Source organism: Streptomyces sp. NPDC107559 (assembly GCF_055657365.1).
In genome coordinates this window covers 1-46,019 of sequence record NZ_JBVKBD010000004.1, presented here as the reverse complement: position 1 = coordinate 46,019, position 46,019 = coordinate 1, and the positions used below count along the sequence as shown (strand labels likewise).

At 71.4% G+C, this 46,019-nt stretch carries 43 protein-coding genes and 1 rRNA gene; 23 read left to right on the top strand and 21 right to left on the bottom strand.

Annotation, left to right across the window (positions count from 1 at the left end; genetic code table 11):
* Positions 1 to 167: 167 nt before the first annotated feature.
* Genes ACZ7OY_RS14715 through ACZ7OY_RS14705 form a run of 3 tightly spaced genes read right to left on the bottom strand, consistent with a single transcriptional unit; the run spans position 168 to position 2,650 of the window.
* Positions 168 to 1,436: a hypothetical protein gene (locus ACZ7OY_RS14715; protein WP_471911726.1), complete on the bottom strand. Its 1,269-nt coding sequence runs from the start codon at positions 1,434 to 1,436 to the stop codon at positions 168 to 170.
* Between the two features lie 8 nt (positions 1,437 to 1,444).
* Complete coding sequence (locus tag ACZ7OY_RS14710) at positions 1,445 to 1,699, bottom strand: MoaD/ThiS family protein (RefSeq protein ID WP_471911725.1); 255 nt, start codon at positions 1,697 to 1,699, stop codon at positions 1,445 to 1,447.
* 39 nt (positions 1,700 to 1,738) lie between these two features.
* Positions 1,739 to 2,650: an alpha/beta hydrolase gene (locus tag ACZ7OY_RS14705; protein ID WP_471911724.1), complete on the bottom strand. Its 912-nt coding sequence runs from the start codon at positions 2,648 to 2,650 to the stop codon at positions 1,739 to 1,741.
* 275 nt (positions 2,651 to 2,925) lie between these two features.
* On the opposite strand from ACZ7OY_RS14705, the gene ACZ7OY_RS14700 reads away from it, so the two are divergent.
* The 7 genes from ACZ7OY_RS14700 (at position 2,926) to ACZ7OY_RS14670 (ending at position 9,783) form a co-directional block, all read left to right on the top strand.
* The gene (locus ACZ7OY_RS14700; protein WP_351619338.1) at positions 2,926 to 3,705 is read left to right on the top strand and encodes a winged helix-turn-helix transcriptional regulator; all 780 of its coding nucleotides are present in this window, start codon (positions 2,926 to 2,928) and stop codon (positions 3,703 to 3,705) included.
* 95 nt (positions 3,706 to 3,800) lie between these two features.
* Positions 3,801 to 4,823, top strand: coding sequence for a LacI family DNA-binding transcriptional regulator (locus ACZ7OY_RS14695; protein ID WP_471911723.1), 1,023 nt, complete (start codon positions 3,801 to 3,803; stop codon positions 4,821 to 4,823).
* 308 nt (positions 4,824 to 5,131) lie between these two features.
* Complete coding sequence (locus ACZ7OY_RS14690; protein ID WP_471911722.1) at positions 5,132 to 6,355, top strand: S1C family serine protease; 1,224 nt, start codon at positions 5,132 to 5,134, stop codon at positions 6,353 to 6,355.
* Between the two features lie 36 nt (positions 6,356 to 6,391).
* On the top strand, positions 6,392 to 6,601 hold the full coding sequence (locus ACZ7OY_RS14685) for a hypothetical protein (RefSeq protein ID WP_471911721.1): 210 nt from the start codon (positions 6,392 to 6,394) through the stop codon (positions 6,599 to 6,601).
* Between the two features lie 160 nt (positions 6,602 to 6,761).
* Complete coding sequence (locus tag ACZ7OY_RS14680) at positions 6,762 to 7,496, top strand: response regulator transcription factor (protein ID WP_471911720.1); 735 nt, start codon at positions 6,762 to 6,764, stop codon at positions 7,494 to 7,496.
* Positions 7,497 to 7,546: 50 nt separating this feature from the next.
* The gene (locus tag ACZ7OY_RS14675) at positions 7,547 to 8,950 is read left to right on the top strand and encodes a HAMP domain-containing sensor histidine kinase (protein WP_471912088.1); all 1,404 of its coding nucleotides are present in this window, start codon (positions 7,547 to 7,549) and stop codon (positions 8,948 to 8,950) included.
* A 92-nt stretch (positions 8,951 to 9,042) separates the two neighbouring features.
* Positions 9,043 to 9,783 (top strand): PH domain-containing protein, encoded by a 741-nt coding sequence (locus tag ACZ7OY_RS14670; protein ID WP_471911719.1) that lies wholly within the window; start codon positions 9,043 to 9,045, stop codon positions 9,781 to 9,783.
* Between the two features lie 107 nt (positions 9,784 to 9,890).
* On the opposite strand, the gene ACZ7OY_RS14665 is transcribed toward ACZ7OY_RS14670, so the two are convergent.
* A complete protein-coding gene (locus tag ACZ7OY_RS14665; protein ID WP_471911718.1) occupies positions 9,891 to 11,696 on the bottom strand; it encodes a bifunctional metallophosphatase/5'-nucleotidase in 1,806 nt (601 codons plus the stop codon).
* 199 nt (positions 11,697 to 11,895) lie between these two features.
* On the opposite strand from ACZ7OY_RS14665, the gene mshD reads away from it, so the two are divergent.
* Positions 11,896 to 12,822 (top strand): mycothiol synthase, encoded by a 927-nt coding sequence (mshD, locus tag ACZ7OY_RS14660; protein ID WP_471911717.1) that lies wholly within the window; start codon positions 11,896 to 11,898, stop codon positions 12,820 to 12,822.
* A 75-nt stretch (positions 12,823 to 12,897) separates the two neighbouring features.
* On the opposite strand, the gene ACZ7OY_RS14655 is transcribed toward mshD, so the two are convergent.
* Genes ACZ7OY_RS14655 through ACZ7OY_RS14630 form a run of 6 tightly spaced genes read right to left on the bottom strand, consistent with a single transcriptional unit; the run spans position 12,898 to position 17,598 of the window.
* A complete protein-coding gene (locus ACZ7OY_RS14655) occupies positions 12,898 to 13,605 on the bottom strand; it encodes an ABC transporter (protein ID WP_471911716.1) in 708 nt (235 codons plus the stop codon).
* Positions 13,586 to 15,154, bottom strand: coding sequence for an ABC transporter permease (locus tag ACZ7OY_RS14650; RefSeq protein ID WP_471911715.1), 1,569 nt, complete (start codon positions 15,152 to 15,154; stop codon positions 13,586 to 13,588). Before ACZ7OY_RS14650 ends, ACZ7OY_RS14655 begins: the two co-directional genes overlap by 20 nt.
* Positions 15,151 to 16,011, bottom strand: a complete 861-nt coding sequence (locus tag ACZ7OY_RS14645; RefSeq protein ID WP_471911714.1) for an ABC transporter ATP-binding protein — start codon at positions 16,009 to 16,011, stop codon at positions 15,151 to 15,153. The genes ACZ7OY_RS14650 and ACZ7OY_RS14645 overlap by 4 nt, the downstream gene beginning before the upstream one ends.
* The gene (locus ACZ7OY_RS14640) at positions 16,008 to 16,205 is read right to left on the bottom strand and encodes a hypothetical protein (RefSeq protein ID WP_471911713.1); all 198 of its coding nucleotides are present in this window, start codon (positions 16,203 to 16,205) and stop codon (positions 16,008 to 16,010) included. Before ACZ7OY_RS14640 ends, ACZ7OY_RS14645 begins: the two co-directional genes overlap by 4 nt.
* Positions 16,202 to 17,059, bottom strand: coding sequence for an anti-sigma factor family protein (locus tag ACZ7OY_RS14635; RefSeq protein ID WP_471911712.1), 858 nt, complete (start codon positions 17,057 to 17,059; stop codon positions 16,202 to 16,204). Before ACZ7OY_RS14635 ends, ACZ7OY_RS14640 begins: the two co-directional genes overlap by 4 nt.
* Positions 17,056 to 17,598 (bottom strand): RNA polymerase sigma factor, encoded by a 543-nt coding sequence (locus ACZ7OY_RS14630; protein WP_471911711.1) that lies wholly within the window; start codon positions 17,596 to 17,598, stop codon positions 17,056 to 17,058. The genes ACZ7OY_RS14635 and ACZ7OY_RS14630 overlap by 4 nt, the downstream gene beginning before the upstream one ends.
* A 437-nt stretch (positions 17,599 to 18,035) precedes the next feature.
* On the opposite strand from ACZ7OY_RS14630, the gene ACZ7OY_RS14625 reads away from it, so the two are divergent.
* Genes ACZ7OY_RS14625 through ACZ7OY_RS14615 form a run of 3 tightly spaced genes read left to right on the top strand, consistent with a single transcriptional unit; the run spans position 18,036 to position 21,760 of the window.
* Positions 18,036 to 20,267 carry an RNA degradosome polyphosphate kinase gene (locus ACZ7OY_RS14625; protein ID WP_471911710.1) on the top strand — a complete coding sequence of 744 codons (2,232 nt, stop codon included), beginning with the start codon at positions 18,036 to 18,038 and terminating at the stop codon, positions 20,265 to 20,267.
* Positions 20,248 to 21,315, top strand: a complete 1,068-nt coding sequence (locus tag ACZ7OY_RS14620) for a CHAD domain-containing protein (RefSeq protein WP_471911709.1) — start codon at positions 20,248 to 20,250, stop codon at positions 21,313 to 21,315. The genes ACZ7OY_RS14625 and ACZ7OY_RS14620 overlap by 20 nt, the downstream gene beginning before the upstream one ends.
* A 22-nt stretch (positions 21,316 to 21,337) precedes the next feature.
* Positions 21,338 to 21,760: an NUDIX hydrolase gene (locus ACZ7OY_RS14615; protein ID WP_471911708.1), complete on the top strand. Its 423-nt coding sequence runs from the start codon at positions 21,338 to 21,340 to the stop codon at positions 21,758 to 21,760.
* A gap of 339 nt (positions 21,761 to 22,099) precedes the next feature.
* On the opposite strand, the gene ACZ7OY_RS14610 is transcribed toward ACZ7OY_RS14615, so the two are convergent.
* Positions 22,100 to 22,285 (bottom strand): hypothetical protein, encoded by a 186-nt coding sequence (locus ACZ7OY_RS14610; RefSeq protein ID WP_471912087.1) that lies wholly within the window; start codon positions 22,283 to 22,285, stop codon positions 22,100 to 22,102.
* A gap of 136 nt (positions 22,286 to 22,421) precedes the next feature.
* On the opposite strand from ACZ7OY_RS14610, the gene ACZ7OY_RS14605 reads away from it, so the two are divergent.
* Positions 22,422 to 23,270 carry an SCO4651 family lipoprotein gene (locus ACZ7OY_RS14605; protein WP_471911707.1) on the top strand — a complete coding sequence of 283 codons (849 nt, stop codon included), beginning with the start codon at positions 22,422 to 22,424 and terminating at the stop codon, positions 23,268 to 23,270.
* A 91-nt stretch (positions 23,271 to 23,361) separates the two neighbouring features.
* The gene (locus ACZ7OY_RS14600; protein WP_351605799.1) at positions 23,362 to 23,529 is read left to right on the top strand and encodes a hypothetical protein; all 168 of its coding nucleotides are present in this window, start codon (positions 23,362 to 23,364) and stop codon (positions 23,527 to 23,529) included.
* Between the two features lie 82 nt (positions 23,530 to 23,611).
* Here ACZ7OY_RS14600 and ACZ7OY_RS14595 read toward each other — a convergent pair whose 3' ends face one another.
* Entirely contained in the window at positions 23,612 to 23,953 is a 342-nt protein-coding gene (locus ACZ7OY_RS14595) for a metal-sensitive transcriptional regulator (protein WP_351605737.1), read from the bottom strand.
* Between the two features lie 202 nt (positions 23,954 to 24,155).
* On the opposite strand from ACZ7OY_RS14595, the gene ACZ7OY_RS14590 reads away from it, so the two are divergent.
* The gene (locus ACZ7OY_RS14590; protein ID WP_162468166.1) at positions 24,156 to 24,776 is read left to right on the top strand and encodes a DUF47 family protein; all 621 of its coding nucleotides are present in this window, start codon (positions 24,156 to 24,158) and stop codon (positions 24,774 to 24,776) included.
* A 7-nt stretch (positions 24,777 to 24,783) separates the two neighbouring features.
* Positions 24,784 to 25,782, top strand: a complete 999-nt coding sequence (locus tag ACZ7OY_RS14585) for an inorganic phosphate transporter (RefSeq protein ID WP_351605741.1) — start codon at positions 24,784 to 24,786, stop codon at positions 25,780 to 25,782.
* Positions 25,783 to 26,358: 576 nt separating this feature from the next.
* Here ACZ7OY_RS14585 and pstB read toward each other — a convergent pair.
* The 4 genes from pstB to pstS all read right to left on the bottom strand — a co-directional run bounded on the left by pstB (position 26,359) and on the right by pstS (position 30,527).
* Positions 26,359 to 27,135: a phosphate ABC transporter ATP-binding protein PstB gene (pstB, locus tag ACZ7OY_RS14580; RefSeq protein WP_152894423.1), complete on the bottom strand. Its 777-nt coding sequence runs from the start codon at positions 27,133 to 27,135 to the stop codon at positions 26,359 to 26,361.
* 66 nt (positions 27,136 to 27,201) lie between these two features.
* Positions 27,202 to 28,263, bottom strand: a complete 1,062-nt coding sequence (gene pstA / locus ACZ7OY_RS14575; protein ID WP_385537637.1) for a phosphate ABC transporter permease PstA — start codon at positions 28,261 to 28,263, stop codon at positions 27,202 to 27,204.
* Positions 28,260 to 29,261, bottom strand: coding sequence for a phosphate ABC transporter permease subunit PstC (gene pstC / locus ACZ7OY_RS14570; protein WP_471911706.1), 1,002 nt, complete (start codon positions 29,259 to 29,261; stop codon positions 28,260 to 28,262). The genes pstA and pstC overlap by 4 nt, the downstream gene beginning before the upstream one ends.
* 138 nt (positions 29,262 to 29,399) lie before the next feature.
* The gene (pstS, locus tag ACZ7OY_RS14565; protein WP_471911705.1) at positions 29,400 to 30,527 is read right to left on the bottom strand and encodes a phosphate ABC transporter substrate-binding protein PstS; all 1,128 of its coding nucleotides are present in this window, start codon (positions 30,525 to 30,527) and stop codon (positions 29,400 to 29,402) included.
* A gap of 365 nt (positions 30,528 to 30,892) precedes the next feature.
* Here pstS and ACZ7OY_RS14560 point away from each other — a divergent pair, with 365 nt between their 5' ends.
* On the top strand, positions 30,893 to 32,464 hold the full coding sequence (locus ACZ7OY_RS14560; RefSeq protein ID WP_471911704.1) for an FAD-binding oxidoreductase: 1,572 nt from the start codon (positions 30,893 to 30,895) through the stop codon (positions 32,462 to 32,464).
* Positions 32,465 to 32,546: 82 nt separating this feature from the next.
* On the opposite strand, the gene ACZ7OY_RS14555 is transcribed toward ACZ7OY_RS14560, so the two are convergent.
* The 3 genes from ACZ7OY_RS14555 to ACZ7OY_RS14545 all read right to left on the bottom strand — a co-directional run bounded on the left by ACZ7OY_RS14555 (position 32,547) and on the right by ACZ7OY_RS14545 (position 35,625).
* Entirely contained in the window at positions 32,547 to 33,251 is a 705-nt protein-coding gene (locus tag ACZ7OY_RS14555) for a phosphatase PAP2 family protein (protein WP_471911703.1), read from the bottom strand.
* A gap of 279 nt (positions 33,252 to 33,530) precedes the next feature.
* A complete protein-coding gene (locus ACZ7OY_RS14550) occupies positions 33,531 to 34,538 on the bottom strand; it encodes a C40 family peptidase (protein ID WP_471911702.1) in 1,008 nt (335 codons plus the stop codon).
* 292 nt (positions 34,539 to 34,830) lie between these two features.
* A complete protein-coding gene (locus ACZ7OY_RS14545) occupies positions 34,831 to 35,625 on the bottom strand; it encodes a trypsin-like serine peptidase (protein WP_471911701.1) in 795 nt (264 codons plus the stop codon).
* A 729-nt stretch (positions 35,626 to 36,354) separates the two neighbouring features.
* Here ACZ7OY_RS14545 and ACZ7OY_RS14540 point away from each other — a divergent pair.
* The 7 genes from ACZ7OY_RS14540 (at position 36,355) to ACZ7OY_RS14510 (ending at position 45,295) form a co-directional block, all read left to right on the top strand.
* Positions 36,355 to 37,677, top strand: a complete 1,323-nt coding sequence (locus ACZ7OY_RS14540; RefSeq protein ID WP_471911700.1) for a S53 family peptidase — start codon at positions 36,355 to 36,357, stop codon at positions 37,675 to 37,677.
* Between the two features lie 360 nt (positions 37,678 to 38,037).
* Positions 38,038 to 38,346, top strand: a complete 309-nt coding sequence (locus ACZ7OY_RS14535) for a hypothetical protein (protein WP_014673544.1) — start codon at positions 38,038 to 38,040, stop codon at positions 38,344 to 38,346.
* A 177-nt stretch (positions 38,347 to 38,523) separates the two neighbouring features.
* On the top strand, positions 38,524 to 39,393 hold the full coding sequence (locus tag ACZ7OY_RS14530) for a hypothetical protein (protein ID WP_471911699.1): 870 nt from the start codon (positions 38,524 to 38,526) through the stop codon (positions 39,391 to 39,393).
* On the top strand, positions 39,383 to 40,708 hold the full coding sequence (locus ACZ7OY_RS14525; RefSeq protein ID WP_471911698.1) for a hypothetical protein: 1,326 nt from the start codon (positions 39,383 to 39,385) through the stop codon (positions 40,706 to 40,708). The genes ACZ7OY_RS14530 and ACZ7OY_RS14525 overlap by 11 nt, the downstream gene beginning before the upstream one ends.
* Complete coding sequence (locus tag ACZ7OY_RS14520) at positions 40,705 to 42,264, top strand: SCO6880 family protein (RefSeq protein ID WP_471911697.1); 1,560 nt, start codon at positions 40,705 to 40,707, stop codon at positions 42,262 to 42,264. The genes ACZ7OY_RS14525 and ACZ7OY_RS14520 overlap by 4 nt, the downstream gene beginning before the upstream one ends.
* 6 nt (positions 42,265 to 42,270) lie before the next feature.
* Complete coding sequence (locus tag ACZ7OY_RS14515; RefSeq protein ID WP_471911696.1) at positions 42,271 to 43,698, top strand: ATP-binding protein; 1,428 nt, start codon at positions 42,271 to 42,273, stop codon at positions 43,696 to 43,698.
* Positions 43,699 to 43,714: 16 nt separating this feature from the next.
* Entirely contained in the window at positions 43,715 to 45,295 is a 1,581-nt protein-coding gene (locus tag ACZ7OY_RS14510; RefSeq protein WP_471911695.1) for a TraM recognition domain-containing protein, read from the top strand.
* A gap of 3 nt (positions 45,296 to 45,298) precedes the next feature.
* Here the strand turns inward: ACZ7OY_RS14510 and ACZ7OY_RS14505 are convergent, their stop codons facing one another.
* Together ACZ7OY_RS14505 and rrf are read right to left on the bottom strand one after the other, a co-directional pair.
* Complete coding sequence (locus ACZ7OY_RS14505) at positions 45,299 to 45,862, bottom strand: GNAT family N-acetyltransferase (protein ID WP_471911694.1); 564 nt, start codon at positions 45,860 to 45,862, stop codon at positions 45,299 to 45,301.
* A gap of 70 nt (positions 45,863 to 45,932) precedes the next feature.
* Positions 45,933 to 46,019 (bottom strand): 5S ribosomal RNA (gene rrf / locus ACZ7OY_RS14500); the annotation flags it as partial.

The window sequence follows — 46,019 nt, the reverse complement described above, 5'->3', positions numbered from 1 at the left end:
AACCGTGCCCCCCGTGTGTCCCGCCTCCCCGGGGCTTCTCCACCCCCTTCACCCCCCCGTGCACCCAACATCTCCCCAAAAAAACGAACAGGCGCCCCCCGAAAACCCCCCCCCCTCCCCCCTCGCCCGCCCCCGGGCGGTCTTCTGGGTCTTTCCCAGGACAGGCCCTAGCCGAGCGCCCGGCCCAGTACGTAGACCGCCGGGGCCGCGGCCGCCAGCGGCAGGGCCACGCCCGCCGTGAAGTGCACGAACCGGGACGGGTAGTCGTAACTGGCGACCCGGTGGCCGATCAGCGCGCAGACCGCGGCACCGGCGCCGAGCAGCGCGCCCTTCGCGCCGAGGTCCGTCATCCCGCCGACCGCGACACCGGCGCCCGCCGCGGCCAACAGCGACACGACCACCGAGGCCGGGGTCGGCAGCGGCAGCGCACGGGCCAGGACCGCCACGGCCACCGCGGCGGCGCCGACCGACACCACGTCCGCCTCGGCGGCGAGGTACCCGGTCGCCGCGATGGCCAGCGCGGCCGAGGCGACGCCCGCCATCAGGCCGTACATCCGCTCGTCCGGGTCGGCGTGCGAGCGCAGCTGGAGGACGAGGCAGAGCAGCACCCACACGCCGAGGGTGCCGAGGATCGCGGCGGGCCCGTGCTCACGGCCGGCCGCGAACACCGCCGCGTCCGAGACCAGCGCGCCCAGGAAGGCGAGCGCGATGCCCTGCCGGGCCGGCCACATCCCGTTCAGCCGGAACCAGCCCGCCGCGGTGACGGCCTGGAGGGCGACGAGCGGGACGAGCAGGGCGTACGAGCCGACGGCCGCCGCTCCCGAGAGCAGCAGGCCGAGCAGCGCGGTGAGCGCGGCGGGCTGCATCCCGGGCTCGATGATCGGGGAGCGGCCTTCGAGGCGGGCGCGCTGGGCATCGGTGACGCGGGCGTTGCCCGCGAGGGTGGCGGGGCCGTAGGAGGATCCCCCCGCCGCGCCGGCGTCGCCGTCACCGGCGGGCCGGTCGGCGGGCTCGGCCGCGGTCCGGGCAGCGGTCCGCTGGGCCTGCCCCGCTGCGGACCAGCCGCCCGCCGACGGCTCCCGGTAGCCCTGCTGCGGCTGCGGCTGCGCCTGTCCCTGATGTCCCTGATGTCCCTGGGGCGCCTGGCCGACGGGCGGCAGGTACGCCGTCTCCGCCACGGGTGCCGCGGGGACCGGGGGCTGCATCTGGGTCTCCCAGGTCTGCCCCTGCCACTGCTGGGTGTGCTGCTGGTCGCCGTACGGGTACGGCTGGTGCTGCTGCCCCGACCAGGCCTGCTGCGGCTGGTGGCCCTGCTGGTGCGCCTGCTGCTGGTGCGCCTGCTGCGGGTGCTGCTGCTGGTGCGCCTGCTGCTGCCCGTACGGGGCGTAGCCCTCGTACGGGGTCCCCTCGCGGGGTTCGTACGGCTGGTTGGTCATCGGTGGGGTCATCCTCCTGCGAACGGCGGGAGCACCTCGACCGTGCCGCCCTCGGCCAGCCGTACCGTCTCATGCCCGCGGGTCCCGACGGGGTCCCCGTCGACGAGGAACGAGCATCGTCGCAGGACACGCGCCAGTTCGCCGGGATGCCGCTCCCGGACGGCGTCGAGCGCCCCGGCGAGCGTGGCCGCGTCGTACGGCTCCTCGGCGACCCCGGCCGCGGCCTTGGCGGCGGCCCAGTAGCGCACCGTGCCCTTTGCCATCTCGTCCCTCGAGTCGGTTCGGCTGTGAACACGATCAGGCTAGGCCCTGCCGTCAAATTCCCGCCCGCCGTGCGACGCCGGTGCCGCGGCCGGGGCGGGTGCCGGGGCCGGTGCCGCGGCCCAGCGGCCGATCCGGCGCAGCAGTTCCTCGTCCGCCGCGTGCTCGGCATGGCCCATGCCGGGCTCCAGCCAGAGTTCCCCGTGCTCGCCGGCGGCCGCGGCCAGCATCCGGGGGTGGTCGACGGGGAAGTAGCCGTCCCGGTCGCCGTGCACGATCAGCAACGGCCTGGGCGCGATCCGCGGCACCGCCTCCACCGGGGACAGCGGCACCGGGTCCCAGTCGCGGTGGTGGATACGGGTGCGCAGGCCGAGGCGGCAGACCAGGCGGCCCTCGGGCCGGGTCACCAGCCAGTGCACCCGGCGCATCAGGGCGGTGCCCCGGTAGTACCAGCGGGCCGGGCCGCTGACCGAGACCACGGCGTCCGTGCCCCCCTGGTCCTCAGGGCCGTACAGCGCCGCGTGCCGCAGCACCACCGAGCCGCCCATGGAGAAGCCGACGGTGACCACGCGCCGGTGCCCGAGCCCGCGGGCCCACTCCACCGCGGCCGCCAGGTCGAGCACCTCCCGGTCCCCCACCGTGGACCGTCCGCCCGAGGCCCCGTGGCCGCGGAAGGAGAACGTGACGACGGCTCCGTACCGCGTGAGCGCCTTCGCCACCCGGCGAACATGTGGCCGGTCCGCGGCGCCGGTGAACCCGTGCGCCACGACGAACACGAGGTCACGGGCGGGTGGCGCGTCCTCTTCGTATACGACCGCCGGCGGGTCGTATACGGAATCGATCGTCACACCGTCGACGGTGTGTAGAAACGTCCGCAATGGTGCAGGTCTGCTCGTCTCGGGATTCGGACGAACGGTGGAACGCGCCTCATGACCTGCCGGACTGATGCTCATGTGGGCTATTCTGCTGGACAGAGGACTCGGGCAGTGAAGCCCCCGAGTCCTTTTGTGCTTTCGGGCGCTTTGTATGCAAAGCGGGAAACCGCAGGTGTACAGGGCCTTCGGCACACCTCGACTCCCTGGAGTCGTGGCGGGTCCCAGAGGAGCGGGAGCCGCACAGTAGGAGGCAGTGCCGCAAACGTCCTCGCAGGGACCGAGGAGGAACGAGACGTTATGGGCGAGCGAACCTTGCACGAACATGTGACGACGACCCAGGCAGGTGGCGTGCGATGAGTTCTCTGCTGCTCCTGACCAATGCCCTGCAGCCCTCGACGGAGGTGCTGCCCGCCCTCGGCCTGCTGCTGCACAACGTGCGGGTGGCCCCGGCGGAAGGCCCGGCCCTGGTCGACACCCCGGGCGCCGACGTCATCCTCATCGACGGCCGGCGGGACCTCCCCCAGGTCCGCAGCCTGTGTCAGCTGCTGCGGTCCACGGGACCCGGCTGCCCTCTCGTCCTCGTGGTCACCGAGGGCGGCCTCGCGGCCGTGACCGCCGACTGGGGCATCGACGACGTGCTCCTCGACACCGCCGGCCCGGCGGAGGTCGAGGCCCGGCTGCGGCTGGCCATGGGCCGGCAGCAGATCGTCAACGACGACTCCCCGATGGAGATCCGCAACGGCGACCTGTCGGTCGACGAGGCGACGTACTCCGCCAAGCTCAAGGGCCGGGTCCTCGACCTCACCTTCAAGGAGTTCGAGCTCCTGAAGTACCTGGCGCAGCACCCGGGCCGGGTGTTCACCCGCGCACAGCTGCTCCAGGAGGTCTGGGGCTACGACTACTTCGGCGGCACCCGGACCGTCGACGTGCACGTACGGCGGCTGCGCGCCAAGCTCGGCCCCGAGCACGAGTCGCTGATCGGAACCGTCCGGAACGTCGGTTATCGATTCGTTACCCCCGAGAAGGGCGAGCGCTCCTCGGACGAGGCGAAGGCCAAGGCGGCCAAGCCAAAGCCGGAGGATGCGGACGAGACGGCCGCCCTGGACAGCACCGGGGTCGGGGCGGAGGCGTAGCGGGCGCTCGGGCAGGGTGTCCGGGGCGGCGCACGCGCACATCCAAGCTCTGATACGCCCTGCCCAGCGCGGATCCATCCGCGTAGACTCCGCGCGTGGCCAAGGTGACTCGGGATGATGTGGCGCGACTGGCGGGGACTTCCACCGCGGTGGTCAGTTACGTCATCAACAACGGACCCCGGCCGGTCGCCCCGGCCACGCGCGAGCGTGTCCTCGCCGCCATCAAGGAACTGGGCTACCGGCCCGACCGGGTGGCGCAGGCGATGGCGTCCCGGCGCACCGACCTCATAGGCCTGATCGTGCCGGACGCACGCCAGCCGTTCTTCGCGGAGATGGCGCACGCAGTCGAGCAGGCCGCCTCCGAGCGCGGGAAAATGGTGCTCGTCGGCAACTCCGACTACATCGGTGAGCGCGAGGTCCACTATCTGCGGGCCTTCCTCGGGATGCGCGTCTCCGGCCTGATCCTCGTCAGCCACGCGCTCAACGACCTGGCCGCCGCCGAGATCGAGGCCTGGGACGCCCGGGTGGTCCTGCTGCACGAGCGGCCCGAGGCCATCGACGACGTCGCCGTCGTCCTGGACGACCTGGGCGGCGCCCAGCACGTCGTACGCCACCTGCTGGAGCACGGCTACGAGTACGTGGCCTGTATGGGCGGCACCGCGGAGACCCCCGCGGTCGGCGACCCCGTCTCCGACCACGTCGAGGGCTGGCGGCGCGCCATGGACGAGGCCGGGATATCGACGGAGGGGCGGCTCTTCGAGGCGCCGTACAACCGCTACGACGCCTACAAGGTCGCCCTCGAACTTCTGTCCGGCCCCCAGCGGCCTCCCGCGGTCTTCTGCTCCACCGACGACCAGGCGATCGGCCTGCTGCGGGCGGCGCGGGAGCTGCGCCTGGACGTGCCGGGAGAGCTGGCGGTGGCCGGCTTCGACGACATCAAGGAAGCGGCGCTGGCGGATCCGCCGCTGACCACGATCGCCTCGGACCGCTCGGCGATGGCCCGGGCCGCGGTGGACCTGGTGCTGGACGACGGGCTGCGCGTCGCCGGGTCGCGACGGGAGCGGCTGAAGGTGTTCCCCTCGAAGCTGGTCGCCCGCAGGTCCTGCGGCTGCGAGTGAGCTTCCGGCTGCGGGTGAGCGCTTCCGGCTGCGAGTGAGCTCCGGACTGTGGGTGAGCTCCGGGCTGTGGGTGAACTCCGGGCTGTGGGTGAACTCCGGGCTGCGGGTGAGCTTCGGCACGCCCGCCGCACCTGGGCCGCGCATGAGCCGCCACACGTCCGCCGCCCCTGGTCCGAGGCGTTTCTGAGATCGTTCTGAGAAGTCTCGCCCGGCCGTGGGGACCCGTTTTATATCGGGCATACGAGGTTCTACCCGCCTTCTCAGGGAGCACTCAGGAACCTCTCATCGTGGGGCGGGAAGCTCTCCTCATGACCGAGAGCTTCCGCCGCAGCGGCGAGTACGAGAACCCCTACCAGGGCGACCAGCAGCAGCCCGCGTACCCCCAGCAGCAGCACGCCTCCTCTCCCGTGGACCCGGAGTGGCCGCCCCCGCCGGCCTACCGGCCCGCCCAGCCCTACACCGAGCCGGTGACGGTGGAGCCCGGCACCACGGTGTGGCCGGCCCAGGCCGCCCCCGCGACCGCCCCCGCCGCCCCCACCGCTCCGATCGACTTCGCCGGCTTCGCGGCGGACGGCTCCGGTTCCGGCGCCGGCCACGGCGGCGGCACCGCTCCCCTCGCCGCCGTGCCCGCCGGGCCCGCGCCGAAGAAGCAGCGCAACCGCGGCACGGTCGCCCTGCTCGCCGCCGTGGCGATCATCGCCGCGGCCGTGGGCGGCGGCACGGCCTACGGCATCCAGGAGCTCACCGGCAAGGACTCGGTCGCCTCCAGCTCCACCAGCACCAACGTGGTGCCCGCCGCGAAGAGGGGCACGGTCTCCGGGGTCGCCGCGGCGGTCAGCCCGAGCATCGTCGAGGTCGGCGCCACGCTCGGCAACGGCACCTCGACCGGCGCCGGGGTGATCATCACCAGCGACGGCGAGATCGTCACCAACAACCACGTCATCTCCGGCGCCTCGTCGATCAAGGTGAAGACGAGCGACGGCAAGCAGTACTCCGCCGAGGTCGTCGGCACCGACAGCAAGAAGGACCTCGCCCTGATCAAGCTGAAGAACGCCTCCGGCCTGCCGGTGGCGACCCTCGGCAACTCCGACGGGGTCCAGGTCGGCGACGACGTCGTGGCGATCGGCTCCCCCGAGGGCCTGACCGGCACCGTCACCAGCGGCATCATCTCGGCGCTGAACCGGGACGTGACCGTCTCCACCGACGAGAGCCAGGGCCAGGACCAGGGGCAGGGCGGCGGCAACGGCCAGTGGCCGTTCGAGTTCGGCGGCCGCCAGTTCAACGGCGACACCGGCTCCTCGACGACCACCTACAAGGCGCTCCAGACGGACGCCTCGCTCAACCCCGGCAACTCCGGCGGCGCGCTGATCGACATGAACGGCAACATCATCGGCATCAACTCCGCCATGTACTCGGGCGCGGACTCCTCGTCCTCGTCCAGCGCGGGCAGCGTCGGTCTCGGCTTCGCCATCCCGATCAACACGGTCAAGGCAGACCTGGCCGACCTGCGGGCAGGTGGCTCCGACAGCTGAACCGGCCCGCCCGCCGCACACGCAGAGGAGTACGTCATGATCAAGCAGGTTTCCCACCCGGTGGCAGGCATCGACGCGGCCGGTTTCGCCCTGGCCCTCGAAGTGGCGTACGAGCTGAACGCACCGCCGGCGCCGACGCGGCGGGCGCCCGAGGTGGCTCCCGAGCTGATGGGCCTGCGCACCTCCGCGGCCCGTCCGCACCGCCGCAAGGTGCCGCTGAGGCGGCTGAACACGATCCGCGGCTGAGCGTGGCCGGTCCGGCCCGCCGCCCGCTTCCTCGACCCCCTGGCCGGGAAACATGCGAGGCTGAACGCGGTACCGCCGGACCAGACCGATCACACCGACCACACCGCTCAGCCCGCTCAGCACGCAGACGTCCCACCGCATCCTCCGAGGAACCCCGCCCATGAGCTCCGCCGAAGGCGACCGTGACACCCAGCGCATCCTGATCGTCGACGACGAGCCGGCGGTGCGCGAAGCACTCCAGCGCAGCCTCGCCTTCGAGGGGTACGCCACAGAAGTCGCCGTGGACGGTGCGGACGCCCTGGAGAAGGCGACCGCCTACCGGCCCGACCTGGTCGTCCTCGACGTCCAGATGCCCCGGATGGACGGTCTGACCGCGGCCCGTCGCATCCGCGGCGCCGGCGACACCACGCCCATCCTGATGCTGACGGCCCGTGACACGGTCGGCGACCGGGTCACCGGACTCGACGCGGGCGCCGACGACTACCTGGTCAAGCCGTTCGAACTGGACGAGCTGTTCGCCCGGGTCCGAGCGCTGCTGCGGCGCAGTTCGTACGCGTCCGCGACCGCAGGACCGGACCAGGCCGACGAGGCCCTCACCTTCGCCGACCTGCGGATGGACCTGGCCACCCGCGAGGTGACCCGGGCGGGACGCCCCGTGGAGCTGACCCGCACGGAGTTCACGCTGCTGGAAATGTTCATGGCGCACCCGCGCCAGGTCCTGACCCGTGAGCAGATCCTCAAGGCGGTCTGGGGCTTCGACTTCGAGCCCTCCTCCAACTCCCTCGACGTCTACGTCATGTACCTGCGCCGCAAGACCGAGGCGGGCGGCGAGCCGCGCCTCGTGCACACGGTCCGCGGTGTCGGGTACGTGCTGCGCCAGGGCGGCGCGGAGTGAGCACGCTGGCCCACCGGTTCCGTACCCTGCCGATCAGGGCACGGCTGTCGATGCTGGTCGCCGCGGCGGTGGCGTTCGCGGTGGCGGCGGTCTCGGTGACGTGCTGGTTCATCGTGCAGGGGAAGCTGTACGACCAGGTCGACGCGGACCTGACGAAGGCGCGGATCAGGGGGCCCGGCCAGCAGTTCGTCCAGGAGCAGGCGATGAACGACGCGCTCCGCAACTGCACCCAGACCTCGAACACGAACAACCCGTTCCGCAACCTCTACACCCAGGTCGTCCAGACGAACGGAACTGCCTGCGTCCTGGACGACTCGGAGGGCGCGATCAAGGTGACCCAGGCAGACAAGGACGTGATCAAGAACGCGGCCAGCGGTGAGGGCATCATCCGCAACGGAACCGACTCGAACGGCAACTCCGTACGGGTGATGACGGTACCCGTAACCCTGGAGAACTCCCTCACCAGGACGGAGTCCAACGGGGCCGTCATGGTGGGCGTCTCGCTCAAGGGCACCGAGTCCACCCTCAACGACCTCGCCCTCATCCTCCTTCTCGTCTCCGGCATCGGAGTCATCGGCGCCGGGGCGGCCGGTCTGGCCGTCGCGCGGGCGGGCCTGCGTCCCGTCGACAAGCTCACCGACGCCGTCGAGCACGTCGCCCGCACCGAGGACCTCAGCGTCCGCATCCCGGTCGAGGACGACAGCGACGACGAGATCGCCCGGCTCTCCCGCTCCTTCAACTCGATGACCTCCTCGCTGGCCAGCTCCCGCGAGCTCCAGCAGCAGCTCATCGCGGACGCCGGGCACGAGCTGCGCACCCCCCTCACCTCCCTGCGCACCAACATCGAGCTCCTCACGCGCAGCGAGGAGACCGGCCGCCCCCTGCCGGAGGCGGACCGCAAGGCGCTGCTGGCCTCGGTGAAGGCGCAGATGACGGAACTGGCGGCGCTGATCGGCGACCTCCAGGAACTGTCGCGGTCGGAGGGCCAGCAGGGCGAACGCGTCCAGGTGGTCTCGCTGGAGGACACCGTCGAGGCCGCCCTGCGCCGCGCCCGCCTGCGCGGCCCGGAGCTGACGATCACGTCCTCCGTCGACCCCTGGTACGTACGGGCGGAACCCACGGCGCTGGAGCGGGCGGTGGTCAACGTCCTCGACAACGCGGTGAAGTTCAGCCCCGAGGGCGGCGCGATCGAGGTGCGGCTCAGCGAGGGCGTCCTGACGGTCCGCGACCACGGCCCCGGCATCCCCGCCGAGGAACTCCCGCACGTCTTCGACCGCTTCTGGCGCTCTCCGAGCGCTCGCGCGCTGCCCGGCTCGGGCCTGGGTCTGTCGATCGTCGCGCGCACCGTGCAGCAGGCCGGCGGCGAGGTGAGTCTGACCCGCGCGACAGGCGGCGGAACCGTCGCGACACTCCGCCTGCCCGGCTCCAAGACACCGCCTCCCGAACTCCCTTAGCGGCGCCCCGGCGTCGCGGAAATTCCGGAGTACCCCGAGCGGCACGTCCGACCGGTCCGGTCCTACGATGTGCTGCCTGAGGGGGAGGCTTCGTGAGCGTCGTTGCGAACACCGGCGGAAGCGGCTTCGAGCGGGAGTACAGGCTCCGGCGACGGCCCATGTCCCGGGCGCGGTTGGGTTTCCTGATCGTCATCACCGTGAATGCCGTGCTTCAGACGACCCGGGACGGCAACTCCATGCCGCTCTGGGCCAAGGCCGGGTTCGTCGCCCTGATGCTGGCGATCGCCGGCTGGGCCTGGCTGCAGCACGCCCGGGGGCGCACCCGGGTGGGGGCCGACGGGATCACCGTGCGCGGCGCCCTGCGGGAGCGGCATGTGCCCTGGGCGGACATCTACGACATCCGCGCGGAGCCGCTCCGCAACCGCCGCTCGGACGGGCCCCTGCTGTACGCCTACCTCTACCGCCACGACGGCCGGCGCACGCTGCTCCGGCACATGGACGACTGGCAGGTGGCGGACTTCCCCGCCGAGCTGGAGGAGCTGCGCGGAAGCGCCGTCCGGCACCGTGGGACGGCCTGGGAGCGGCAGCCGGAGACGGAGGAGCGGATACGGCTGCGGACCGGGCACCGCAAGGCCTGGGAGCACTCGGTCACCGGTGCGGTGATCGCCCTGGCGGCCATGTTCCCGGTGTTGATCGTGCGGATAGTGATCGGGGCTCCGGTGCATCCGTTCCTGCTGTTCGTGTGTGTTCCCGCGGCCGCGTTCGCCGTCGTCGCCGTGGTGCAGCGCCGGCGCTGGAGGTCCCTGGTGCCCTCGTACATGCGCGAGCCGTAGCCGCGACACGCCGACACGCCGACGCAGACACGAGACGCAGACACGCAACGAGGGGCCCGGGACGTACGCCGCGCGTACGTCCCGGGCCCCTCGGGGAACAGGCAGACCTACTGGACGATCGTGATCCGGTTGGCGGCCGGCGGCGCCAGCGGGGCCGCCGCCGACGAGTTGGCCGTCATGTACCGCACCAGCGCCTCCAGGTCGTCGACGCCGACGACGTCGTTCGTGCCCAGGCCCAGCGTGGTGAAGCCGTCTCCGCCGCCCGCGAGGAAGCTGTTCGTCGCGACGCGGTAGGTGGCCGCCGGGTCGATGGCGGCGCCGTTCAGCCGGATGGAGTCGGTGACGACACGGTCGGCTCCGGACTTCGTCAGGTCCAGCGTGTACGTCAGGTTGGCCGAGGGCTGGAGGATCTTCGGCGCGGCCGCGTTCGAGCCGCTGACCTGCTCCTTCAGCACCTGGATGAGCTGGGCTCCGGTGAAGTCCTGGAGGTTCACGGTGTTGGCGAACGGCTGCACCGTGAAACCCTCGGCGTACGTCACCACACCGTCACCCTCGCTGCCCTTGGCCGCGTAGGTGAGACCGGCGCGGACCCCGCCCGGGTTCATCAGCGCCACGGCGGTCTTCGGGTCCAGCTCCCTGGCGTACGCCAGCTGCGCGTCCGCGATCAGGTCGCCCATCGGGGACTCGGTGCCGGTGCTGTTGACGTCGGCGGAGATGTAGCCGATCGCCCGGTTGCCGACCGGGGCGGCCAGGGTGTTCCACTTGCTGATCAGCGCGGTCATGTCGGCCGCCTTGGCGACGTCCCGGGTGACCACGCGGTTCGCGGACTTCACGGACGTACGGGCGATGTCGCCGGTGAAGCGGTCGTACGTGAGCGTGGTGTCCGTGTAGAGGCGGCCGAAGGACGCGGCCGAGGTGACCATGCGCGGCTTGCCCGACGGGTCGGGGACGGTGCACACGTAGGCCGCGTGGGTGTGGCCGGTGACCAGCGCGTCGACCTTCGGCGTGATGTTCTTGGCGATGTCGACGATCGGGCCGGAGATGCCGTCACCGGCGCCCGGCGAGTCGCAGTTGTAGTTGTAGGCGCCCGAGGCCGGCAGTCCGCCCTCGTGGATCAGCGCGACGATCGACTTCACGCCCTGCTTGTCCAGCACCTTGGCGTACTTGTTGATCGTCTCGACCTCGTCCTGGAACTTGAGGCCCTTGACGCCGTCGGCGGAGACGATGCCCGGGGTGCCCTCCAGGGTCACGCCGATGAAGCCGATCTTGACGCCGTTCTTCTTCCACACCGTGTACGGCTTGAGGATCGGCCTGCCGGTCTTCTCGTCGATGACGTTGGCCGCGAGATACGGGAAGTCGGCACCCTTGAACTTCTTGTCCGTGTAGCAGCCGGCCGTCGGGTGGCAGCCGCCGTTCTGGAGCCGGGCCAGCTCCTTGGCCCCCTCGTCGAACTCGTGGTTGCCGACGGACGTGACATCCAGGTCGAGCTTGTTCAGCGCCTCGATGGTGGGCTCGTCGTGGAACAGGCCCGAGATCAGCGGGGAGGCGCCGACCATGTCGCCGCCGGCCGCGGTGATCGAGTACGGGTGGCCCATGCGGGCCTGGCGCAGATGCGTCGCGAGGTACTCCACGCCGCCCGCGTCGATGGTCTTCGTCGTGCCGTCGGCCTGGAGCTCGGTGACCCGGCCGGAGGAACCCGACGGCGGTTCGAGGTTGCCGTGCAGGTCGTTGAAGGACAGCAGCTGGACGTCCTGGTAGCGGGCCGGCCGCGGATGACCGTGCCTGCCGTTGTCGTGCGCGTTTGCCGGCAGCGCGGCGGCCAGTGCGCCGACCGTGGCGAGACCGGCGGCGGCCGCGAGAACCCGGTACGTACGACGTCTGCGGCTCGGATACGACGGAGATGTGGCTGGCATGCGCCCCCCTGAGGCTGATGGCGTCCACGCGGCCGGTGCGGCCCCGCGGGTCGGCTGTAGGTGTGCCCGTCCGGCGCAGCCTAGGGTCAACGCGCGTAGCACGACAGGGGTTTCAGGGTTACATCCAGGTTTCCCTTTGCCTCCGCCTTACCCTGTTCCTGCCGCCACTTTGCCCAGCACTCCCCTTACCCTCGTACGCATGACCAGCGACGACATCGCACGGCTCCCCGGCGCCCGATCCATCGAGACCCTCTCCGCGCTCTCCGCGGAACAGACCGAGGCCGTGCTCGCACTGCTCGCGGAGGCCGCCCACAACGACGGCCAGCAGGCGGTGTCCGAGCAGGGCCGGCTGCAACTGCGCGGCGGAGCCCGCGAAGGGGTCTCCCACCTGTTGCTGACCACGGGCGGCGAACTCCTCGGCTACGCACAGCTGGAGGACACCGACCCGGTGGAGGCCCCGGCCGCCGAGATGGTCGTGCACCCCGCGCACCGCGGGCACGGGCACGGGCGGGCGCTGGGCTCCGCGCTGCTCGCCGCCTCCGGCAAGCGGCTGCGGGTGTGGGCGCACGGCGGCCACTCCGCGGCCCGGCACCTGGCCCAGGTCCTCGGCCTCACCCTGTTCCGCGAACTGCGCCAGATGCGGCGGCCGTTGGCCGGGCTCGACCTGCCCGACCCGGTGCTGCCCGAGGGCGTGAGCGTGCGCGCCTTCCGGCCGGGCGCCGACGACGCGGCCTGGCTCGCCGCGAACGCCGCCGCGTTCGCCCACCACCCCGAACAGGGCTCCCTCACCCAGCGCGACCTCGACGACCGCAAGGCCGAGGCGTGGTTCGACCCCGCGGGCTTCTTCCTCGCCTTCCGCGAGGACCGGCTGATCGGCTTCCACTGGACCAAGGTGCACGCCGAGGAGGGGATCGGCGAGGTCTACGTCCTCGGTGTCGCCCCCGGCGCGCAGGGCGGCGGCCTGGGCAAGGCCCTGACCACGATCGGCCTGCGCCATCTCGCCGCGCAGGCGCTGCCGACCGCGATGCTCTATGTCGACGCCGACAACAAGGCGGCGGTGTCCGTCTACGAGCGGCTGGGATTCCTCACGTACGAGACGGACCTGATGTACCGCACGGAGACCTGAGCGGCCGTCACCACCGGGTCCCCGCTCGGCCCCGGCGGGACGACGCGCTCCGGCCGCCGGCCGGGTGACGTGTCCTCAGGCGGTGGCCGGGGCGCTCTCCCGTGGCCGGGGGTACGGGAGGGACCCACGGCGCAGTGGCTCCGGGGCGCAGAGCGCCGCCACCACGACGCCCACCAGCAGCAGCCCCGCCCACCGCTCGTGCGCATCCGCCCAGTGCCGGTCGCCCACCGTCACCAGCAGCGCCCACCGCTGCGGCAGCAGCAGCGTCGGCACGGTCACCGCGACGGCCGCCAGAGCGGCCGCTACGGCAGCGCCCGGCCGGGTCCCGTCCGTGAACCGGACGGCAGCCGAGGCGCCGGCCAGCGCGAGCGCGGCGATCGCGGCCGCCTCCAGGGTGAGCGCGCCCACCGGGGGCCGCGCCTGCCCCGGTACGAGCAGCAGCGCGGCCGTCCAGCACAGCACGGTGACCGGCGCGGCCAGTGCCAGCCGCAGGGCGCCGCGCAGCGGCCGGCGCACCGGCACCGGCGCGGTGGTGTGCCGGGCCGGGTCGTCGAGCAGGAACGCCAGGCCCAGCGCGAGGCAGAGCGCGCAGGCCCGCAGCAGGTTGAGGCACAGCCATGGATCGGGGGCGCCGGACAGCAGCCGGGGCAGCCCGGCGAACAGCAGTCCGAGACCGCCGGTCGCCGTGAGGGCGGGCCAGGGCAAGGTGCGCCGCAGCGGGCGGAGCATGGCGCGGAGCACGGCGTACGGCCTCGGCCGTCGCTCACCGGTCACAGGTGTCACCGCTGTCCTCCCCCGTCGTGGGCGCCGTCACGCCCAGCAGCTGTGCCACCCGCGTGAGCGATGTCCGCGGGGAGGTCAGCTCCGTCCAGTGCGCCTTCACCTTGGCGATGACGCCGTAGCGCGGCCGGCGCAGCAGCTGCCGGACGACATCGGTCTGTCCGGCGGTCATGGCGACGGAGGCGACGGGCGTCAGCGCGATCGCGGAGCCCTCGACGCTGTCGTCGAGGCGGGTGCCGCGCAACCCGGCCAGCGGGTCGGGCTCCGCGCCCAGCGCGAGCCACATGATCGTCACCACCCGGGCGTCGCACACCTCGCTGCCGGCCCGCTCGTCGCCCGCCACCAGGACGGAGGCCACCCCGACCGCGAACTGGGCGTTGCGGTCGCCGCCCCACTCGGTGCCCACGCTGACCTGGCCGGGCCCGGTGAGCGGGGCGATCGCGGCGTCGTCCGCCAGGCCGTAACGGGCTTCCACCCGCTGCCGTACGGTCAGCCGCATGCCGCCCGCGGCACCGCCCGCGAGACGGCGCACCCGGTCGGCCGCGGCCGCCCAGTCGGCGGTGCGGCCGGTCCACTCGGGGAAGGCGCAGTACGTCGAGGTGCCGTGGACGGTGCACGACTGGACCCGTTCCGGGTGCACGGAGGCCTCGGCGCGGGCGGCCTTCAGGGCGGCCGAGTCGCCCGGGGCCTGCCCGACCGCCCCCGTGACGGTGACGGTCAGGGCGAGGGCGGTCACCGCCAGTGCCGTACGGGTGCGGGCTCCGCTCAGCAGCACCGCGCCGCACGCCACGAGGAGGATCAGCCCCGTCAGGTACAGCGCGTGCCAGGCGGCCGGGCGGCCGAGCAGATCGGACGGAAGGGGTCCGGCGCCGCTCTCGGTGACGGTGGGCAGCAGCCAGCGCGCTCCGTGCGAGCCGTCCAGGTTCACGGCGGCGAGGACGAGCAGGACGTAGCCGCCGATCACCACGAGCGGGGCGGCGAAGAAGGACGGGATCAGCCGGGCGAGCAGGACGCCGGCGACGCCGGACAGCAGGACGCAGAGCGGGCCGACGGCCAGTTCGAAGAACGAGCCGTGGCCGCTCGCGCCGGGCTTCAGCGCGGCCCAGGTGAACTCGACGGCCACGACGAACGCGGTGAGCGCCGCGTACGGCACCACGGACAGGACGTGCGCGACCGTACGCCGCCAGGGCTCCATGGGCAGGATGCCGTCGTGCCGGTCGGTGCCGTTGCGGCGGGAGCGCAGCGCGGCCCGGTTGACGCAGATGAGCAGGGCGATGCCGAGCAGCTCCGGCTTGATCTGGGTGCCCCGGTCGACGTCCTGGAGGACCGGGTAGGCGCCCATGCCGTCGCCGCCCGAGTACAACTGCCATGCGGTGTAGCCGACGTAGAGGAGCAGGAAGGAGAACACCGGGACGAACTGGAGGAGTTCGCGGGCCTCGAAGCGGGCCAGGGCGAGCACGGCCGCGGCCCGCCGGGGAGCGGGGCCGGGGGCCGGCCCGGCGGTCGTGGCGGCTGTCGTGGCGGCCGTCTGCGCGACCTCGGTGGCGCTCATGCCGTCACCTGCGCCGACGCGCCGTCGAGAGCGAGCAGGTAGCCGTCCTCCAGGGTCGGTTCGAGAAGGTCGGCGCCCTCGGGCGGCTCGCCGACGTTGCGGAAGGTGCCGAGTCCGGTGCGCCAGCCCGCCAGCGCCCCCGGATCCCGCTCGGCGCTGCTCCACACCCGGCCCGCGGCCTGTGCGGTGAGCTCGGCGGGGGTGCCCTCGAAGCGGAGGCGGCCCCCGGCCATGACGATCACCCGGTGGCAGAGCATCGCCACGTCCTCGGTCTGGTGGGTGGAGAGCAGCACCGTCCGGCCCTCGCCCGCCTGGGCGATCAGCTCCCGGAACCGCATGCGCTGTTCGGGGTCCAGGCCGACGGTCGGCTCGTCGAGGACGAGGAAGCCGGGATCGCCGACGAGGGCGGCGGCGAGCGCGACCCGCTGCCGCATCCCGCCGGACAGCCGCTTGATGCGCCGGCCGCGCACCTCGGACAGGTCGACGGCGTCGAGGATCCGCCGCACCTCGCGGTGCCGGGCGCCACGGTCCGTCATCTCCTTGAGGATCGCCACGTAGTCGACGAACTCGAAGGCGGTGAAGTCCGGGTGGAATCCCGGGTTCTGCGGGAGGTAGCCCAGGGCGCGGCGGACATTCTGCCGTCCGGCCGTGGTGCTCGGGTCGTGTCCGAGGACGCTGAAGGCGCCCCGGTCGGGGGGCACGGCGGTGGCGAGGACCCGCAGCAGGGTGGTCTTGCCCGCCCCGTTCGGCCCGAGCAGCCCGGTCACTCCTTCGGTCAGCCGCAGGGTCACCTCGTCGAGGGCGGCGGTGCCGCCGTAGCGCAGGGTCAGCCCGGAGGCGGAGACGGTGACGGTCATGGGGCACTCCCGTGAGTGGTGTCGATGAAGTCGGTGGCGCCGGTCGCGGCAGCGGGCGTGGCGCCGGTCGCGGCGGCGGGTTCGGCGGCGGGCGTGGCGCCGGGTTCGGCGGCGGGCGTGGCGGGCGCGCGGGTGAGCGGGGCGAGGGAGCGCCCGTCCGCGGCCGCAGGGCGCCCCCGGCCCTGCGCGGTCACCCGCCACCCCCCTGCCGGAAGTCGGTGAACGGCACGGCCGAGACGTCGAACCGGTCGCGGGCGAGGTAGAGCAGCCCGGCGGCGAGCGCCGCGACCGCGCCCGCCACGCCCTGCCCGGCCGCGGTGAACGGCGCGAGCGTCCCGTCGCCGGTCGCGTTCGCCGCGAGGAGCAGACCGATCCAGGCGCCGCCGACCAGGGCGGGCGCGACGACCGGGCCCAGGCGGGGCATCAGCGCCAGTCCGGTCGCGGTCAGCGCGAGCGCGGGCAGCAGCCAGGCCAGCGCGCGCAGCCCGTAGGCGGGCAGCGCGAGGGTCGCGAGGCCGTTCAGGCCGAGGCCGACCGTCAGCACGGCGACCGTGCGGATCAGCAGCAGCCGGAAGCCGTGCAGCGGGGAGACGACGCCCATCTCGTACGTCGGGTCGAGGGCGGGCCCGTACGACAGCGCCACCCCGGCGAGCGGCAGCAGCGGTGCCAGGACGAGGAACAGCGTCGGCGAGTGTCCGTCGCCGACGGTTCCGGTGGTCAGCACCGTCATGAGCAGGACCGCGGCGACCGCCGCGAGCCAGGAGCGGCGCAGCACGGGCGTGGCGGTGAGCAGCCGGGCCGTGTGGTCGGCGACGCCGACCCGTACCATCAGCGACTCGACGAACCCGCGCCGTGGCGCGTCGAGTTCGGCGTCGAGCCGTTCCCAGCCGGCGTCCAGCGCGACGGGGTCGGCCAGCAGCGCGAGCCGGTCGCGGCAGTCGGCGCAGGCCGCCAGGTGAGTGTCGGCGGACCACAGTCGCGGTGCCGCCAACTCGCCTCGCGTGTAGGCCCGGAGATCGTCCTCGGGCACATGCCAGGTGGTGGTCATGCCAGCGCCTCCCGCAGTTGCTTGCGGGCACGCAGGGCCCGCGTCTTTACCGTGCCGGGCGGGATGCCGAGCAGTACGGCCGCCTCCCGGGTCGTGAGCCCGTCGACGACCGTCGCCTGCAGGACGGCCCGCAGCTCGGGCGAGAGCCGCAGCAGGGCCCCGGCGAGGTCCCCGTGCTCCACCCCCGCGAGCACGCGTTCCTCCGCCGAGGCCTCGTCCCGGTGCCGCAGCCGTGCCAGCGCCTGCCGCAGCCGTCCCCGTGCGCCGTCGCCGCGCACCACGTCGACCAGCCGCCGTGACCCGATGCGCCACAGCCAGCCGGCCACGTCACCGTCCTCGCGGTAGCGGGCGGTCCCCCGCCACACCGCGAGGAACGTCTCCTGTACGACGTCGTCGACGATCCCGGCGTCGGCGCACCGACTGCGCAGCCGGGCGCTCAGCCAGGGCGCGAAGCGCCGGTACAGCTCCTCGAAGGCGCGCCGGTCGGCGTCCGCCGCGACAGCGCGCAGCAGCTCCCCGTCGCTTCTCGTTTCGCTCACATCTCCTCATCGGACGAGCCCCGCCGATCGGTTCACGCCTCGGCCCTCGACTTTTCCGATCACCCTGAATCCAGGTCACTGCTTGATCAGTGAAATACAGGTGAATCGGATGGCCGGACACCTGTTCGGCACCGGTGACCGGCAGTGAACCGGCCGTCCGGCGGCTTCGCACGTTCCCCGAGGAGGGGGAGTAGCGTACGAAGCCGAGGCCTCCCGCCGGAGGGAGCGCCCGCATCCCGCGATGGACGCCCTGGGGCCGCACCGCGATATCCCGCACGCCATGTCCCCGTAACCGTTGGTTCAGACTGACTTGCGACGCTCGGCCAATGAACCCAGCCGCGCCCGAGGGCTCGCCACCCCATGAGGGCGATGCCGCCGCGCTCCCGCTCGGACGCCTCGACGCGCCTGTCTACCTGCTGGCGCGAAAGAATGGGTCCATGAGCCAGCCAAACGCCCAGGCACCGGTCCAGCACCCGCAGCCCTCCGTGGGCTCCATAGCCGCGCACCGTCCGCACACCGTGTCGGCCGCGGTCTCCGACCTGGAACCCGACATCGACGCCGATCTCGACGCCTACGAGGAGTCGCCGTACGAGGGGCCCCAGCTGCCGCAGGGCCGATTCCTCGACCGGGAACGCAGCTGGCTGGCCTTCAACGAGCGGGTCCTCGAGCTCGCCGAGGACCCCAACACGCCCCTGCTCGAACGCGCCAACTTCCTGGCGATCTTCGCCAGCAACCTGGACGAGTTCTTCATGGTCCGGGTGGCCGGCCTGAAGCGCCGTATCGCCACCGGCGTCGCCACCCGCTCCGCCTCCGGCCTCCAGCCCCGCGAGGTGCTGGAGATGATCTGGGCCCGCTCCCGCGAGCTCATGGCCCGGCACGCCGCCTGCTACCACGAGGACATCGCCCCCGCACTCGCGGAGGAGGGCATCCACCTGGTCCGCTGGAGCGAGCTGACGGAGAAGGAGCAGGCGCGCCTCTTCACGCTCTTCCGCCACCAGATCTTCCCGGTGCTGACCCCCCTGGCGGTCGACCCGGCGCACCCCTTCCCGTACATCTCCGGCCTGTCGCTGAACCTGGCCGTCGTCGTACGCAACCCGGTCAGCGGGCACAAGCACTTCGCCCGCGTCAAGGTGCCGCCGCTGCTGTCCCGCTTCCTGGAGAGCTCCCCCGGCCGGTACGTCCCCATCGAGGACGTCATCGCCGCCCACCTGGAGGAGCTGTTCCCGGGCATGGAGGTGCTGGAGAGCCACGCCTTCCGGCTCACCCGCAACGAGGACCTGGAGGTCGAGGAGGACGACACCGAGAACCTCCTCCAGGCCCTGGAGAAGGAGCTCATGCGGCGCCGCTTCGGGCCGCCCGTGCGCCTGGAGGTCGAGGAGTCCATCGACCGCGAGGTGCTCGACCTGCTGGTGCGCGAGCTGAAGATCAGCGAGGCGGAGGTGTACCCGCTGCCGGGTCCACTGGACCTCACCGGCCTCTTCCGCATCCACGGCCTCGACCGTCCCGAGCTGAAGTACCCCAAGTTCATCGCCGGCACCCACCGTGACCTGGCGGAGGTCGAGTCCGCCTCGGCCCCCGACATCTTCGCGGCGCTGCGCAGCCGCGACGTGCTCCTGCACCACCCGTACGACTCCTTCTCCACCTCCGTCCAGGCCTTCCTGGAGCAGGCCGCGGCCGACCCCGACGTCCTCGCCATCAAGCAGACCCTGTACCGGACCTCGGGCGACTCGCCGATCGTCGACGCGCTGATCGACGCCGCCGAGTCCGGCAAGCAGGTCCTCGTCCTGGTCGAGATCAAGGCCCGCTTCGACGAGCACGCCAACATCAAGTGGGCGCGCAAGCTGGAGGAGGCCGGCTGCCACGTCGTGTACGGCCTCGTCGGCCTCAAGACCCACTGCAAGCTGTCCCTGGTGGTCCGCCAGGAGGGCGAGACGCTCCGCCGCTACAGCCACGTGGGCACCGGCAACTACCACCCGAAGACGGCCCGCCTCTACGAGGACCTGGGCCTGCTGACGGCCGACCCGCAGGTCGGCGCCGACCTGTCCGACCTGTTCAACCGTCTCTCCGGCTACTCCCGCCGGGAGACCTACCGCCGGCTGCTGGTCGCCCCCAAGTCCCTGCGGGACGGGCTGGTCGCGCGCATCAACAAGGAAGTCCAGCACCACCGTGCCGGACGGCCCGCCCATGTCCGCATCAAGGTCAACTCGATGGTGGACGAAGCGGTCATCGACGCGTGCTACCGCGCGTCCCAGGCGGGCGTGCCGGTCGACATCTGGGTGCGGGGCATCTGCGCGGTGCGACCGGGCGTCACCGGCCTGTCGGAGAACATACGGGTCCGCTCCATCCTCGGCCGATTCCTCGAACACTCCCGGGTGTTCGGCTTCGGCAACGGCGGCGAGCCCGAGGTGTGGATCGGCAGCGCCGACATGATGCACCGCAACCTCGACCGCCGCATCGAGGCCCTGGTCCGGGTCACCGACCCGGCCCACCGCGCGACCCTCAACCGGTTGCTGGAGACCGGTATGTCCGACTCCACCTCGTCCTGGCACCTGGGCCCGGACGGCGAGTGGACCCGGCACGCGACGGACGCGGACGGACAGCCCCTGCGCAACGTCCAGGAGATGCTCATAGACGCCCGGAGGCGCCGGCGTGGCACAGCAACACCTTGACCCGACGGACCCCACGGCCGAGCCGGTGAAGGGTGACGCCCTCGCGCGTTACCTCCGGTCCCAGGCCACGGAGTTCCTCCGCGCCCTGCGCCTGCACCGGGAGACCGGTGGCACGGCGGGGGGGGCAGGGGGGTCCGCCGAAGCGGCCCTGGCCCTGCGCCGGTCCGCCCGCCGCATCAGCGGCAGCCTGCACACCTACCGTCCGCTGCTGGACAGCGCCTGGTCGGAGGAGATCCGACCCGAACTGGCCTGGCTGTCCGGCACCCTGGCGCTGGAACACGCGTGCGAGGCACGGCTGGACCGGCTGCTGCTGGCGCTGCACCGGCTGTCGGGCGCGACGCCCCTGCCGGCCCAGTCGACGGTGGCCACGGCACCGGGCGCCGCCGGCCCGGCCGTGCCGCCGCCCGCGGGGGAACGCGGCAACCTCACCGTCGGCGCGGCGAAGGCGGGCGCCCTGCTCGAACGGCAGCTGACGCTGGCCCGGACCCGGGCCCACTCCACCGCCCTCCAGGCGCTCGGCTCGTCCCGCTTCCACGCCGTCGCGGACAAGCTCGCCGTGCTCGCCAGCGACGTCCCGCTCGCCCCGGCCGCCGTCGGCACGGACCTGCGTCCGCTGACCGACGCGGCCCGGGAGCGCCTCACGGACGCGGTCGCCGCCCTGCCCCTGGTCACCGCGGGCCACCCCTACAACGCGGAGGCCCTCGTCCACGGCCTCTCCCCGGACCCCGCCCCGCACGCCCAGGACGCCCCCTGGCACCAGGTCCGCCTGCTGCTGCGCCTGTACCGCTACGCCCGCGAGGTACCCGCCCCGGACGGCGACGACACCCCGCTGCACCTGTGCGTACCGGCGGCGGGCCGGGCCCTCAACCGGCACCGCGACGCCTCGGAGGCGGCCGCGGCCGCCGCCCAGGCGGCCCGTACGCCCCGCATCGCGCCGGCGACGGCGTACGCGCTGGGCGTGCTCCACGCCGACCAGCGCCACGAGGTGGAGGCGGCCAGGTTCGCCTTCCAGCAGGCCTGGCAGAAACAGACCGTCGGTACGTCCTGATCCGCTGGGAGGCTGAACCCCGGTGACCGAATCGAACGACACCACCGTCCAGGCGGCCGGCTGCGTCCTGTGGCGCCGCTCTCCCCATGACGGACAGCTGGAACTCTGCCTGGTCCACCGTCCGAAGTACGACGACTGGTCCCACCCCAAGGGCAAGCTGAAGCGCGGCGAGGACGCCCTCGACGGCGCGCTGCGCGAGGTGGCGGAGGAGACGGGGTACACCGCCGAGCCCGGCGCCCGGCTGCCGACCCTGCACTACCTCGCCAACGGCCGTCCCAAGCAGGTCCGTTACTGGGCCGCCGAGGCCGTCGCGGGCGCGTTCGCCCCGAACGACGAGGTGGACCGGGTCCTGTGGCTGTCCCCGCTCGCGGCCCGCAACCGGCTCACCCAGCCCCGCGACCGAACCCTGGTCGACGACCTGCTGTCGGCCGTACGCCACGCCTGAACCCTGGCCACCGACCGCCTGGCCGACGACCCGCTGCCGGCCGCACGCCACGCCCGAACCCTCGCCACCGACCGCCTGATCGACGACCCGCTGCCGCCCGCACGCCACGCCCGAACCCTCGCCACCGACCGCCTGATCGACGACCCGCTGCCGCCCGCACGCCACGCCCGAACCCTGGCCACCGACCGCCTGGCCGACGACCCGCTGCCGCCCGCACGCCACGCCCGAACCCTGGCCACCGACCGCCTGGCCGACGACCCGCTGCCGACCGCACGCCACGCCCGAACCCTCGCCACCGACCGCCTGGTGGGCCGCGGTTCGCCCGCCGCGGGGATCGGCTCAGCCGCCCGTTACGTGCCTCTCCGCGTCCGTGCGGGCCTGACTGCGGGCCCGGCGGGCCGGCCCTCGCCAGCCGCAGGCACAGCGGGCCAGACAGAACGGCCCCTGCTCGGCCGTGGTCGTCGTGTGTTGTTCCGGTTGTTCCCGGATACGGTCCGGCCCCTCCTGCTGCGCCACGCCTGCCAGAGTACCGAGCCGTCGGTAAAGGGCTCGTATCGCGCCCCCCGGTGACACGCCACGCGCGTGACCGGCGTCACCTGCCCGTCGTTAGCCGAGACGACAGGGGCCCGTGACGGACATACCGGCTGGGGGTAGGCAGGCGATGACGGCAAGGCAGCGGTGGCACGGCCGGACGGCGGGCACGACCGCCGTGGCGGGACTCGTGGCATGGGTCTGCGTCGGGACCACCGGATGCTCCTGGAGCGGCGCCGCCGCCGAGGACGCACGGGGCGCGGGCGATCCCGTCGAGACCCTGCGGCACGCCGCCGACCGGCTGGTGGACGCGGGCAGCTCGCAGGCCCGTACGTCCATGGAGATGGCGACCGGTGGCACCCGCGTCACCATCCGGGGCGAGGGCGTCTACGACTACCGCAGGCAGCTCGGCCGGCTGAAGGTGATGCTGCCGCAGGACCCGTCCGGGCAGAGCGAGCACCGGCCCATCACCGAACTCCTCGCGCCGGGCGCCCTGTTCATGAAGAACCGGGGCGCGGGGGTGCCGGACGACAAGTGGGTCCGGGTGGAGACGGCCGACCTGTCGGACGGGAACCTGGTGACCGGCGGTGCCACCGATCCGTACGCGGCCGCCGAGGTGCTGCGCGGGACGCGGGCGGCGACGTATCTGGGCCGGACCGAGGTGGCCGGGACCAGCGTGCGGCACTACCGCGGCACCGCCGACCTCGGCGATGCGGCGCGGCGCGCCTCGGCCGGCGGGCGGGCCGCGCTGAAGGCGGCGGCGACGGGGTTCGCCACGCCCGAGGTGCCCTTCGACGTCTACCTCGACGACCAGGGGCGCATCCGCAAGATCCGGCAGCGGTTCAACTTCGTCAACGGACGGCAGCGGGACGCCGTGGCGGTCGCGTCGACGGCGCTGCTCTACGGTTTCGGAGCCCCCGTGGAGGTACGGCTGCCGGCCGCCGGGGACATCTACGCGGGCAGGATCGCCGAGGAGTGAGGCACGAGGACTAGCCCGTCCGTGCCATGCGCGGTGTGTAGGGCGCTCCCTACTCTAGGAAGTCGGTGACGACAGAAGTGAGGTGACGCGCGTGGCTCCGCTCGGCGGTACGACAGTTCAGGACCACGTGGCCCTCGCCGAGATCGAACTGTGCGGCGAGCTGATCATCGCGGCCTCGGCCGCCGGCGAGGACCGGCTCAGCCTGGAGAGCATCGACGAGGTGCTGCGGGTGGCGGAGGAGCGGACCGCCTGCGGCTGAGCGCCGACCGCACGCGCCGCCTCGTACCTGCCGCCTCGTACCTGCCGCCGCGTAGCCGCCGCCCCGTATCCGCCGCCGGCCGTCAGGTCCGCAGCAGCCGGCCGATCGCCTTCGTCGCCTCGTCCACCTTGGCGTCGATCTCGGCGCCGCCCTTGACGGCCGCGTCGGCGACGCAGTGGCGCAGGTGTTCCTCCAGGAGTTGCAGCGCGAAGGACTGCAGGGCCTTGGTGGAGGCGGACACCTGGGTGAGTATGTCGATGCAGTAGACGTCCTCGTCGACCATGCGCTGAAGCCCACGGATCTGGCCCTCGATCCGGCGCAGCCGCTTGAGGTGTTCGTCCTTCTGCTTGTGGTATCCGTGCACGGCCGACCCGGATGCGGCGGCTTCGGAGGGCGCCGTGGCGCCGGCCTCGGTGGTCGTCATGGCGTCCTCCTGCTGACTGATACCCCTGGTGGGTATATGGTAACGAACTTTGCTGGGTATAGGGCCCTTGCCCATGGCCGCTGGTGGCCCCTGTGCTGATCGCCCTGTCCGATGGGCGACACTGGGGGGCGGCCCATTAGCCGTGGCCGGATGATGCGCCTAGCATCAACCTGACCGAATCGATGCATCCCGAGGACCCCACGTGCGCTTTCGTCTGACCCCCAGGGAGACGAGCTTCTACGACATGTTCGCCGCGTCCGCGGACAACATCGTCACGGGCTCGAAACTCCTGATGGAACTGCTCGGGGCGGACGCTTCCGGCCGAGCCGAGATCGCAGAGCGTATGCGGGCCGCGGAACACGCCGGTGACGACGCCACCCATGCGATCTTCCACCAGTTGAACTCCTCGTTCATCACGCCCTTCGACCGCGAGGACATCTACACCCTCGCCTCGTCCCTCGACGACATCATGGACTTCATGGAGGAGGCCGTCGACCTGGTCGTCCTCTACAACGTGGAGGACCTGCCCAAGGGCGTCGAACAGCAGATCGAGGTGCTGGCACGGGCCGCGGACCTGACCGCGGAGGCCATGCCGAACCTGCGCACCATGCAGAACCTGACCGAGTACTGGATCGAGGTCAACCGCCTCGAGAACCAGGCCGACCAGATCCACCGCAAGCTGCTTGCCCATCTGTTCAACGGCAAGTACGACGCGATCGAGGTCCTCAAGCTGAAGCAGATCGTGGACGTCCTGGAGGAAGCGGCGGACGCGTTCGAGCACGTCGCCAACACCGTGGAGACCATCGCGGTCAAGGAGTCCTGACCTCTCCATGGACACCTTCGCTCTGGTCGTGACCATCGGGGTCGCGCTCTTCTTCACGTACACCAACGGCTTCCACGATTCGGCCAACGCGATCGCGACGTCGGTCTCCACCCGGGCGCTGACCCCTCGCGCGGCGCTCGCCATGGCGGCGGTCATGAACCTCGCCGGTGCCTTCCTGGGCAGCGGGGTCGCCAAGACCGTCAGCGAGGGCATCATCCAGACGCCCGAGGGCTCGCGCGGGATGGCCATCCTGTTCGCGGCCCTGGTCGGCGCGATCACCTGGAACCTGATCACCTGGTACTTCGGCCTGCCGTCCTCCTCCTCCCACGCCCTGTTCGGCGGCATGGTGGGCGCGGCACTCGCGGGCGGCACGACCGTCTACTGGAACGGGGTGCTCGACAAGATCGTCATCCCGATGTTCCTGTCGCCGATCGTGGGCCTGCTCGCCGGTTACCTGGTCATGACCGCGATCCTGTGGATCTTCCGGAAGGCCAACCCGCACAAGGCCAAGCGCGGTTTCCGCATCGCGCAGACCGTCTCGGCGGCGGGCATGGCGCTCGGCCACGGTCTCCAGGACGCCCAGAAGACGATGGGTGTCGTCGTGATGGCCCTGGTCATCGCGGGTGTCGAGGACTACAGCGACCCGATCCCGGTCTGGGTCAAGCTGGTCTGCGCGATCATGCTGTCGCTGGGCACGTACGCCGGCGGCTGGCGCATCATGCGCACCCTCGGCCGCAAGATCATCGAACTGGACCCGCCGCAGGGCTTCGCCGCGGAGACGACCGGCGCGTCGATCATGTTCACCACGGCGTTCCTGTTCAAGGCGCCGATCTCCACGACCCACGTCATCACCTCGGCGATCATGGGCGTCGGCGCGACGAAGCGCGTGAACGCGGTGCGCTGGGGTGTCGCCAAGAACATCGTCCTGGGCTGGTTCATCACCATGCCGGCGGCGGCGATCGTGGCGGCGGGCGGCTTCTGGGTCGTCAACCTCGCGTTCCTGTAGCCCGACGGCCACGGCACGCCCCCAGCCACCCGACCGGGCACCGACCGCCCGCGGCCTCGACACTCACCCCGCATGGGCCGGCACCTGCCGGCCCATGCGGCGTTTCCGGCCAAGACCGCCCCGGAGCGGACGGGGCCCGGGTCGGGGGTCCGGGACGGGGGTCCCGCAGGATTCCGGCCAAGATCCGGTACGGGACCCGGCCGCGGCCCGGGACGGGATCCGGGCGGGGGCCGGGCGGGGGCCGGTACGGGACCCGGGACCGGATCCGGACGGGACCCGGAACAGGGACCCGGGACCGGATCCGGACGGGACCCGGAACAGGGACCCGGAACTGGATCCGTGTGCGAGGACCCGGCCCGGAAACGAGGCGGGGCCCACCCCCCGGGAGCCAGGGGGCGGGCCCTTCCATTCCTCGCGGTGGCACCGCCATGCAGCACCACGAGGGGTCTTCCGGGAGCGTCGGCCCCGGCGGATCCGTCAGGTCAGGTCAGATCCGGCCGCGCCCTGAAGGGGCGCGGGGAACTGCGCGACCAGCCACGACGGACCCGCGGCCGACACTCCACAGGCCGGGACGGCCTAGCCGAAGCGACCCGAGATGTAGTCCTCGGTCGCCTGACGCGACGGGTTGGAGAAGATCCGCTCCGTGTCGTCGATCTCGATGAGCTTGCCGGGCTGGCCGACCGCCGCGAGGTTGAAGAACGCCGTACGGTCGGAGACACGCGCGGCCTGCTGCATGTTGTGCGTCACGATGACGATCGTGAAGCGCTCCTTCAGCTCACCGATCAGGTCCTCGATGGCGAGGGTGGAGATCGGGTCGAGGGCCGAGCAGGGCTCGTCCATGAGCAGGACCTTCGGCTCGACCGCGATCGCGCGGGCGATGCACAGTCGCTGCTGCTGACCACCGGACAGACCGGAACCGGGCTTGTTCAGGCGGTCCTTGACCTCGTTCCAGAGGTTCGCGCCCTTGAGCGACCGCTCGACGATGTCGTTCAGCTCGCTCTTCTTGTACTTGCCGTTCAGGCGCAGCCCCGCCGCCACGTTGTCGAAGATCGACATCGTGGGGAAGGGGTTCGGGCGCTGGAAGACCATGCCGACCTCGCGGCGCACCGACACCGGGTCGATGGCCGGGCCGTAGAGGTCTTCGTCGTCCAGGAGCACCTTGCCCTCGACGCGGCCACCCGTGGTGACTTCGTGCATACGGTTCAGGGTGCGCAGGAACGTCGACTTGCCGCAGCCCGAGGGGCCGATGAAGGCCGTCACCGAGCGGGGCTCGACCGTCATCGAGATGTCTTCGATCGCCTTGTGGGAGCCGTAGTAGGCGGTGAGTCCGCTTACGTCGATTCGCTTGGCCATGACTACTTCACTTCCAGAATCTTCAGTCGCCGAGGGCCCCGCACGGCGGAGCCGTAAATCGTCGCTTTAGCGACCGGTCTTCGGGGCCTTCCAGCGGGCGATGCCGCGGGCCACCAGGTTCAGGATCATCACGAAGGCGATCAGCGTCAGCGACGCCGCCCAGGCCCTGTCGTACGCCGCCGTCGAACCAGCACTCTGCGAGTACTGCTGGTAGATGTACAGCGGCAGGGAGGCCTGCGCACCCTCGAAGGGGTTGGCGTTGATGAACGGGTTGCCGAACACCAGCAGCAGCACCGGAGCGGTCTCGCCCGCGATACGGGCCACCGACAGCATGATGCCGGTCGTGATGCCGCCGATGGAGGTCGGCAGGACCACCTTCAGGATCGTGCGCCACTTCGGGATGCCGAGCGCCAGGGACGCCTCACGCAGCTCGTTGGGTACGAGCTTGAGCATCTCCTCGGTGGAGCGGACGACCACCGGCATCATCAGGATCGCCAGCGCGAGCGAGCCGGCGAAGCCGAAGGGCTGCATGTCGAACATCAGCATCAGGCTGAGGATGAACAGACCCGCGACGATCGACGGGATACCCGTCATGACGTCCACGAAGAAGGTGACTGCCTTGGCGAGGCTGCCGCGCCCGTACTCGACGAGGTAGATCGCGGTGAGCACACCGATCGGCGCACCGATGACCGTGGCGAGGGCGACCTGCTCCAGGCTGCCGAGGATGGCGTGGTAGATGCCACCGCCCGGCTCGGAGTCGGCGACCACACCCATGGAGTGGGTCAGGAAGTAGGGGTCGAGGACCTTCACACCGCGCTGCACGGTCACCCAGATCAGGGAGACCAGCGGGATCACGGCGAGCACGAAGGCGACCCAGACCAGCGAGGTCGCGATGCGGTCCTTGGCCTGTCGGCGTCCCTCGACGCGCGCGGCGATGACGTACGTGCCGACGAGGAACAGAAGGGCTGCGATCAGGCCCCACTGGATGTGGCTGTCGAGGCCGGCGGCGAGGCCGATCCCGGCCGCGACGACGAGGGAACCACCGGCGATGGCCCACGGCGACCAGTTCGGGAGCGTGGCTCCGCGAAGGGTGCTGGGCCGCTTGGCGGCGACGGCTGCGTGGCTCATGCGTTGGCCCCCGAGTACTCCTTGCGGCGGGCGATGATCATGCGGGCCGCGCCGTTGACCAGCAGGGTGATGACGAACAGGACCAGACCGGAGGCGATGAGCGCGTCACGGCCGAACTCCGTCGCCTCGTTGAACTTGCTGGCGATGTTCTGGGCGAACGTTCCGCCGCCCGGGTTGAGCAGGCTGGCCTGGATGTCGAAGCTCGGGGAGAGCACCGTGGCGACGGCCATCGTCTCGCCGAGCGCGCGGCCGAGGCCGAGCATCGAGGCGGAGATGACGCCGGAGCGGCCGAACGGCAGCACGGACATGCGGATGACCTCCCAGCGCGTGGCGCCGAGAGCAAGGGCCGCTTCCTCGTGCATCTGCGGAACCTGGCGGAAGACCTCGCGGCTCACGTTGGTGATGATCGGAAGGATCATGATCGCGAGCAGGATGCCGACGGTGAGCATCGCACGGGGCGCGCCCTCCTCCCAGGAGAAGATCCCGGTCCAGCCGAGGTAGTCGTTGAGCCAGCCGTACAGGCCGTTCATGTGCGGTACGAGGATCAGGGCGCCCCACAGGCCGTACACGATGGACGGCACGGCGGCGAGCAGGTCGATCACGTACGCGATGGCGCCGCCGATCTTGCGCGGCGCGTAGTGCGTGATGAACAGCGCGATGGCGACGGCGATCGGGACCGCGATGACCATGGCGATGATCGAGGAGACGACGGTGCCGAAGGCCAGCACCGCGACACCGAAGACCGGCGGCTGAAGGCCGGTGTTCCACTCGAAGGTGGTGAGGAAGTTGCCCTGGTCCTTGCTGATCGCGAGAGAGGCGCGGTAGGTGAGGAAGACCGCGATCGCGGCCATGATCACCAGCAGCAGGATGCCCGACCCGCGGGAAAGACCGAGGAAGACCTGGTCACCGCGGCGGCTGGCGCCGGCGCGCTTGCGAGTACCCCCGGAGCGCTGAGGCGTCGGGGGTGGGACGTGAGTGTTCCGTGTTGATATATCCATCTGGTTCTCCGGTCTGCGGAGCCGCTCGGATCGGAGCGGCTCGGCGGAGCCGACCTTGCGGTACGGCTCATGGCGGCGGTGCACCGGACGGTGCGGGCCGGTCCCGGATCGTTACCGGGACCGGCCCACACCTTGGGACTAGCTCAGGCTCGCGACGGTGGTGCGAACCTTGGCGATGATGTCGGCCGGGATGGGCGCGTAGTCGATGCCGGACAGGATGCCCTGGCCCTCTTCGCTGGAGATGTAGGTGAGGAACGCCTTCGTGGCGGCCAGCGTGTCGGCCTTGTTGCCCTTGTCGCAGGCGATCTCGTAGGTGACCAGGGTCAGCGGGTAGGCACCCTCGGCCTTGGTCAGGTAGTTCATCTTGAGCGCCAGGTCGCTGCCGGTGCCGACGACCTTCGCGTCGGCGATGGCCTTGGTGGCACCGTCGGAGGAGGCCTTGACCGGGGCGGCGGCGCCCGTGTCGACGGCGACCGTGGACAGACCGTCCTTGGCGTACGACAGCTCCATGTAGCCGATGGCGCCGTTGGTCTGCTTGACGCCCGCGGCGACACCGGAGGAGCCGGACGCCGACTGGCCGCCCTTGGCCTGCCAGGCCTTACCGCCGGAGTACTTCCAGTTGTCCGGCGTGGTGGCGATCAGGTACTTGGTGAAGTTGTCCGTGGTGCCGGACTCGTCCGAGCGGTGGAACGCCTGGATCTTGAGGTCGGGCAGCTTCGCGGAGGGGTTCAGCTTCTTGATCGCGGCGTCGTTCCACTTGGCGATCTTGCCGTCGAAGATCTTCGCGATGGTCGGGGCGTCCAGGACCAGGTCCTCGACACCGTCGAGCTTGTACGCGATGGCGATCGGGCCGCCGACCATCGGGAGGTCGATGCCCTGGCCGCCGGTGCAGACCGACTTGGAGGCGGTGACCTCTTCGGGCTTCAGCGCGGAGTCGGAACCGGCGAAGGCGACCTGACCCTGGGTGAACGCGGTGACACCGGCGCCGGAGCCGGAGCCCTTGTAGTTGATCTGCACCGTCTTGCAGGCGGCGGTGAACTGCTTGACCCAGGCGTCGATCGCGTTCTTCTGCGCGGACGAGCCATCCGCCAGCAGCTGCCCCTTGGCATCGTCACACTTGACGCTGCTGGTGTTCGCGCTGGCCGACGAGGTGTCGCTGGCGTTGGTGCCCGTGTCGTCGGAGCCGCACGCCGTGAGGGCCAGGGCGCCGGAGACGGCGAGAGCGCCGAGAGCGAGAACTCGCCGGTTCTTGCGCTGAAGCTTCACTGAGGAAATTCCTTCCAGGAGCCGCCGTCCTGTTCGGCGGCGTGCGGAGACTGACTCGAAACGGACGCATATTCGTGTGCGCTCCGCATCGGGTAAGCCCGAAATTAGGCAGAACAGGTGACGCGACCTGAGGCCCGAGGTGAACGGAAGGTGAACCCCTGAGGGCGGTGCGGTTAGGTCACGGAATGCTCACGGGGAGGGCACGTGGAGGTCCCGACGCACTACCCACCCAGCAAACCACCTGGAGGCGCACATCACCTGTCGGACACCCCCGTCGATCACCCCCGCCGACGTACTCTCGGCTGCCCCGGGAACCCTCCGGCCGCAAGGCTCGTCTGGTTCCAAAGGAACGGGCAGGAGGCCACATGGAACGGCGTGCGTTCATCGGAGGCGGCGCGGCCGCGATAGCGGCGGTCGCGACGGCCGGGTGCAGAAGCGGGGGAAGCGGGGCGGCGCACAGCGCCGGCCCTTCGGCCACGGCGGACACCTCCGCCGCCGCCACCCCCTCCCTGATCACCGCAGCGGGCTCGGCCCCCGCGAACTGGACCGCGCTCGGCCGTGATCTGGACGGCCTCCTGGTCCGCCCGGGTGACGCCGGCTGGCAGACGGCCCACCAGCTCTACAACACCCGCTTCGACAACCTGAAGCCCGCGGCTGTCGCCTATGTCGCCCACGCGGACGACATCCGTACGACCCTCGCGTACGCCCGCGCCCACCACATCCAGGTGTCGATCCGCAACGGCGGCCACTCCTACGCGGGCTGGTCCTCGGGCAACGGCCGTCTGATCCTCGACGTCTCCAAGCTGAACCGGGTCCGCAGCAGCGGCGACTCCGCGGTCGTCGGCGCCGGGGCCAAGCTGATCGACGTCTACCGCGGGCTGGCGGCGAAGGGCGTGACGATCCCCGCGGGCTCCTGCCCGACCGTGGGCGTCTCCGGTCTGGTGCTGGGCGGCGGCCACGGGGTGGCCTCCCGCGCGTACGGCCTGACCTGCGACAGCCTCACCCAGGCGACCCTGATCACGGCGGACGGCAAGGAGGTGACCGCCAACGCCACCGAGAACAAGGAGCTCTTCTGGGCCCTGCGCGGCGCGGGCAACGGCAACTTCGGGGTCGTCACCGAACTGCGCTTCCGCACCCATGCCGCCCCGCAGGCCGTCACCGCGTACCTGACCTGGCCGTGGGCGAAGGCGGCCGCGGTGGTGAAGGCCTGGCAGGAGTGGGGCCCGTCCCAGCCGGACGAGATCTGGTCCTCGCTGCACCTGGAGAGCTCCGGCGGTACGCCCACGGTCTCCGTGGCGGCCTTCTCCGTCGGCACCTACGGCGAGCTCCAGAACGCCGTCGACCGCCTCGCCGACCGGGTCGGCGCCCCGGCCCGCAGCGTGACGCTGCGCCGCCGCGGTTACGAGGAGGCGATGGAGATCTACGCCGGTTGCTCATCCTTCTCCACCGACGCCCAGTGCCATCTGCCGGGCTCGACCCCGGGACGCTCCGCGCAGGGCGCGCTGGGCCGGGAGACGTACGCGGCGCGCTCGGACTTCTTCGACCGCTCCCTGTCCTCGGCCGGCGTCCAGACCCTGCTCGACCGGATCGCCGCGACGCGCGGCGGCGCGGGCAGCATCGCCCTGACGGCGCTCGGCGGCGCGGTCAACCGGGTCTCCCCCACGGCGACGGCCTTCGTGCACCGCCGCTCCCGGATGCTGGCGCAGTACATAGCGTCCTGGGGGACCGGCACGTCGGGCACCACGGCCCAGTCCTGGCTGACCCAGGCCCACGACGCGATGAAGCCGTACGCCTCGGGCGCCGCCTACCAGAACTACACGGACCCGACCCTGACCAACTGGCGGCAGGCGTACTACGGCGCCGCGGCGTCGAGGCTGGCCCAGGTGAAGAAGACCTACGACCCGAACCGCTTCTTCTCCTACCCGCAGGCCCTGTAGCCCTGTAGCCGGTCCCGGGCGCTCGGTCGCCCGGGACCTCAAGCGCGGGCAGGCGCTCAGAGGCTCGGCTCAGGCACGCGGCTCAGGCCGCGAGGTCGCGCTCCGCGTCCGACGAGGACGCGCTGCGCGCCTCCGGGACCACCGCGTCCGGGCCGTCCCCGGCCGTACGGCGCCGGATCAGCCGTCCGGCCCTCGGCGACTGCTCCACGGCCTTCATCAGCGGTGTGAGCATCAGCATGGCCGGCGGCGACAGCAGCAGGGCCACGGCCGTGCCGAGCGCGAACCCGCCGACGACGTCGGTCGGGTAGTGCACGCCCATGTAGACGCGGCAGAAGCCTTCCAGCATCGCCAGCGCGATCCCCAGGAGACCGAACCTGCGGTTCGTGACGAACAGGCCGACGCCGATCGCCATGGTGATGGTGGCGTGGTCGCTCACGAACGAGTAGTCGTTCTTGCCGGAGACGAGGACGTCGAGTCCCTGGTGGTCGAGGAAGGGCCGGGGCCGCTGCACGAACCCGCGGATCGGCACGTTCACCAGGACCGCGATGCCTGCCGCCAGCGGCGCCCACACCAGTCCCGCCACGGCGGAGGCGGCTTCGTCCCCGCCTCGCCGCCGCACGCTCGACCAGCACCAGAGCACCACCAGGACCATGGCGAGCAGCAGTCCGTACTCGCCGACGAACGCGACGCCGCGGTCGAACCAGTGCGGCGTGCTCCCGGCCAGACCGTTGATGTCGTACAGCAGGTCGACGTCAGGGTTCGACCCGGATTCAGCGAGTCCAGCCATGGCGCTGCGGCCCCTTCGTCGTTGCCCCGGACGCACCGCTCGTGCGCCCGCTCCTGCCCACCCCCGTGGCCCGTAGATCCGCTTCTGCTCGCCGTGCGCCCATCCGCGCATCCGGCCTGTGCCGACCGCCGACCGTCGGCTGCCGTCCACCGCCACCGGACTACGTCAACAGGAACGCACGGCCCTGGTGAATACGTTCCACACTCCACCGAATGATCACGCAGACGTTATCGAAGAGAGATACGTCATCGCAGCTCAGGGGGTGGGTTCACACTCGGTTCACACCCTGGTGGGCAATGCTTTCGCGCCATCTTCGGTGACCCGGGTGGCTCCGAAATACTCGGAGTTGTCGATCGGGTCGAACCGGATCACGGCGCCCGTCCGGGGCGCGTCGATCATGTACCCGCCGCCCACGTAGATGCCCACGTGGTGGATGGCCCGCGAGTCGCTGAGGTCGTGGGAGAAGAACACCAGGTCCCCGGGCAGCAGTTCGGACCGCTTGGGGTGCGGCCCGGCGTTGTACTGGTCGTTGGCGACCCGCGGCAGCGGGATCCCGACACTGGCGTACGAGGCCTTGGTCAGCCCCGAGCAGTCGAAGCGACCGCCCTGGTCGGCGGTGCCGTTGCCGCCCCACAGATAGGGCGTGCCGAGCTTCTTCTGCGCGTAGTAGATCGCCCCGGCCGCCTGCCTCGACGGATCGACCCGGGTGACGGGCGCGGCGAAGGACTCCTCCAGGGTCGTGATCGTCTTCACGTAGTTGCGGGTCTCCGCGTACGGCGGCACGCCCCGGTACCTGATGACCGCGTAGGCCCCCGCGTTGTAGGCGGCGAGCATGTTGTCCGTGACGTTCCCCGGCACGTTCTTCACATAGGCGGCGAGCTGGCAGTCGTACGAGGCGGCCGACGGGATCGCGTCATTCGGGTCCCAGACGTCACGGTCCCCGTCCCCGTCCCCGTCGATGCCGTGCGTGGCCCAGGTCCCCGGGATGAACTGCGCTATCCCCTGCGCGGCCGCCTGGCTCTTCGCGTTCGGGTTGAACCCGCTCTCCTGGTACAACTGGGCAGCCAGCAGGGCCGGGTTGAGGGCGGGGCAGAGATCGCCCCATTTCTGAACCAGTGTCTGATACGCCGCGGGTACGGCCCCCTTGGCCAGCGCCCTGGTCCCGCCGCCCACCTGGTTGGCGATGTTCCCGGCGACGACGTACACCCCGACGACGAGCAGCATCACGAAGGCGAGCCCGGCGCCGGCGACAGCGGTCACCACGACCCACGTCCTACGCACCGTCAACCGCCCCTCGCCGACCGGGAGTCCGCCGCGGTCAGTTTAGGGGCGGCCCCCGCGGTGCGGGGTGATCATGGGGAAGGTCGACGCGTATGTGCGCGTCGATGGCCGTTTGCCACCGTCCGGACATCCGGGACGGGCCCTGTCGGAGTGGGTCCTCCCGGAACGGGTCCTGCCGGGACGGACCCTGCCGGAATGAGTCCTCCCGGGACGGGCCCTGCCGGAATGAGCCCTGCCGGGGTCGATGCCGCGGTGGGTCCTGCCGGGGTCGATGCCGGGGTGGACCAGGGCGGTGTTGTCAGGAGGTGCCGGCCGCGTCCCGGTAGAGCTCCGCGGCCTCGTCGGCGAACACCACGCTGTAGGAGATGTCGTCGGTGTCCCCGCCCTGGTCGTGCCCGCCGAGCACACCGACGATCTGCCCGGCGCCGCTCACCCAGGGGCTGCCGCTGGTGCCGCCGCTGAAGGCGGGGCAGTCGATGCGCTGCTGGGTGGGGCTGTGCGCGGTGGGCCTGTTGGTGCAGCTGACCGGCACCTCTCGGGAATCGGGATAGCCGGTGACGGTCACCGCGGTCGCCCCGGTGGCCAGGCCGGCGGCGAACAGGTTCGCGCCGACCACGTCCTCGACGGCCTTGCCGCCCTGCGGCTCGACGACGGCGAAGGCGAGGTCGCTGTCCTCGTCCTTGCCCGCGGCCCAGCCGTCGGGCAGGAACCGCCGGCGGACCGTCCACACCCCGTACGCGGCCGCGCCGTCCCGGTACCCCGGCACGAAGAGGAACGTGTCGCCCCGGCCGTCGAGGCAGTGCGCCGCGGTGGCGATGAGGTCGTGGTGCGGGCTGTGCACGACGGAGGCGGTGCAGAAGTGGCTGCCGGCGAGACGAGAGCCGCGGTCGGCGGGGAACAGCGCACCCACCCGGTCGGCGGACGCCGTCTGCGCGGCCACGGCGGTCATCCCGAGCGGCCCGATGCCGTCGCCCGCGGTGGAGGCCGAGGCCGAGGCGGACGCGGCGGCCAGCAGCACCAGCGCCCCGAAAAGGGCGCGCTTGCGGGGGTGCACCGCGCGCGGCGTGCGACGGGTGCGTGGCGTGCGCTTCATCGGGGCCCACCTTGTCCCATGCAGACGAGGGGAAACGTCTCCGTCCTTCCGGCTCCGGCTCGGCATCCCGTCCACCGTACTGGGTGCACTCACGGACCGCCTCCGCTCCCGACGCCACTCCGCCCCCAGCCGCCTCCGCCGCCCGCGCCCCTCAGCCCCCAGCCGCCCCCTCCCCGGGGCGCGGGCAGCTGCCCGGGGCCCCTCGGAACCCGAGCCGGTCGGCTGCCCCAGACCGTTGACCGGTCGGCCCGCCCCGCTCGGCGCCGGACACCGGTACACGTACGAGAACGCGCACGACGCCCCGCGCGTACGGCACCCCGCGCGGGCGGGCCCGCCCGCGGCCGGGCCGAACCCGCCGAGCCGAACCCACCGCGCCGAACCCACCGCGTCGAACCCACCGCGCCGGACCATCGCACCCTCACCGACGGACACCCCGACTCCCCTCCCTTCAGCACCCGTTGTTCCAGCTCCGAGCAGCCGCGGGACTCTGTGCACACCCTGTGTACAAGGTCAAGACCCAGCCATCGCCCGTCCATTCGCCCGCCATCGAGCGGTAAGCCCCACCCCTCGTTCGTAAGGCGGAAGTCAGGATTCCAAAAGGCGCCTTGTTGTCGCGTACTCAACAAGTCAGAGTCGTCGGCGGGCCGCCGCCCGCTGCCGGGGACCACGCACCGGTGGCATCACGACCACCCGCACCGCCCCTGTCAACCACTCTCAGGAGGCAGTCCGTTGCGTACGTCACCCCCCAGCACACCAGCCCTGCACGGCAGATGGCGCCGCATCGGCTCCGCGGCCCTCGGCACCGCGGCGCTCGTGCTCGCCGGACTCGGCACCGCGGCCCACGCCGGCGCCACCCCCATGGCCACCGCGAAAGTCACCTCGTCCCAGGCGACTTGGACCGCGACCCCCTGCGCCACGCCCCGCAAGGCGGGCGAACTGGCCTGCAACTCCTTCCGTGTCACCGGCGGCCTCACCGCCTTCCAGAAGCACCAGGCCCAGACCACCGGCGTCACACCGAAGTCCGCGGACGCCTCCACCCCCTCCGGCTACGGCCCGAGCAACCTCCAGTCCGCCTACGGACTGACCTCCGCCGCCGCCTCCAACGGCTCCGGCGAGACCATCGCGATCGTCGACGCCTACGACGACCCGAACGCCGCGGCCGACCTCGCGACCTACCGCTCGTACTACGGCCTGTCCGCCTGCACCGTCGCCAACGGCTGCTTCAAGAAGGTCAGCCAGACCGGCTCCACGACCTCGCTGCCCTCCGCCGACAGCGGCTGGGCCGAGGAGATCTCCCTGGACCTCGACATGGCCAGCGCGATCTGCCCGAAGTGCAACATCCTGCTGGTCGAGGCCAAGTCCGCCACCATGGCCAACCTCGGCACCGCGGTGAACGAGGCGGTCGCCCTGGGCGCGAAGTACGTCTCCAACAGCTACGGCGGCTCGGAGTCCTCCTCCGACACCACCTACGACTCCTCGTACTTCAACCACACCGGCGTCGCCATCACCGTCTCCGCGGGCGACTCCGGCTACGGCGCCGAGTACCCGGCGGCCTCCAAGTACGTCACCGCGGTCGGCGGCACCGCCCTGTCCACCTCCTCCACCACCCGCGGCTGGACCGAGACGGTCTGGAAGACCAGCAGCACCGAGGGCACCGGCTCCGGCTGCTCCGCCTACGACGCCAAGCCGACCTGGCAGACCGACACCGGCTGCACCAAGCGCACCATCGCCGACGTCTCCGCCGTGGCCGACCCGGCGACCGGCGTCTCCGTCTACGACTCCTACGGCATCACCGCCGGCTGGTACACCTTCGGCGGGACCAGCGCCTCGGCCCCGATCATCGCGGGCGTCTACGCCCTCGGCGGCACCCCGTCCAGCGGCTCGTACCCGGCGAAGTTCCCGTACAGCGCGGCCGGCACCTCCGCCCTGAACGACGTCACCAGCGGCAGCAACGGCAGCTGCTCCTCCAGCTACCTGTGCACCGCCAAGTCCGGCTACGACGGCCCCACCGGCTGGGGCACCCCGCAAGGCGTGGCGGCCTTCACCGGCTGACCAACGGTCGGCACAGCGCGCCGCCTTGGGCCGTGGGGGCCCGGGCGGCAAGGGGCGAACGGGCCGCGGCACCCAGCCGCGGCCCGTTCGCCGTTGCCGATAACCTTCACCCCGGGAACATCGACGCGAAAAAGGGTCAACGACGGAACCACACCACAGGTTCCGGTCTGACTTCATTGCCCGGCGTGACCTGCCGTGATACACAGAGTCACCAGACGACCCCAAGCCAGGTGTTCGTAAGAAACCCGCCAAGCAATGACGCCAAGTCGACATACGACGGCGCCGTTGTCAGCGACAATGAGGGCTGACCTCTGCACACCGCAGAGGCTGCGGAACTACCCACCAGGGGCGGTGACTTACATGCTCTTTGCGGCCGACAAGGGAGACATCAACACCATCATCGGCGGGATCGCTCCGGACTGGGGCCCCTTCGGCAGCCTGGGCAACGAGGCCAAGGTGATGATCGAGGTGGTGATGGCGGTCGCCATCCTGCTCTGCCTCGGCATCGCGGTCTGGGGTGCCGCCAAGCAGCGTATCGGCGCGACCGCGCTGCGTGACACGTTCAGCGCGGAACAGGGCAAGGGCCTCATCATCGCGGGCCTCACCGGCGTCTTCATCATCGGCTCGCTCGGCACCCTGTTCACCATCGTGTACGGCATGGCCGTCTAGCCCCGGCCCGCCCGGGCGCGCCCGGCTCCACTCCTCTCCCCACCCGCCCGTCGTGCCCACCGGCTGAGGTTGCGTTTCCCTGATGTCGAGTCACCACACCGCGCCCGCGCGGGAACCAGCACGGCTACCGTCGTACTTCTACGCTTTTCGGTACGAGGTCGAGGGGGCGTACGCGGCATGAGCCTCGGGGACGATCAGAGCTACGGCGACACCGCACGCGGCGGTGCCGACGACGGCTACGGCGGGACCGGCCAGACCCGCACCCGCCTGCCCGACGGCGACCCCTACGGGGGCGCCCGACGCGGCGGCCGCTCGTCCACGCGGAGCCTGGTCACGGTGGTCGGCGTGGTCGTCCTGCTCATCGCGGCGATCGCCTTCGCCAACCGCGGAGGGGACGATTCCGCATCCGCCGACGGCACCGGATCCCCGGGCGCGGGCGGTAACAAGCCGAAGACGTCGACAACCGCGGCCAGCGGGACGAAGCCGGTCGAGACGAAGACGAACGGGATCCCGAGCGGATTCAAGCACGATGCGCAGGGAGCACAGAGCGCTGCGGCGAACTACTCGGTCGCCCTCGGCTCGACCGACATGTTCGTCACGGCCAGACGGCACGACATCGTCAACACCGTCTACGCCCCCGCCGTCGCCGCCGCACGTCAGACGGACCTGGACAAGGCGTACTCGAGCGAGAGCTTCCTGACGAACATCGGGCTCGGCAAGGACGGCACCGCGCCGAACGGTCAGACCTTCGTCTCCCGGATCATCCCGGTGGGCACCAAAGTAACGGCGTCCGCCCCGGACAGCGCCACCGTCGAGGTCTGGTACACGTCCCTGTTCGGCCTCTCCGGCGACGGCTCGACCAACCCCGTATCCGAGAGCTGGTACACCACCACGTACGAGCTGAAGTGGGTCGACGCAGACTGGAAGATCACGGACTTTCAGCAGAAGGACGGGCCCGTCCCGGTCGGACGCGACCAGAAGGCCTCCACCGCTGACGACATGACGAAGGCCGTCGAGGAGTACGGAGGGTTCACCTATGCGCGCTAACCACCGCTTCCTCAAGGTCACCACAGCTGTCGCCGCCGTGCAGGCGACCGCAGTGCTGCTGGCCACCCGCGCCTTCGCCGCGCCGTCACCCAGCCCGTCGCCCAGTCCGTCGTCGTCACCGTCGACCAGCAGCCAGTGCGATCTCATCCGAGGCCCCGCGAAGGAATACTGCGAACGCGGCAACGCCCCCTCCGGCACCACCACCCCCAGCACCACCGACACCCTCGACCCCCTCTCCTCCCTCGCCAAGGGCTGCGCCGACGCCGCTTCCTGGACCATCGACAAGCTCAGCGAGGCCGTGCAGGACACCGCGAACGTCGACTTCACCAACGCCAAGTTCCTCCAGCAGTACGCGGTCGTCTTCGCCGCCTCGACCGTGCTGACGCTGCTGCTGTGGCTGCTGGCCGTCGCCAAGCGGGCGGTGCGCGGGGTCCCGCTGACCACCGCCATCGGAGAGGCCGTCGGCTTCCTCTGGCTCACCGTGCTGGCCTCCGCCTTCACCCCGCTGATCCTCTACACGGTCGTCTCCGCGACCGACGGCATCACCGAGGTCCTGGCGAAGACCACCGGGAACCAGACCGACACGTTCTTCGGCAACTTCTCCGGCGCCCTCGCCAAGGGCGACAACATCGGCGGCGGCCCGATCATGCTGATCGTGGTGTCGCTGGTCTCCATCCTCGCCGCCGGCGTCCTGTGGCTGGAACTGGTCATCCGGGCCGCGCTCCTCTACGTCGGCGCCCTGCTCGGCACCGTCGTCTACGCCGGCATGGTCGACAAGAACCTGTGGGGCCATGTGCGCCGCTGGGCCGGAATCATGATCGCCGTGATCCTGGTCAAACCGGTCATCGTCATCGTGCTCGGCCTGGCCGGAGCCCTGTCCACCGACGACGGCCCCGGCGCCTTCTCCGCCGTGGTCTCCGGACTCGCGATCATCCTGCTCGCCATCTTCGCCAGCGCGATGATCTACCGCTTCGTCCCCGGCTTCGGCGACGAGATCGCCAACTCCCGCAACAACCGGATCATGCAGGGCGCCGAGGGAAAGGCCGCCGCGGTCATCAGCTCCCCGGCGACCCTGGTCGCCCAGGGCATCAAGACGCACAGCACCCGCGCCGACAACAACGGCGGCGGCCAGTCCGGTTCCACCGGCGCCCGCCCGGCCAACCCCGCCTCGGGCGGAATGGCAGCGCACGGCTCCCGCACCCCGAGCGCAGGGGGCGGATCCGCCACCGCACCCGCGCCCCGCGCACCCAGCGCGGTCAACACCCCGCACGCCGGCAATACACGCAACAACCGCACGGGAGGTGAAGGGCGTTGACGACCGAGACCCACCTGTCCCATCCGGTCACGCCCCGCCGTTCATATCTGATCGGCCGCGCCCGGCCGAACGCGATCGTCGGCCGCAACCGCGAGTCCGGCGAGATCGCGCTCATCGTCGTCGGCGCGTTCCTCGGCATGATGTGCGGGCTCCTCGTCCCCCTGCTGGCCCTGCGCATCGTGCTGCTGTCCGGCTTCCCCGTGCTCGCGCTGGCCGCGGTCTACGTGCCGTACAAGCAGCGCACGTTCTACAAATGGTTCGAGGTGAACCGCAGTTACAAGCGGACCCTGCGCCGGGGCACCGCCTACCGCTCCGCCGTCATGGAGGCGGGAATCCGGGCCGACGGCCGGGAGATCGAGGTCGGCCCGCCGCCCGGCATCGGCCGCATCAGCTGGCTGGCCGCCCCCTTCGGCCCCGACGAGATCGCCGTACTCCTGCACGCCGACCGCCGTACGGTCACCGCGGCGATCGAGATCGAGGGCCCCGGCGTCGGTCTGCGCGACAGCGAGGACCAGGAGGCCCTCGTCGACCGCTTCGGCACCCTCCTGAAGCACGTGGCCAACGGCGACGGCTTCGTCACCCGCCTCCAGATGCTCGCCCGCACCCTCCCCGCCGACCCCGACGCCCACGCCAAGGACGTGGCCGTACGCGGCGACGAGAAGGCACCGGGATGGCTGGCCCAGTCGTACGACCAGCTCCAGTCGATGGTCTCCACCAGCAGCGAGCAGCACCGCGCCTACCTCGTCGCCTGCATGCACTACAACCGTGAACTGGCCGCCGAGGCACAGGCCATGGCGCGCGCCGCCCGCCCCGCGGCCGGCCGCAAGCTGGACCGCGACGCCGGACTCGCCGTCGTCATGGCCCGCGAGCTCACCGACATCTGCTCCCGCCTCCAGGAAGCGGACATCCGGGTCCGCCAGCCGCTGGGCCAGGGCCGCCTCGCGTCCCTGATCCACTCCATGTACGACCCGGACCACCCGATCGACCACATCCAGGCGATGACCAAGCGCAACGCCTGGCCGGCCGAACTGGACGCCATGGAGCCCCAGTACCTCCAGGCGAAGACCCGCGAGTCCTCCACCCGCGCCCCCTGGTGCCACGCCACCGCCTGGGTCAAGGAGTGGCCGATGACCCCGGTCGGCGTCAACTTCCTGGCCCCGCTCCTGGTCCACACCCCGGACGTCATCCGCACGGTCGCCGTCACCATGGACCTCGAACCCACCGAGGTCGCCATCGAGCGCATGCTGACGGAGAAGACGAACGACGAGGCGGAGGCCTCGCGCGCCGCGAAGATGAACCGCACCGTCGACCCGCGTGACGTGGCCGCCCACGGCCGCCTCGACCAGCGCGGAGAGGACCTCGCCAGCGGCGCGGCCGGCGTCAACCTGGTCGGCTACATCACCGTCTCCTCCCGCAACCCCGAAGCGCTGGCCCGCGACAAGCGGACCATAAGGGCCTCGGCCGGAAAGTCGTATCTGAAACTGGAGTGGTGCGACCGCGAGCACCACCGCGCCTTCGTGAACACACTTCCCTTCGCCACCGGCATTCGGAGGTAGGACCTGATGCGGGATCCGCTGTCCGTCCTCACCGACGCCTTCACCTCCTTCCTCTTCGGGAAGGTGGAGACGACCCGGCTCCCGGTGCGCACCTCGACGGGCCAGGCCCAGGCGGTCTACCTGCCCACCGCCGCCCCCGGCCTCGGTGACTCCGGCGTCATCATCGGCCGCGAGGTCTACTCCGGGAAGGGCTACATCTACGACCCCTTCCAGCTCTACGGCCAGCAGCTGCCGGCCCCGCACTGGCTCGTCCTCGGCGAGTCCGGCAACGGCAAGTCGGCCCTGGAGAAGACGTACGTCCTACGGCAACTGCGCTTCCGCGACCGGCAGGTCGTCGTCCTGGACGCCCAGGGCGAGGACGGCGTCGGCGAATGGAACCTCATCGCCCAGCAGTTGGGAATAACCCCCATCCGCCTGGACCCGATGGCCGCCCTGGACCACGGCATCCGCCTCAACCCGCTCGACCCCTCGATCACCACCACGGGCCAGCTGGCACTGCTGCGCACCATCATCGAGGTCGCCATGGGCCACGGCCTGGACGAACGCTCCGGCTTCGCCCTCAAGGTCGCCCACGCCTTCGTCAACGAGACGATCCTCGACCGCCAGCCGGTCCTGACCGACATCGTGGAACAACTGCGCCACCCCGAACCGGAGTCGGCCGAGGCGATGAACGTCGCCACGGACGACGTACGGGCCTGGGGCCTGGACGTCGCCCTGGTCCTGGACCGCCTGGTCGACGGTGACCTGCGCGGCATGTTCGACGGCCCGACCACCGTGGGCATCGACCTGGACGCCCCGCTGATCGTCTTCGACCTCTCCCACATCGACCGCAACTCCATCGCGATGCCGATCCTGATGGCCATCGTCGGCGTCTGGCTGGAACACACCTGGATCCGCCCCGACCGCAAGAAGCGCATCTTCCTGGTCGAGGAAGCCTGGCACATCATCAACAGCCCCTTCGTGGCCCAGCTGTTCCAGCGGCTGCTGAAGTTCGGGCGCCGGCTCGGCCTGTCCTTCGTCGCGGTGGTCCACCATCTCTCCGACGTGGTGGACGGAGCGGCCGCCAAGGAGGCGGCGGCCATCCTCAAGATGGCCTCGACCAGGACGATCTACGCACAGAAGGCCGACGAGGCACGGGCCACCGGCCGGGTGCTCGGCCTGCCGCGCTGGGCCGTCGAGATCATCCCCACCCTCACCCCCGGCATCGCCGTCTGGGACGTCAACGGCAATGTCCAGGTGGTCAAACACCTGGTCACCGAGACGGAACGCCCGCTGGTCTTCACCGACCGCGCGATGACCGAGTCGTCCAGCGACCTGGCCCCGGACGACGAGGTGCTGCGCGCCGCCGAACTGGAGGCGGAGGAAAGGGCGGCGGCCTTCATGGAACAGCATCTGGGCGATCTGGACGGCTCGTCCGAGTCGACGGTGGCATAGAAGGGGTGTCCCTGGCATGAGACCGGACGAACGCCGGCCCGGCACGGGCGGCATCCCCGACGGCCTGCTGGTAGGCATACTCGCATTCCTGCTCGGCATGACCCTGCTGGTGTGGACGGCCACGGGCCTCGCCGGACTGTTCGCACACGGCTCCTGGCCGTCCGGCGTCACCTTCACCCGCACCCCCCTGGCCATGCGCCGGCTGATCGCCCAGCCGCACGACATGCCCGGCGCCTGGCCGGACGCCGTACCGGACGAGCTCTCCGGCTACGGTCTGTTCTGGGGCCTGTTCATCGGCCAGCTGATGGTCCTGTTCGTCCTGACCGTGTTCGTGATGGGAACCCTGGCCCGCTGGAGAGCGAGCCGGGCCAGAAGACGCGCGGCGGCCACGGACACCCCGGACCACCACGAGGTGCCGGTACCGAGAAGCCCGTCACCGACGCCCGCGCGTGCGACTGAGCCGGTAGCCGCACCGGCGGGCGAACCCGGACCGGCGGACGGCCCATGGCAGACCGCGCCCACACCCTCGCCCACACCGTGGGCCGGACCCACGGCGTCGGCAGGGCCCGTACCGTCGGCAGGGCCCGTGCCCGAGCCCGCCGCGATGCGCCAGGAGCCGGCCACCGCACTCTTCCCTGTGGAACGCACCTCCGGGTGGAAACCGTCCCGCCCGGAGGGCACGGTCGTCTACGCCGCTGCCGAAGCCCGTCGGGCCACCGCGGCCCAGGCCGTGCGCGACGCGGAAGGCGCGGCCCTCGTCGTCACCTCGGATCCCGCCCTCTGGCACGACACCAAGGACGCCCGCGCCAAACTGGGCCCCGTCCACCTCTACGACCCCACGCATCTGTGCGACACCCCGGCGCGCCTGCACTGGTCGCCGACCACCGGCTGCGAGGACAAACAGACCGCGGTGCACAGAGCCGCGGCCCTGCTCGCCCCCGTCCGCCCCAGCGCCAAGATCGACCAGGCCGTCGGCGACACCGCTGAAACGCTCCTGCGCAGCTATCTGCACGCCGCCGCCATCGACGGCCGCACCGTCCGCCATGTCCACCGCTGGTCCCAGGGCACCCAGGTCCAGGACGCCGTACGCATCCTGCGCACGAACCCCAAGGCCGCCCCCGGTGCCGCGGGCGAGCTGGAGGGCGCCCTCACCTCGCACCCCGAACGCCGTGACATCGCACAGGAACTGACAAGCCGTGCGCTCTCCGCACTGTCCACGGTCAACATCCGTGAGGCCTGCGCCCCGAACCGAAGCGATGCGCTCGCCCTGGATTCCTTCGTCGACGAAGGGGGCACGCTTTATGTGGTCGGTGAATCCATCGAGGACCCCAGGACGCATCCCGGTGCGATGCCCCTCCTGACGGCCCTCGTCTCCAGCGTGGTCGAGCGTGGCCGGCGCATGGCCGAACGGTCATCCTCCGGTCGGCTCGACCCACCACTGACGCTCGTCCTGGACGACGTCGCCGCCGTGGCTCCGCTTCCCCAGCTGCCGGAGCTGCTGGCCACCGGAGCGGACCGGGGCCTGCCCGCCCTGGCCCTGCTCCGGTCCCGGGAACAAGCCCGCGCCCGCTGGCCGCACCAGGAACTCCCGGCGTAGACCTCAATCGCGTTCGAGGACGAACTCAAGCTCGGAATTCTCGAACTCATCGGACGCCTCGGACGCCGGCTCCAACGGCACGACGATCCCGCTCGGCACGAACCCGATCCTTCGGTAGAACCGCTGCGCCCGCTCGTTGTCCGGGTGCACGAGCAGCCGTATCCGCTCGACCCCGGAGCCCCACGCCCACTCCAGTCCGGCATCGAAGAGCACCTCGGTGAGCCCGATCCCACGGAAGTCGTCCCGTACGAACACGGCGACCAGGTGCGCCTGCTTCCGCTCGACCGGAAAGCCCGCCCAGTCCTTCGAGCCCGCCTCCTCGATCAGCACGGTCAGGGTGCCGACCCACTCGCCGTCCGGCCCTTCGGCGATGATCTGCTGAGCTTCGCTCGCGCCCTCCGCAGCTCGCGCGGTCCGCTGCTGCCAGAAGGAATCCGGCTCCTGGACGGCATCCTCGTAGGTCTGGAGGAAGGCGAGGTGCGCGATCGGGTCCTGGAGCGCGAACAGCCGCAGCGCCTTGGCGGCCGGCCATTCATCGGCGCGTATGGATCGGATGACGTAGTTCATGCGCCACACCGTATCCGGAACGCAGAAAAGGCCCCCACCGATTTAACGGTGGAGGCCTTCTCCAAAATTTGTTCGGCGGCGTCCTACTCTCCCACAGGGTCCCCCCTGCAGTACCATCGGCGCTGTGAGGCTTAGCTTCCGGGTTCGGAATGTAACC

What these genes read in the sequence shown, in the direction of transcription:
- ACZ7OY_RS14635 (WP_471911712.1), bottom strand. Translation starts at nt 17,059, where the DNA reads ATGACCACCACCTGGCATGTGCCCGAGGACGATCTCCGGGCCTACACG.
- ACZ7OY_RS14705 (WP_471911724.1), bottom strand. Translation starts at nt 2,650, where the DNA reads ATGAGCATCAGTCCGGCAGGTCATGAGGCGCGTTCCACCGTTCGTCCG.
- ACZ7OY_RS14675 (WP_471912088.1), top strand. Translation starts at nt 7,547, where the DNA reads ATGCTGGTCGCCGCGGCGGTGGCGTTCGCGGTGGCGGCGGTCTCGGTG.
- ACZ7OY_RS14585 (WP_351605741.1), top strand. Translation starts at nt 24,784, where the DNA reads ATGGACACCTTCGCTCTGGTCGTGACCATCGGGGTCGCGCTCTTCTTC.
- ACZ7OY_RS14560 (WP_471911704.1), top strand. Translation starts at nt 30,893, where the DNA reads ATGGAACGGCGTGCGTTCATCGGAGGCGGCGCGGCCGCGATAGCGGCG.
- pstA (WP_385537637.1), bottom strand. Translation starts at nt 28,263, where the DNA reads ATGAGCCACGCAGCCGTCGCCGCCAAGCGGCCCAGCACCCTTCGCGGA.
- ACZ7OY_RS14555 (WP_471911703.1), bottom strand. Translation starts at nt 33,251, where the DNA reads ATGGCTGGACTCGCTGAATCCGGGTCGAACCCTGACGTCGACCTGCTG.
- ACZ7OY_RS14605 (WP_471911707.1), top strand. Translation starts at nt 22,422, where the DNA reads ATGACGGCAAGGCAGCGGTGGCACGGCCGGACGGCGGGCACGACCGCC.
- ACZ7OY_RS14545 (WP_471911701.1), bottom strand. Translation starts at nt 35,625, where the DNA reads ATGAAGCGCACGCCACGCACCCGTCGCACGCCGCGCGCGGTGCACCCC.
- mshD (WP_471911717.1), top strand. Translation starts at nt 11,896, where the DNA reads ATGACCAGCGACGACATCGCACGGCTCCCCGGCGCCCGATCCATCGAG.
- ACZ7OY_RS14665 (WP_471911718.1), bottom strand. Translation starts at nt 11,696, where the DNA reads ATGCCAGCCACATCTCCGTCGTATCCGAGCCGCAGACGTCGTACGTAC.
- pstC (WP_471911706.1), bottom strand. Translation starts at nt 29,261, where the DNA reads ATGGATATATCAACACGGAACACTCACGTCCCACCCCCGACGCCTCAG.
- ACZ7OY_RS14530 (WP_471911699.1), top strand. Translation starts at nt 38,524, where the DNA reads ATGAGCCTCGGGGACGATCAGAGCTACGGCGACACCGCACGCGGCGGT.
- ACZ7OY_RS14510 (WP_471911695.1), top strand. Translation starts at nt 43,715, where the DNA reads ATGAGACCGGACGAACGCCGGCCCGGCACGGGCGGCATCCCCGACGGC.
- ACZ7OY_RS14685 (WP_471911721.1), top strand. Translation starts at nt 6,392, where the DNA reads ATGATCAAGCAGGTTTCCCACCCGGTGGCAGGCATCGACGCGGCCGGT.
- ACZ7OY_RS14625 (WP_471911710.1), top strand. Translation starts at nt 18,036, where the DNA reads ATGAGCCAGCCAAACGCCCAGGCACCGGTCCAGCACCCGCAGCCCTCC.
- ACZ7OY_RS14645 (WP_471911714.1), bottom strand. Translation starts at nt 16,011, where the DNA reads ATGACCGTCACCGTCTCCGCCTCCGGGCTGACCCTGCGCTACGGCGGC.
- pstB (WP_152894423.1), bottom strand. Translation starts at nt 27,135, where the DNA reads ATGGCCAAGCGAATCGACGTAAGCGGACTCACCGCCTACTACGGCTCC.
- ACZ7OY_RS14680 (WP_471911720.1), top strand. Translation starts at nt 6,762, where the DNA reads ATGAGCTCCGCCGAAGGCGACCGTGACACCCAGCGCATCCTGATCGTC.
- ACZ7OY_RS14715 (WP_471911726.1), bottom strand. Translation starts at nt 1,436, where the DNA reads ATGACCAACCAGCCGTACGAACCCCGCGAGGGGACCCCGTACGAGGGC.
- ACZ7OY_RS14650 (WP_471911715.1), bottom strand. Translation starts at nt 15,154, where the DNA reads ATGAGCGCCACCGAGGTCGCGCAGACGGCCGCCACGACAGCCGCCACG.
- ACZ7OY_RS14595 (WP_351605737.1), bottom strand. Translation starts at nt 23,953, where the DNA reads ATGACGACCACCGAGGCCGGCGCCACGGCGCCCTCCGAAGCCGCCGCA.
- ACZ7OY_RS14515 (WP_471911696.1), top strand. Translation starts at nt 42,271, where the DNA reads ATGCGGGATCCGCTGTCCGTCCTCACCGACGCCTTCACCTCCTTCCTC.
- ACZ7OY_RS14700 (WP_351619338.1), top strand. Translation starts at nt 2,926, where the DNA reads ATGAGTTCTCTGCTGCTCCTGACCAATGCCCTGCAGCCCTCGACGGAG.
- ACZ7OY_RS14505 (WP_471911694.1), bottom strand. Translation starts at nt 45,862, where the DNA reads ATGAACTACGTCATCCGATCCATACGCGCCGATGAATGGCCGGCCGCC.
- ACZ7OY_RS14690 (WP_471911722.1), top strand. Translation starts at nt 5,132, where the DNA reads ATGACCGAGAGCTTCCGCCGCAGCGGCGAGTACGAGAACCCCTACCAG.
- ACZ7OY_RS14710 (WP_471911725.1), bottom strand. Translation starts at nt 1,699, where the DNA reads ATGGCAAAGGGCACGGTGCGCTACTGGGCCGCCGCCAAGGCCGCGGCC.
- ACZ7OY_RS14525 (WP_471911698.1), top strand. Translation starts at nt 39,383, where the DNA reads ATGCGCGCTAACCACCGCTTCCTCAAGGTCACCACAGCTGTCGCCGCC.
- ACZ7OY_RS14535 (WP_014673544.1), top strand. Translation starts at nt 38,038, where the DNA reads ATGCTCTTTGCGGCCGACAAGGGAGACATCAACACCATCATCGGCGGG.